We start from the raw sequence: 57,671 nt of genomic DNA on the forward strand, positions 1-57,671 counted from the left end.
GCGCCGGAGAAGCTCCCGTACCGGCTGGTCGTCGACACCAAGGGCGACACCGCGCTCAGCCCCTACTCCACCGCCACCCGCACCGAGTGGCGCTTCAGCTCCGGTGCGCCGGAGGGTGTGCAGGCCGTCCCGTTGGTGCAGTTGGACTACGGCACGGCACTGGACGCCGAGGGCCGGGCGCAGCGCAGGACGGAACTCTCCGTCTCTCCGGTGGTGCTCGGCAGCTCGGCCGCGGGGGACGCGGTCTCCTCGGTCCGGCTGGAGGTCTCCTACGACGACGGCAGGACCTGGCTGCGGCAGGGGCTCAAACAGAAGAAGGGCACCTGGCAGGCGGCTCTGAACGCGCCGCACCGGGCCGGCTACGTGTCGATCCGCGTCACCGCCGAGCAGCGCAACGGCGGCGGAGTCACCCAGACCGTCACCCGGGCCTTCGGCCTGAAGTGACACCGTGAGGGGCCGGTGCCCGGCACGACATCGTGCCGGGCACCGGCCCTTTCGCATGCCCGCCAGCGATCTTGCGTAGAGCACTCAATAAATTGCATCCCCTCCGAGCGTTCGCCACGCCGACTCCGGCTCATCGGGCCGCCGTTCCTAGGGTCTACCAGGGTCTATGCCGCCACGACCCACAGGCCCACGCGCGCAAACGATCCGCAAGTGACGCAAGCACGCCTCGGCCTCAACTACCCCTGAATTACAAGCTGTTGACAAAACCGAGACGTACGAGAAACCTAATGACGCAGTTTCCGCAAGAAGTTGACTGGCTGACTCAATTGGCGTGCATGGCCGGCTCTCACGTCGGGACGCTCCCCTTCGGTCCCCGCTTCCCCTGCTTCTCCTGCTCCCCCTGCTCCTCCTGGTTCCTCCCCGCCCGGCTGCCGCGCTCCCCGCCCCCCACGGAATAGAGGACCCTATGCATTGGAGACCCCTCGGCCGACGGTCGCTGTCCGCCGCCGTCCTGGCCGGGCTCATGACGGTCGGGCTGTTACCGATCTCCGCCACCGCCCAGGCAGCCCCCACGGCCTCGGACGCTGCCGCCGCCGACGTCAACCTCGCCCTCGGCCGCCCTGCCACCGCCGGCGGTTCCCTCGGCGCGTACCCGGCCGGGAACACCACCGACGGCGCCCAGGCCTCCTACTGGGAGGGCCCGGCCGGCTCCTTCCCCCAGTGGGTGCAGGTCGACCTCGGCGCCACCCGTGCCGTCGACCGGATCGTGCTCAAATTGCCCTCCGGCTGGGAGACCCGGACCGAGACGCTCTCCCTGCAGAGCAGCACCGACGGATCCTCGTTCACCACGCTCTCCGCCTCCGCCGGCCGGGTGTTCAACCCGGCCCAGGCCAACACCGTCGCCGTGGACCTGAGCTCGCCCGTCAACGGCCGGTACGTCCGCGTCAACGTCACCGGCAACACCGGCTGGAACGCCGCGCAGCTGTCCGAGCTGGAGGTGTACGGAGAGGACGGCGGCAGCACCGACCCGCCGCCCACCGGCACCAACCTGGCGCGCAACAAGCCGGTCGAGGCCACGTCGTCGACGCAGACCTATGTCGCCGCCAACGCCACCGACGACTCCACCTCCACCTACTGGGAGGCGGCCGGCCACCCGGCGGACCTCACCGTGAAGCTCGGCTCCGCCGCGGACGTCACCGCCGTGGTGGTCAAGCTCAACCCGGACCCGGTGTGGGGCGCCAGGACCCAGGGCATCCAGGTGCTGGGCCGCGGGGCGTCCGACACCGGCTTCACCTCGCTGCGCGACCGCGCGGACTACGCCTTCAGCCCGGGAACGGGCAACGCGGTGACCATCCCGGTCAGCGGCCGCTGGGCCGACGTGCGCCTGCGGTTCTTCTCCAACACCGGCGCGCCCGGCGGGCAGGTCGCCGAGTTCCAGGTCGTCGGCACCGCGGCGCCCGCGCCCGACCTCACCGTCACCGGCCTGACCTGGTCACCGGCCGCCCCGTCGGAGCGGGACGCGGTCACCGTGAACGCCGGGGTGCGCAACGCCGGCACCGCGCGCTCGGCCGCGACGACCGTGGACGTCAGCGTGGAGGGCACAGTCGCCGGCAGCGCCGACGTGCCCGCCCTCGACCCGGGTGCGTCCGCCACCGTCGCCGTCTCCACCGGAACCCGCGCGGCCGGCAACTACGCCGTCTCCGCGGTGGTCGACCCTCGCAACACGGTCGCCGAGCTGGACGACACCAACAACAGCCGGAACGCCGCGGACCGGCTGGTCGTCAGCCAGGCCCCCGGCCCCGACCTCGAGGTGACCTCCATCGCCACGAACCCGGCGAATCCGGCCGTGGGCGCGTCCGTCTCCTTCACCGTCGCCGTGCACAACCGCGGCATCACCGCCGCCGCGGCGGGTTCGGTGACCCGGCTCCAGGCCGGCACCACCACGCTGACCGGCACGACCGGTCAGGTCGCGGCCGGTGCCACGGTCAACGTGGCGATCGGCGGCACCTGGACGGCGACCGCCGGCGGGGCCACGCTCACCGCCACCGCGGACGCCACCGGGGTCGTCACCGAGACCAACGAGAACAACAACGTGCTCACCAAGTCCCTCGTCGTCGGACGCGGCGCCGCCCTGCCGTACACCGAGTACGAGGCCGAGGACGGCCGTTACCAGGGCACCCTGCTCACCGCCGACGCCAAGCGGACCTTCGGGCACACGAACTTCGCCACCGAGTCCTCGGGCCGCAAGTCCGTCCGCCTCGACTCCGGCGGTCAGTACGTCGAGTTCACCTCCACCACGTCCACCAACTCCATCGTGGTGCGCAACTCCATCCCCGACGCCTCCGCCGGCGGCGGAGCCGACGCCACCATCAGCCTGTACGCCGACGGCACGTTCGTGCAGAAGCTGAACCTCTCCTCCAAGCACAGCTGGCTGTACGGCAGCACCGACGACCCGGAGGGGCTGACCAACCGGCCGGGCGGCGACGCGCGGCGGCTGTTCGACGAGGCGCACGCACTGCTGTCGCGCACGTACCCGCAGGGCACCACGTTCCGTCTGCAGCGCGACGCGGGCGACTCGGCGGCCTACTACGTCATCGACCTGATCGACCTGGAGCAGGTGGCTCCGGCGCTGAGCAAGCCGGCCAACTGCACCTCGATCACCGAGTACGGGGCCGTCCCCGGCGACGGGCTCGACGACACCGACGCCATCCAGCGGGCGGTCACCGCCGACCAGAACGGCCAGATCTCCTGCGTGTGGATCCCGGCCGGGCAGTGGCGGCAGGAGCAGAAGATCCTCACCGACGACCCGCTCAACCGCGGCCAGTACAACCAGGTGGGCATCAAGGACGTCACCATCCGCGGCGCGGGCATGTGGCACTCCCAGCTCTACACCCTGACCCCGCCGCAGAACGCCGGCGGCATCAACCACCCGCACGAGGGCAACTTCGGCTTCGACATCGACGGCAACACCCAGATCTCCGACATCGCCATCTTCGGCTCGGGCACCATCCGCGGCGGCGACGGCAACGCCGAGGGCGGTGTCGGCCTCAACGGGCGCTTCGGGAAGGACACGAAGATCACCAACGTGTGGATCGAGCACGCCAACGTCGGCGTCTGGGTCGGCCGTGACTACTCCAACATCCCCGAGCTGTGGGGCCCCGGCGACGGGCTGGAGTTCACCGGCGTCCGGATCCGCGACACCTACGCCGACGGCATCAACTTCGCCAACGGCACCCGCAACTCCACCGTCTACAACTCCTCGTTCCGCAACACCGGCGACGACGCGCTGGCGGTGTGGGCCAGCAAGTACGTCAAGGACACCTCCGTCGACGTCGGCCACGACAACCACTTCCGCAACAACACCATCCAGCTGCCCTGGCGGGCCAACGGCATCGCGGTCTACGGCGGCTACGGCAACACCATCGAGAACAACATCGTCTCCGACACGATGAACTACCCGGGCATCATGCTCGCCACCGACCACGACCCGATCCCCTTCTCCGGTCAGACCACCATCTCGGGCAACGCCCTGTACCGGACGGGTGGCGCGTTCTGGGGCGAGGCGCAGGAGTTCGGCGCCATCACGCTCTTCGCCCAGGGCACGGACATCCCGGGCGTGACCATCCGGGACACCGAGATCCACGACTCGACCTACGACGGCATCCAGTTCAAGACGGGCGGCGGCTCCATGCCCGGCGTCAAGGTCACCGACGTCCGCATCGACAACTCCGTCAACGGCTCCGGCATCCTCGCGATGAGCGGCGCCCGCGGCAGTGCCACCCTGACCAACGTCACGATCACGAACTCGGCCCAGGGCAACGTACTGATCGAGCCCGGCTCCCAGTTCACCATCACCGGATCGCCGAACGGCGCATCCGCAGCGCGCAGGTCCGTCTGAAACCGGCGGGGTCCCCGGCTCACCGCGAGCCGGGGACCCCGCACGGTGTCACGTCCGGCCGCCGACCGGCGCTCGTGCCACGAAGGTGTGCGCGACGCCGGTCTGCCAGCCGGGCAAGGGCAGGACCCGCACCTGCCGGAAGCCCGCCCGTCGCATCCGTGCGGCGAAGACGTCGGCGGTGTCGAACGCGAGGACACTGCGCCACAGATGCTCGTACAGGGGGCGGTCCCCGGTCAGGCGCGCGACGGGCAGGAGCAGTCCCCGGCACACCGCGGTCCATACCGCGCGATGGCGAGGCCGCCCGCTGAGGGTGTACTCGTGCACCGCGATGCGCCCGCCGGGGGCCATCGTGTCCAGCACCCGGGCGAGGACCAGATCAGGGTCGGCCACGTTGCGGAAGAGGTAGGCGGCGAACACCGCGTCGAACGGTCCGGCCGTCCCCGCTTCGGCAAGGCCCTCGGCCGGGGCGTGGTGGAAGGTGACACCGGGGCCCCATCGCTTGCCGGCCGCGACCTGGAGCATGCCCTCGGAGGAGTCGACCGCGGTGATCCGCGCACGCGGGGCCGCCGTGAGCAGGGCGACGGTGGACGCACCGGTGCCGCACCCCAGGTCCAGCAGCCGCATGCCCGAACCACCGGCAGGCAGCCGCAGCCGCCGGGCCGACCGTCGCAGATGGGCGTGGTAGCCCGGATTGACGGCGACCATCCGGTCGTACAGCGTGGCGGCGTGGTCGAACGCGGACGCGAGTTCGCCACCGTGCATCAGGGTCATGCCGTGCTCCTCTGCTGCCGGAAAGGTACGCGGACGGCGAACGCCGGCCACGTCCGGCCAGTGCCCATCCCACCCCCGGTCCCGTCGAGGCGCACCTCGGCGGGCACGTCCACGGACGGATCAAGAAGCGCGTGTCCGGGTCGACCGTGGTCCCTCCCGGCCGCGGAAGCGGCGATCATCGCCACAACCGCTCCGCACGCGTCACCGTTCGGGAGGATCCGTTGACCGAGGCCGACCACCTGGATGCCGTCGACGTCGTGATCGTCGGGGCGGGCGCCGCCGGGCTGTCGCTGGCACACCGTCTGACGGCCTCGCCGGGTCCGCACGGCCTGCCCGCATCGGTCGTGCTCGTCGAGCCCCCGGCGGGGTCGCCCCTCCGCTCCCCCGCCCGGACCTGGTGCTCCTGGGAGCACGAGCAGGACGAGTACGACAGCCTGGTGGCCGCCCGCTGGCACCGGATGCGGATCACCGCCAGGGACGGCCGCCACATCTCGTTCACGTCCCCTCGCGCCTACCGGATGATCCGCTCGGCCGACTTCCTCCACGGAGTCGGTGCCGTACTCGAACGCCGGCCCGGAGTACGAAGGGTCGCGGCGACCGTGACCCAGGTGCGCGACGTGCCGGGAGGCGCCGAAGTGACCGGCCACGACGTGGCAGGACGTGCGATCCGGCTGAACGCCCGCTGGGTCTTCGACTCACGGCCCCCGAGCGACCTGCCGGCCGCCCGCACCACGCTCCTGCAGCACTTCCGGGGCTGGTTCGTCACCACCCGGGACGACCGCTTCGACCCCGAAGTCGCCGACCTGATGGACTTCCGCACCCGCCAGCCCGAACACGGCCTGTCCTTCGCCTACGTGCTGCCCTTCACCCCTCGCGAGGCACTGGTCGAGTACACGGAGTTCTCCGCCGAACCGATGACGGGGTCCGCTTACGACGCGGCACTGGAGGAGTACGTCCGCGGGAGGCGCATGGCGCACTACTCCGTGACAGCTGTCGAACAGGGGGTCATCCCCATGACGGACGGGCGCTTCCCCCGTCGCGCGGGGCGCAGCGTGTTCCGGATCGGCGTGGCAGGCGGCGCCACCCGCCCGTCGACGGGGTACTCCTTCGCCGGGATCCAGCGGCAGTCGGCCGCGGTGGCCGCCGCCTGGCAGGCCGGCCGGACCCCCCGGCCACCCGTACCGCACGCCGCGCGTCACCGCCTCATGGACGCCGTCATGCTGCGTGCGCTGGCGACCGGCCGGGCCGGTGGTGCGGGCTTCTTCGAAGCTCTGTTCAGCCGCAACCCCCCGGACCGGATCCTGCGTTTCCTCGACGGCACGTCAACCCTGCGCGAGGAGTGGGCGATCGGTCTCACCACACCGGTGCCGGCCATGCTGCGCTCATTGCTGGAGCTCCCCCTGGTTCCACGACGAAAGGCCACCGCATGCCCGTGAATCCCCCCTTCCGGCCGGTCCGTCCCGGCCGCGATCGCAGGGCCGGCCTGTGGCCGGCGCGGGACGGCGCCGATCGTGTTCCGGCACCTGGGCCCCGCGTCGCCGTGGTGGGTGGAGGCATCGCCGGGATCGCCGCGACCGCCGCACTCGCCGAGCGCGGCGTCCGGGTCGACCTGCTGGAGCGGGAGGAGGTGCTCGGCGGCAGGGCCGCCGGATGGCGGACCACTCTGGCCGACGGCCGCCCGGTCACGATGAGCCGGGGTTTCCACGCCTTCTTCCGCCAGTACTACAACCTGCGCGCACTGTTCCGTCGGGTCGACCCTGGTCTCGACTCGCTGCGGCCGCTGGCCGACTACCCGCTCCAGCGCGGCACCGGCGCCCGTGACAGCTTCCGCAACGTGCCGCGCACACCGCCGTGGAGCGTGCTGGGCTTCGTCGCGCTCAGCCCCAGCTTCGGCTGGTCGAGCCTGGCCCGGATGAACCCGCGGGCCGCCCTGCCGCTGCTGGACGTGCGCGTCCCTGAGGTGTACGAGCGGCTCGACGGGATCAGCGCGAGCGCCTTCCTGGACGACATCCGCTTCCCGGAAGAGGCCCGGGACCTGGCCTTCGAGGTGTTCTCGCGCAGCTTCTTCGCCGACCCGAAGGAGCTGTCCGCCGCCGAGCTGGTGCTGATGTTCCACATCTACTTCCTCGGTTCGTCGGAGGGGCTGCTGTTCGACGTTCCCCGCGAGCCGTATCCGCAGGCGTTGTGGGAGCCGCTGTCCGACCACCTGTCCGGGATGGGGACCGCCATCCGTACCGGTCGCACGGTCCTGGCCGTGCACCCCGACGGGGACGGCTTCCGGCTCACGGTCACCGCGACCGGTTCACCTCACGCGCCGCAGGAGCACGGGTACGACGCGGTGGTCCTCGCCCTCGACACGTCCGGGCTTCAGGCCGTGGTCGCGGCGTCACCCGGCCTGGAGAGGGGCGGTTGGCGCGCGGGCGTCGAACGCCTACGGCAGGCGCCGCCCTTCCTGGTCTCGCGCTGCTGGCTGGACCGGCCCGTGCGGCCCGACCGGCCCGGCTTCCTGGGGACCAGCGGCTTCGGCCCCGTGGACAACGTCAGTGTCCTGAGCCACTGGGAGGGAGAGGCGGCCCGGTGGGCTCGGGAAACCGGGGGTTCGGTGGTGGAGCTCCACGCGTACGCCGTCGACCCAGCCGCCGACCGGACCGTTGTCGAGGACTCGATGCTGCGCGAACTGCACCGGATCTACCCCGAGTGCGCCGGGGCGACCCTGGTCGACAGCCGCCACGAGTGGCGGCAGGACTGCCCGCTCTTCTCGGTCGGCGGCTACCAGGACCGGCCCGGCGTGCTCACCTCCCACCCCCACCTGGTGCTCGCCGGAGACCTGGTGCGCACCGCGCTGCCGGTGGCCTTGATGGAGCGCGCGGCGACCACGGGCATGCAGGCGGCGAACGCGCTCCTGGCGACCTGGGGCGTACGCGGCCACCCGTTGTGGGCGGTCCCTCTGGGTGGGCGGAACCACGTCATGCGCGCCCTGTCCCGATGCGGCTGAATCCGTCGAGGCCCCACGGCACCCCGTCGAACGGGGCCGCTCCGGACGGCCGCTCACCGCAGGGCAGGGCGTCAGCCGGGGAACCGGCCCTGGCTGCGCAGGGCGTAGCGGCGCTCGGCGTAGGCGAGGTCCTCGCGCCACAGCCGGCCGGCGCCGCGCCGCATCAGCGACCGCATCAGCGGTGCCGCCCGGCGCGCGAGGGTGAAGCCCCGGCGCGGCGAGTGGGCGACGACGGCTTCGATCACGGCGGTGCGCGGTCGTCCGTCGCTGCCGGGGCCGAGGGGTGTGGCGTGGGTTTCCACGACACTGGTGGCGCCCTCCCCGGAGACGATCCGCATCACCACGGTGCGCGGCCCGGGCGCGGTGAACTCCGCCCGCACCGGAACGCCGAGGCGCCCACGGACACGGAAGGAGACGTCGACCAGGAACCGGTCCACGGCGACGTCTGCCGGATGCGAGTCATGGGCGGCAGGTGCCTCGGCGACACTCAGGTCGGCGAAGGAGTGAGGGTGGAACCAGGCGCCGTGCCAGGGGTCGAGCCGGTTGGCGACGACGTCCTCGGGTTCGCAACGTCCGGCGACGGTCATGACGGCCGCCAGTGACGAGGCGAGGGCGGGCCGCGTGGGGACGGGCGGCGTCGCCGAGGGCTCCTCACCGCCGACGGCGTCCAGACGCGCCCACACCAGGAGGCCGTCGTCGTGGGCGGGGTAGGGCTCCCAGCCGGGAAACCCCGAGGGCTTCAGCGCGAGGCCGTGCCAGTGGCAGACGATCGTGCCGTCCCGCACGAAGCTTTCGCACAGCGGAGCGCCCAGGTGGGGGCAGGCGCCGGGGGCGGCCCGGACCCGCCCCTGACGGTCGCGCCACAGCACCAGTTCGACGCCGGCCACGCACCTCCCGGTGATGCGCCCGCTGCCGACCTCCGAGCTGGCCGCCACCACGTACCAGTTCCCGGACGGCCGGGCCTGGGCGCGCTTCAGCGCGGCCGCGACGAGGGCCGGTTTGGCCTCGTGCCAGGTGGGCGGCTGGTCCTGCCACTTGCCACCGCTGAGCAGGGCCAGCGGATGGAACGGACGGCGGGAGCGGCTCATACCGTCGACCCCTCGGGAGTGTCGGATGCGGCACCGGACGGCGCCGGGCGCGGGCAGGCCCGATGGACGGCGCGGCTCGAGGCGACGGCGATCAGACCACGGGCGGCTTCGCGCGCACGGCGGTGGCGGGGCACGGCCACGCGGCGGTGGAGCACCGGGTAGCCGGCGGACTCGATCTCGTCGAGGATGCCCCGGTAGAGCACCAGAGCCGTTCGGACGCAGGGGCGCGAGACAGGTGCGAGCAGGGGGATGCCGGTGGCGGCCCGCCGGTACACACCGCGGGTGAGAGCGGCGGTCTCGTGAAGGGCGGCGCGGACCCGTGGGTCGGTGGTGCCCCGCTGCCGGCACCACGTCAGGAGGGCCTGGTCGGCCCCGTGGGCGCCCAGGATGTCGCCGGGGATGTAGACGCGACCGCGGTCGAGGTCCTCCCCGACGTCGCGCAGGAAATTGGTGAGCTGGAAGGCGACGCCGAGTGCGGCCGCCGCGGGAGCGGCCTCCTCACGCGACGTCACGGTGCCGAGGACCGGCAGGACCTGGAGGCCGATCACCGCGGCCGAACCGTGCATGTAGCCGGCCAGGTCGCCGTAGGTGGGGTAGGCGGTGACCGTCAGGTCCATCTGCATCGAGGCCATGAAGTCGGTGAACAGCGTGTGGTCGAGTCGGTGCCGGCGGACGGTGTCGGCGAGCGCGGTGACCACGGGATGGTCCGCGTGGCCCGCGCGCAGTCCGTCCAGCAGCACCGTCTCCAACTCGGCGAGCGCCTGCTTCCGGGCGGCGGAGGTGACACCGCTGCCGTCGTGGCCGTCGTCGACGATGTCGTCGGCCCACCGGGCGAAGCCGTAGAGGGCGTGGACGAAGGGGCGGCGGTCCGGGGTGAGCAACCGGGTGGCCAGGAAGTAGGTCTTGCCGTGCCGTGCGTTCAGCGCCCGGCAGCGGCTGTAGGCGGCCCGCGTCCGGGGCTCGGTGATCCCCGCGGCGTCGAGTTCACGGGCGGTCACGGGACGCTCCTGCGCGGCCGGTGCCGGGCCACCGCACGGTCCCCGGCGATGCGGGCGGCCGCTAGCTTCCCGGAGATCAGGACGGTGGGCACTCCGACACCCGGTACGGTGCCGCAACCGGCCAGCACGACGTTCTCGGCGCCGTGGACGAGGTTGCGGGCGCGGAAGGGGCCGGTCTGGGCGAAGGTGTGAGCGGCGGAGAAGGGTGTGCCCGCGGCGTGCCCTTCGGCCGCCCAGTCGGCAGGTGAGACGGTCCGCGAGGTCTCGACGGACGCCTCGAACCCCTCCAGCCCGCGCTTTTCCAGCTCTTCCACCAGGCGCTCCCGGTAGGTGGGGCCCAGCTGGGCCCAGTCGGCGGGGCCGGTGGAGAGGTTGGGGCACGGGGCGAGGACGTAGTGCAGGTGCCGGCCTTCGGGGGCGAGGGAGGGGTCGGTGGTGGTGGGGCGGGTGATGAGCAGGGAGGGGTCGCTCATGAGCCGTCCGAGGCGCGTCAGTTCGTCGAAGGTGCGGGTCCAGGCGCCGCCGAAGGAAAGGGTGTGGTGTGCCAGCTGCGGCCAGGTCCGGCGGGTTCCGGCGTGCAGCACGAACGCGGAGGGCGACCAGCGCAGCCGTACCGGCCGCCGGGGGACGCGACCGAGGAGCCGGTACGCCACCGGCAGGTCGGGGGTGAGGACCACGGCGTCACAGGCGAACCGTTCACCCTCGGCGGTGCGTACGGCCGTGACCCGGCCGCCCGTGCTGCGCTCCAGGACGGCCACCTCGCTGTGGTAGCGGAGGTCGGCCCCCGCGCCGGCGGCCTCGGCGGCGAGCGCGCGGGCCACGGCGTGCATGCCGCCTCGTGGGAAGTACACACCGGCGACCGTGTCCATGTAGGCGATCACGGCGTACGCGGCAAGCGCCCGGGCGGGTGGCACTCCGGCGTACAGGGCCTGGAACGAGAAGACGCGCTGCAAACGCTCGTCCTTGACGAAGCGCGCGATGCGCGGCTGGAGCCGGCCGAATCCGCCGAGCGCCGCCAGCCGGGCGAGGTCGGGGGTGAGCAGCGACAGGGGCGAGTCGAAGTTGACGTCGATGAAGCCGCGCATCTGCACCCGGTACAGCTCGCTCAGCCAGCGCCGCAGCCGCCGGTACCCCAGTGCCTCCCGCCCGCCTGCGAACCGGGCGACCTCGGCCTCCATCACGGCAGGGTCGGAATGCACGTCGAGGGCGGAGCCGTCGGCGAACTGCGCGCGGTAGGCGGGGTGCAGCGGCTGTAGCTCCACCCGCGAGGCCAGGGTGCCGCCGGTGGCCGCGAACGCTTCCTCGAGGAGATCGGGCATGGTCAGAACCGTCGGCCCGGTGTCGATGCGGTAACCCCCGAGCTCGAGCAGACCGGCGCGGCCCCCGGGTCCACCGGCCCGCTCGAGGACGGTCACCCGGCGACCCGCGCCCAGCAGGTGCAGTGCGGTGGCCAGCCCGGACAGCCCTGCGCCGACGACGACCACGTGATCGGTGGGGCCCTGAACGGACCTCATCACCAGTCCTCCTGCGGCTCGGGGGCGGGTGGAACCGGCGGCGTCATACGACGGCGACCGCACCTATACGGCGGGCCAGCCGGGCCAGGGAACGGACGCCCTGCGGTTCGAGGAGCCCGGTCGTGAGGAGACCGGCGGCCTCGTCGGCCAAGGCGGCGATCCGGGTCTCCACCGCCCGCACCGCACCCAGGTCCCGCAACAGCCCGCGGAGGCCGTCGAGCGCCGTCTCGTCCGCATCGGCGTTGCCGAGCGTCGCGCGGATCCGGGCTTCGGCTCCGGGCGAGCCGGACCGCCGGGCCAGTTGCAGCGCCACGGCCGTCAGGTACGTGAGCTTTCCCGAGCGGATGTCGTCGCCTGACGGCTTGCCCGTTTCGGCCGGGTCCCCGTAGACGCCCAGCAAGTCGTCACGGAGCTGGAAGGCCAGGCCGATCCGGCGGCCGAACTCGTGCAGGACCTCGGTCGTCCGGTCGTCCGCACCGGCGGCGACCGCGCCCACTGCCAGCGGGCGGGCGACGCTGTAGAGGGCGGACTTCAGTTCGGCGGTACGCAGGGCCGCCCTGGGGTCGTCCGAGCGTTCCGCCTGCAGGCGCAGGTCGAGGTGCTGGCCCGCCACCATCTCGGAGCGCATGGCCTGCCACAGCCCTTCGACCTGACGGCGCACCACGTCGCCCAGCGGCACGGTCCTGAGGAGGTCTTCCGCCCACACCAAGGCCAGGTCCCCGGCCAGCACCGCTTGCGCGAATCCATAGGCCGCCGCGTCCCCGGACCAGCCCGCCCGCAGGTGCGCCTCGGTGAACTGCGCGTGCACCGCCGGCCCGCCCCGGCGTGTGTCCGAGCGGTCCATCACGTCGTCGTGGATCAGCGCGCAGGCCTGCAACAGCTCCAGCGCCGCCCCCAGCCGTACCGGGGTCACGACCTCGTCCCGGGCGACCGGCCCACCCGCCGCGAGCCAGCCCCACCACAGGCAGCGTGCGCGCAGCCGGGCGCCACCACGCGACACGAACTCCGTGAGGGTGCCGGCCAAGGTGGCGTCCGCGGGCAGAACACCCGATCCGGTGAGGCGCCGTTCCGCCATGTAGGCGGACAGTTCAGCCTCGACCGCTTCCACCACCTCGGTGTCCGCTCCCGTCTCCGAGCTTCCCACGGCGGCCTCTCGGTCGATGCCCCGGGCGGCCGCGTCCCGCGCGGAGGCGGCTCCCTCTGACGACCGCTCCCCACCTCCGCGGCCTCGGAGCCTCGCGGGGTGATCACGGTCGTTCCCGACTCTGGCACCGGCCCGGCCACCGCGCATCTGCAGCCGTCCGCCCGTCCGAACCCTCCAGGGGAGGCGATCAGCCCTCGGCGCCGGTCGGGGCGGGTGGCGTCCCGTCGACCGCGAGGGCCTGTACAGGGCGGTCAGGCGATGGCGGAAGGTGATCAACCGGAGGAGACGCTGCCGGCCACACCGACGGCCCTGAGCCTCGTATGCCCCGGCCTTCTCCGGCACGACGCGGAACAGGGACGCGTACGGCCGCACGCCCGTCTTGCGGGAGTGCGGCCGCTTCCCCGCGTCTCGTCGACCGATCGCCCAGGGGAACCGTGGGGTTCGTGAGGCGGATCAGTTCTCCAGGGCCGCCTGCTTGGCCACCGGGGCCGGCGCGGCCTCGGCGTCGCCCGACGCGGCGCGGGCGGCCGGGATGGCCATGGCGACGAGCGCGGCGACCAGCGCGATGCCGCAGCCGATCACCAGGCCGGTACGGAAGCCGTTCTCGGAGGTGAAGGTGTAGCCGCCCACGGTCGTGGTCATCTGGGAGAGGACGACACCGATCACGGCGGCGCCCACCGAGGTGCCGAGCGAACGCATCAGGGCGTTGAAGCCGTTGGCGGCGGCGGTCTCCGACAGCGGGACCGAACCCATGATCAGGGCGGGCATCGATCCGTACGCGAGTCCCACGCCGCTGTTGACGACCATGACCGCCAGCATCAGACCCCAGGCGGAGCCCGTCAGCACCAGCGACAGGCCGTACCCGGCGGCGAGGACCAGGGCGCCGCACATCAGGGTGAACTTGGGGCCGCGGGCATTGGTCAGCTTGCCGCCCAGGGGAGAGACGATCATCATCATGATGCCGCCCGGCAGGAGCCACAGGCCCGCCGCGAGCATGGACTGGCCGAGGCCGTAGCCGGTCGCCTTGGGGAACTGCAGCAACTGCGGGACGACCAGCATCCCGGCGTACATGCCGAAGCCCACGAAGACCGAGGCCAGGTTGGTGATCAGCACCCGGGGCCGGGCCGTGGTCCGCAGGTCGACCAGCGGGTCGCGGGTGCGCAGTTCCCACCAGCCCCAGCCGGCCAGCACGACGACGGCGGCACCGAACAGGCCGAGCGTGGTCGCCGAACCCCAGCCCCAGTCGGCTCCCTTGGAGACGGCGAGCAGCAGGCAGACCAGTCCGACGCCCAGTCCGAGCGCGCCGGGCACGTCGAAGCGCTGGCCCTTGGCGCCGGCGGGAACCTCGGGGATGAAGAACCAGATCAGCACCGCGACGACGGCGGCCAGGCCCGCGGAGCCCCAGAAGAGCACGCGCCAGTCGGCGTACTGGGCGATCGCGGCGGCGATCGGCAGGCCCAGACCGCCGCCGATGCCCATGGAGGCGCTGACCAGGGCGATGGAGGAACTGAGCTTCTCCGCGGGGACCACGTCACGGAGCAGGGCGATGCCGAGCGGCACCATGCCCATGCCCATGCCCTGCAGACCCCGTCCGACGATCATCGGCGTGACGGAGGACGACAGGGCGCACACCACCGAGCCCGCCACGAGCGGCACCGAGCAGACCACCAGCATGCGCCGCTTGCCCACCAGGTCGCCGAGGCGCCCGAAGACGGGCACGCACACGGCCGCCACCAGAAGGGTGGCGGTGATCACCCAGGCGGCGTTCGAGGACGAGGTGTGCAGGATCTGCGGCAGCTCCGTCAGCAGCGGGGTGACGAGCGTCTGCATGATCGCGGCGGTGATGCCGGCGAGGGCCAGCGTGGCGACCACGCCCCCTGCACGGGCTGTGGGTTGTGGGGCGTTCATGACGGCACTCCTCGCCTGACGGTCCTGCGTTCGGGATCGATGTGCATGGTACATAGGAAGTGCATCGCGCACATGATGTGGCTGGTGCACGCGCTGTGCGAGGATGACAGCGGGCGCCGCACAAGCACACCGGCGGCCCGGCGGACGGCAGGAGGCGGAAGAGGTATGGGCAGGTCCACCCACGAGGTCGAGTACGAGCAGATGCTCCTCAGCCGCCACGAACTGCTGCGCCACAGGTCCGGCGCCCTGGACCGCAGCGCGTACATCCTCCTCAGCCGTATCCGGGTCCAGGGGCCCATGTCGATCGGCGAGCTGAGCGAGGCCTTCGCGCTCGACGCCTCGACCCTCAACCGGCAGACCGCCGCGGCCATGCGCGCCGGGCTCGTGGAACGCATCCCCGACCCGGAGGGCGGCATGGCGCGCAAGTTCCGCATCACGCCCCAGGGCGCCCGCATGCTGGACGAGGAGCGCGACGCCATCATCGGCGGCCTGGACAAGGTCATGGCCGACTGGCCGGACCAGGACATCGCCGCCTTCGCCTCCTACCTCAGGCGCTTCAACACCGACATCGAACGCCTCGCCGGACGGCCCTGGCCCCGTCCCTGAACCGCCGGGCGCCCGGCCCGCGGGCCGCCAACCCACCTCACCGGCAGGATATTTGACGGGGCAAGCACTCCTCGATTTACTTGACGTAGCAATCACTTCTGCGACCGGTCCGGCTCGCCCGCGCCGTCACGCGCGGAAGTACCCGTCATTCCTTGGAGGTTGTGCAATGGGACGTCTACTGGGCCGCGCCGCGCTCGTCACCGGTTCGACGAGCGGCATCGGGCGTGCGGTCGCGGAGGCCCTGGCACGTGAGGGTGCCACCGTCGTGGTCACCGGGCGCAGCGCGGAGCGCGGTGCCGGGGTCGTCGAGGGGATCACGGCACAGGGGGGCCGGGCGCACTTCGTCCAGGCCGATCTGGCGGTGGGCGGTGCGGAGGTCCGGCGGCTGGCGCAGGAGGCGTCGGCGGTCGCGGGCGGGCCGATCGACATCCTGGTGAACAACGCTGCCTACCTGGTCCCGCCGCAGTCGATGACGGAGGCGACCGAGGAGCAGATCGACGAGGCGCTGGCGGTCAACGTCAAGGTCCCGTTCCTGCTCGCGGCCGCGCTGGTGCCCGCCATGGTGGAGCGCGGCTCCGGAGCGGTGATCAACGTGGGGTCGATCAACGGTGTCGTCGGCATGGACTTCGCGGCGCTCTACGGGGCCACCAAGGCCGGTCTGCACTCACTGACGAAGTCCTGGGCGGTCGAGCTGGCCTCCAAGGGGGTGCGGGTCAACACCGTCGCTCCCGGCCCGACCGTCACCGAGGCCAACGAGGTCTACCGCACCCTGCTGGAGAAGCTCGCCCAGAACTACCCCGCCAAGCGGCCGGGCACCGCCAAGGAGGTCGCCGCCGCGGTGGTCTTCCTCGCCGGCGAGGACGCCGCGCACATCCACGGCGCCACGCTCCCGATCGACGGTGGCGCCCTCGCCCTCTGAGGCGGACAACCAGGCCCACCCCCTCCGGCCCCTTCTCCGGCCCCACCTGCGGTTTCGCGGGTGGGGCCGCGTCGTCACGACCTGACGGCTCTGACTTTCATTATTAAATCCAGATGCTAGCCTGGGACCGCGGCCCCTGAAGGGCCGCGTGCTCGAGCCGTGTCCGGTGCCCTGCCGAGAGGGCGTGTCGCAAAGGAAAGCCGTATGGACATCAAGGGATCCGTCGCCCTCGTGACGGGAGCCAACCGAGGAATCGGGCGCGCGTTCGCCCGGGCGCTCCTGGAGCAGGGCGCGGCCAAGGTCTACGCCGGCGTCCGCGACCCAAAGAGCGTGACCGATCCGGACCTCGTCCCGCTGCGGCTGGACGTGACGGACGAGGCGCAGACAGCCGCGGCCGCCGAGGCGGCGGGCGACGTCTCCATCCTGGTCAACAACGCCGGTATCGGAGGCGCGACCACCGGGCTGCTGTCGGGCGGCCTCGACGGCGCGCGGCAGGCGATGGAGGTCAACTACTTCGGCACCTGGGCGGTGTCCCGGGCCTTCGCCCCGGTACTGGCCCGCAACGGCGGCGGGGCGCTGGTGAACATGCTGTCACTGGCCTCCTGGGTCGGGCAGCCGCAGTTCCCCGGCTACGCCGCGTCCAAGGCCGCGCAGTGGTCTCTGACGGACGCCCTGCGCAAGGGCCTGCACGACCAGGGCACCCTGGTCGTCGGTGTGCACTGCGGATTCGTGGACACCGACCTGAGCGCATGGACGGACGCGCCGAAGATCAGCGCCGCCAGCGTTGCGGAACTGACCATGGAGGCCCTGACCCACGACCGGTTCGAGGTCCTCGCCGACGAGCAGACGCGAAGCGTCAAGGCCGCCCTGTCCCAGCCCCCGACGGTGGGGCCCGCAGCCTGATCCGGCCGGCCCCGGTCCCGCCGCGCGGCAGGACCGGGGCCGGTGTCGGCCGAGCTGACACCTCCTCACCTGGCCGGTTCCGGCGACGAGATGACGCACGCGAACGGCTTGTCAGGGATCCCCTGACGCCCTAACTTGTCAGGGAATCCCTGACAACCAAGGAGTGAGCCGTGCCCCCCTCTGGCATCCAGGACGCATTCACCCGGTGCTCCTTCTGCGGCAAGCCGGACCGCGAGGTCGACAAGCTGGTCGCGGGCGCCGGCGTGCAGATCTGCAACGAATGCGTGGCGCTGTCCGCGTCGATCATCGACGGAAGCCTGGGCACCCCGCCGGGAGCTCCCCTGCCGCTCTGGGCATCGCTGACCGACGCGGAGATGCTGGGCCACATCCCGCGCGTCGCCGCGCACATCGACCAGGCCGAGGCCGATCTGCGCTCATGGGTGCAGGAACTGCGGCGCCGCGGCGTCACCTGGACCCGGATCGGCGAAGCCCTCGGGATCACCCGGCAGTCCGCGTGGGAACGGTTCTCCGGCGAGGAGTGACCGGCGCCGCCCCCTCCTGCCCGACCACGCGACGACCGGCGCGTTCGGAATAGAACGCTCCGGATGAACGTAATAAGGATGTAAAAGTCGCTGGTCAAGAGCACGCCGTCCGCAGGGGTGGGGTGCAGGTCGCCTGGGAGGCAGGAGTGGGCATACGGCGGACGACCCTTCCGGGCATCGGCACGCAGTACGACGTGACCACGCGCACCGGGCGGAACCTGTCGGTGGTGGTCCACCAGGACGGCCGGAGGTTCCTCGGCTTCTACGAGGCCGACGATCCCGACGCGTGCGGGATGTCGGTCCCACTGGAAGCCGACGAGGCCGCCGGGCTGGCACGGTTGCTGGACCCGACACCGCTGGAGGCGGTGCGGACGGAGGGCATCGGGCTGGTCACCGAACAGATCCCGGTGGACTCCCGGTCGCCGTACGCGGGGCGCCCGCTGGGTGACACCCGCGCCCGGACGCTGACCGGGGCCTCCGTCGTGGCCGTGATGCGCCGGACCACCGCGCACCCCTCCCCCGGGCCGGACTTCCGGCTGGCGATCGGAGACACGCTCGTGGTGGTCGGCACGCGTGAGGGCGTGGACGCACTGGCCGCGATCGTGGCGGGGCGGTGACGATGCACGACACCACCGCGCTGCTCATCGAGCTCGGCGCCGTCATCCTCGGGCTGGGCCTCATCGGGCGCTTCGCCGGCCGGATGGGGCTGTCGCCCGTGCCGCTCTACCTGCTGGCCGGACTGGCCTTCGGGCATGGCGGCATCGTGCCGCTGTCGGCGAGCGAGGACTTCATCTCCGTGGGCGCCGAGATCGGCGTGGTCCTGCTGCTCCTGCTGCTCGGCCTGGAGTACAGCGCGTCGGAACTGGTCACCAATCTGCGCGCGCAGTACCCGTCGGGGGTCGTGGACTTCGTCCTCAACGCGGTACCCGGCGCGGTGGCGGCGCTGTTGCTGGGATGGGGGCCGGTGGCCGCCGTCGCGCTGGCCGGGGTCACCTGGATCTCCTCGTCCGGTGTCATCGCGAAGGTGCTCACCGACCTCGGCCGGCTCGGCAACCGCGAGACGCCCGTGGTGCTCGGCGTCCTCGTCATCGAGGACCTGGCCATGGCGGTCTACCTGCCGCTGCTGACCACCCTGCTGGCGGGCCTGGGCCTGGCTGCCGGAGGCGTGACGCTGGCGATCGCCCTCGGCACCGTGGGCACGGTGCTGTACCTGGCGCTGCGCCACGGCCGGCTGCTCAGCAAGGCGGTCTCCTCCGACAACCCCGAGATGCTCCTGCTGGTCGTGCTCGGCCTGGCGCTGGTAGTGGCGGGCATCACCCAGAAACTGCAGGTGTCGGCGGCCGTCGGGGCGTTCCTGGTGGGCATCGCCCTGTCCGGTGAGGTCGCGGCGGGAGCGGGACGTCTGCTGACGCCGTTGCGCGATCTGTTCGCCGCCGTCTTCTTCGTGTTCTTCGGGCTGTCCACCGATCCGGCGGCGATCCCGCCCGTGCTGCTCCCGGCGCTGGCCCTGGCGCTGGTCACCACGGGAACCAAGATCGTCACCGGTTGGTACGCCGCCCGGAGGGCGGGCATCCACGCGCGGGGCAGGCTGCGGGCGGGTGGCGCGCTCGTCGCACGCGGGGAGTTCTCCATCGTCATCGCGGGCCTCGCCGTCGCCACGCAGCCCCGTATCGGCCCCCTGGCCACCGCTTACGTCCTGATCCTGGTCGTCGTCGGGCCCCTGGCGGCCCGCTACACCGAACCCGCGGTCACCGCGCTCGGCCGGCGGCTGCGGCATGACGCCTTCGCGCAGCCGCTGCCGGGGGCCGTCGAGGCGTTCGAGGTGACGCACCCCGAGGACTCCCCCGCCCGGCGGTGACGGCGGTCATCTCCGTCGGAGATGACGGATATCGTGATGCATCTTCCTCACCGGGGAAGCAATCCTCCGGTGCGGGCGCTGCAGCATGTGTCCGAGCGGCGCGAGGAGTTGCTCGGTCGCCACTTCACCCGCCCGAACCGCACCACCGGTTCCCGACACGAGAAGGTCCTCGTGTCCGCTCCCCGCACGACCAGGTCCGTGCGTCGTCCGGCGCCCGCCCACGGCGTACCGGGATGGCTGGTCGGGCTGCTGGCCGTCGCCTCCGGGTTGACCGTCGCCAACCTCTACTACGCCCAGCCGCTCCTGGCGTCGCTGAGCACGATCTTCCATCTCGGTCCGGCAGCGGCCGGCACTTTGATCACGGTGACGCAGGTCGGCTACGTGGTCGGCATGGTCTTCCTGGTCCCGCTCGGCGACCGGCTGGAGAAGCGCCGGCTGGTCACTGCGCTGCTGACCGTCACCACGGTCTCCTTGGTGGTGGCGGGTTTCGCCACGAGCTTCCCGATGCTGCTCGTCGCGTCCCTGGTCAGCGGTGCCACCTCCGTCGTCGCGCAGATCCTGGTGCCGTTCGCGGCGGGCCTCGCGCCCGACCGCGCCCGCGGCCGCATCGTCGGGCGGGTGATGAGCGGACTGCTCGCCGGGATCCTGCTGTCCCGCACCGTCAGCAGCCTGGTCTCCGACCTCGCGGGCTGGCGCTACGTCTACCTCGGCTCCGCGGTCCTGATGGCGCTCCTGGCCCTGGCGCTGCGCGCCGCCCTGCCGCAGCACGCCCCGACGACCTCCCTGTCGTACGGGCGGGTCCTGCGTTCGACGGTGCAGTTGGTGCGGACACATTCTGCGTTGCGACGCCGGGGGCTGTACCAGGCGGCCATGTTCGGCGCGTTCAGCGTCTTCTGGACCCCCGTCTCCTTCCTCCTCACCGGCCCGTTCCACTACTCGCCGATCGGTGTCGCGGTCTTCGCGCTCGTGGGCGCGGCGGGTGCCGCGGTGGCACCGCTGGCGGGCCGCTGGGCGGACCGCGGCCTCGTCCGCCCGGTCACGGGGACCGCCCTCGGCCTCGCGGCCGTGGCCTTCGCCGTCGCGGGCTTCGGGCAGCACAGCATCATCCTGATCGCCTTCGCCGCGGTCCTCATCGACATGGCCGTGCAGACCTCGCTCATCCTCGGGCAGCACACGATCTACCAGCTCGACGCCGCCGCGCGGTCGCGGCTGAACAGCGCCTTCATCGCGATCTTCTTCGTGGGAGGCGCGCTCGGTTCGCAACTCGGGGCACTGGCCTACCACGCGGACGGCTGGACGGCGGTCAGCGTCCTCGGTGCCGCGCTGCCCCTGATCGGCCTCGGCTACTGGGCGACGGAGCGTCGCGCCGCCCGCAAGGGCGCGGAGGCCGCGACCGCGCAGGCCCCCTCCCGGTAACGGGTCCGGCAGACTCCACGAGCTGACCATTCGTCAGGCGGGGCCTTCGGGCCCTTGGTTCGCAGTCGCGAAGCGGCGGAGTTCCCTGCGTGTCCGTGCCATGCCGCCCGACCCTGGTGATGAGTTGTCGCGCCCGCACCCGTCACATCTACGACGGGACACGACGAGACCGAAGGATGACGCGATGAGTGCGGACACGCGGTTGGAGGAGCTGGGCGGGAGCGGTCTCGGCGAGGTCGACGGGCCGGCGTTCTCGGGGCTGGCGGAGCAGCACCGGCGGGAGCTGCACGTGCACTGCTACCGGATGCTCGGGTCGTTCGAGGACGCCGAGGACACCGTGCAGGAGACGTTCCTCCGTGCCTGGCGGCGGCGGGAGACCTTCGAGGGGCGGTCGACGTTCCGCGCCTGGCTGTACCGGATCGCCACCAACGCCTGCCTGGACCTGCTCGCCAAGCGCCGCCCGGAGCCCGCGACCGGCGGCGAGGTGCTGTGGTTGCAGCCCTACCCGGACCGGCTGCTCGACGAGTTGCCCGCGGCTGACGCCGACGAGCCGGAGAGCGTCGCCGTCGCGCGGGAGACGATCGAGCTGGCGTACCTCGTCGCCGTCCAGCACCTCGCGCCGCGCCCGCGCGCCGTACTCATCCTGCGCGACGTGCTCGGCTGGCCGGCGAAGGACGTCGCGGAACTCCTCGGCGACTCCGTCAACTCCGTCAACAGCGCGCTGCAACGGGCCCGCGCCGGCATGCGGGAGCACCTGCCCGCCGAGCGGCAGGACTGGAGCGGCGGCGCTGAGGACTCCGGGACGCGCGAGCTGGTGCGTCGCTTCACCGACGCCAGCGTGGCCACGGACGTCGACCGGCTCGCCGGCATGCTGCGTGACGACGTCCGCTGCTCGATGCCGCCGACGCCGGGCCTGTCCCTGGGCCGCGACGCGGTGGTGACCGGCTGGGTCGCGGACGGCTTCGAAGACATGCAGGGTCTGCGCGGCGTCCCCACGTCGGTGAACCGGCAACCCGCCGTCGCCTTCTACCTCTGGAACGAGCGCGAGGGCGCCTACCTGCCGTTGACGCTCGACGTCCTGCGCGTCACCGACGGGGTGATCACCGAGATCGTCGTCTTCCACGCCGACCGGTTCCCGCGGCTCGGGCTTCCGGAGCGCCTGCCGGCGGACGGCACGGAGTAGCCCCGGTGCGGACGCTCGCGCTGCGCGGTGGCGCTCGTGTCACGGTGGTCGCCGCGCAATGGTGCGACGCCTTCGGCGTCGTCACCCGCGGGCGGGTGCGGCTGGAGCTGCGCGACGGCGAGCCCGGGCCGGTCCTCGGACGCGACGCCGGGTTCCGGCTTCGCGGCACCGGCGTCCGCGCCCTGCGCGACCCCGGCCGTCGCACGGCGAGGGTGCGCAGCGTCACCCCCAAGGCCAGGACCGTCACATGCCGGTCACCACACCCCGTAGGCCCGTTTCCGGATGACGGAGGAACGACATGAACACCATGAAGGGCACCGGGGTCGTCGCAGGCCCGGCATCGGGCCGGACCAGCCACACCCACCGGCTCCGCAGGCTCGCCGGCACCGGCTTCATCGCCACGCTCGCAGCGATGGTGGCCACCACCCTCGCCGCTGCGCTCGCCCAGGCCGCCGGCGTCGGCTTCGAGGTCCCCGATGGTGGCGAGACGATCCCGTTGCCCGGGTTCGCCGTGGTGACCGGCCTCTTCTCGGTCGTGGGCGTCGTCATTGCCGTCGCTCTGCTTCGCTGGAGCGCTCACCCCGCCAGGCGATTCGTGTGGACGGCGGTGTCGCTGACCGCGATCTCGCTGGTCCCTCCCCTCCTGTCCGGGGCGGACACCGCCACCACCACCGCCCTCATCGGGCTGCACCTCGTCCCTGCGACGGTGATGATCCCCACCCTGGCGCGGAGCCTCCGTACCCGGACCGATTGACGATTCCGCAACGGAGCGGCGCGCTGCGCCAGGACGTGCGCGAGCGCACCAAGGTGGGTCGAACAGGTTCGCGGCGCACCCCGGCGATCACCCCCACGTGGCCTGCTCTCCGCGTACGATCACTCGATGGCCGACATGACCGAAACCACGCCCGGCTGGCTGTCTCCGGACGACCTGGAGCTGACCCGCGCACGCATGCCGATCCTGTACGTCGACGCCGTGCCCGTGCGGGTCGACGACAGCGGGGAGGTGACACACATCGGTCTGCTCCTGCGCATCGGACCGGACGGGAACGTCAGCCGCGCCCTCGTCTCCGGGCGGGTGCTCCACCACGAGCGTGTCCGCGAGGCGCTCATCCGCCACCTGGAGAAGGACCTCGGGCCCATGGCCCTGCCCCGCATCCCGGTCTCGCCGCAGCCCTTCACCATCGCCGAGTACTTCCCGACACAGGGTGTGACGCCCTTCCACGACCCCCGGCAGCACGCGGTGTCCCTGGCCTACGTCGTCCCGGTGGCGGGCGACTGCCATCCCCGGCAGGACGCCCTCGACCTGGTGTGGTTCACCCCGCAGGAGGCGTCCTCGCCGCAGTTGCAGCAGGAGATGCAGGGCGGGCAGGGCGTCCTGCTCCGGCAGGCCCTCGCCCACGTCGGCTGCCTCACCTGAGCTCGGTGGCGGCCCGGGCGGTCCACTGCCAGCGCCGCCACACGCACGAGGGACCACCGCGCGGGTACGGGCACGCTCCAGCGGGTACGGGCACGCTCAAGGGGGGCCGGCACCGGTTGCCGGCACACACCGATCCGCGCGGGCCCCGGCCGTCGCCCGGCCACAGGAGCCCCGTACGGGAGGCACCCTGATGAAGCTGTCGTTCCTGCAACCGCTGTTCGACCGGCCGGGCCCGTGGGCGAGCGCCTACCTGGACACCTCCCGGGACGTCGCGGATCCCGACCGCGTCATCGCATGCCGCTGGCGGCACCTGCGTGACGACCTCACCGCCCACGGCGCCGACCCGGCCACCGTCCACGCCCTGCACGCCGCTGTGGGCATGGACGACGACCTGCCCGGTCGGCACGGCCAGGCCCTGTTCGCCACCCGTGGGGAACTCGTGCTCGCCGCGGAGCTGCCCGAACCGCCCGTGCACGACACCGCCGACCTCGACGACCTGCCCGACGCCCTGCCCCTGGTGGTGCAGCGCGCCCCGGACCTCCCCTACCTGGCGGTGTTCGTCGGCCGCACCGAGGACGGCGGCGGCATCCAGGTCGCCGCCCAGACCGAGCGCTGGCCGGCCGGCCGTATCGACACGGATCCGGCGGTCCGGCAGACCGTCCCGGCGGAGGACTGGCAGCGCACCGCCCCCCGTCTCGCCGGGGACCTGACCGACCTCGCCGACCGCGGCGCCGCCGAGGTGCTCGTGCTGGGCCGGGATCCCGGTGATCCCCGGACCGCCGGTGTCCTGGTCGGCCACATGCCGGAACGCCTGGGGAACGCCCTCGTCACGGTCGGCACCGGCAACCCCGGCGGCGCTCCCGACCGGGCCCTGCTGGAGGAGCACCTCGCCCGCGAGCTCGGCGGCCGCCTCAACGCCGCCGACCAGGCCCGCCTCGAGGCGTATCTGATGCAGCGCGCCCAGGACCGCACCGCCTGCGAGGGCACCGGAGCCGTCTTCGCGGCGCTGGGGCGCGCGGACGCCGAGGCCCTCCTGGTCAACGATCCCCCGCCGCTCCCCGGGCACCTGCCGGCAGGGCCCGGCGAACCCGCCGGAGCGGCCCTGCTGCGTGCCGCGGCGTGCACCGGTGCCGAGCTGGTGGTCGTGCCCCGCGGCACCCTCGCCCTGGACGACGGGGTCGGTGTCCTGCTGCGCCGACGCGACCCCGGCGCGTAGCCCCCGGCCTGCGGAATCGTCGGTGACCCACCCGTGTTGTACCTGCAGGTACAACGAGAGGGATGGGATGGATACCGTCGACGCAGGGCAGCGGCCGGGCCGGCAGTCCCTGCCGGCCCAAACAGAAAGCTGGGCGCTCACCTACCGGCCCGAAGCCCCCGCAGAAGCCCGCAAACTCACCAAGGAAGCCCTGCACCGCTGGCAGGTGCCGGCAGCCACTGCCGACGAGATCCTGCTGGTCGTCTCGGAGCTCGTCACCAACGCCTTCGAATACGCCCGGCCGCCCATCGTGCTCCACCTGGACCGCGACCGCAGCACCGGGCAGGTCCGCGTGGAGGTCACCGACGGCGGACCGGCCGCCTCCGTCGGGGAATGGGCCGCCAGCTGCGGCGACTGCGAACACGGCCGGGGCCTCACGATCGTGGACCAGGTGGCCTCGGCGCACGGCGACCGCTGGGAGACCGGCCGCGCCGTCCACTGGGCCGAACTCGCTCCCGCCGCCTGACGCAGCGGCGTCGTACGGCGCGGGGGCGAGAGCGGGTCTTCACCGAGCTGATGACCCGGGCCGACGCCGATGAGGGCCTGAATTGGGCGGTCTCGGCGGACCGCGCCATCGTGCGCGCGCATCAGCACACGGCCGGGGCCCGTAGAAAAGGGCCCCGGCCGGCGAGCCCCACGACCATCCCACCGGCCGCTCCCGCAGAGGACTGGGCACCAAGGTCCGCCGCGCCGCAGACGGGAACTGCCGGCTCCCGGGTCAGGAAACCGGCAGTGCGATGCTGTCGATCGCGGCGTCGGCGATTCGGTTCCTGGTCTTCACGTCGACCCCTGCCTTGGCGAGCGCTTCGAGCCCGCGATGCGTGGCGACGATCAGTCCGCCGAGCGCCTCGGCGTCGGCGGCCGGATCCAGGTGCCCGGCGCGCTGCGCCTGCTCGACAAGCCGGCGGCAGCTGTCGAGCAGCACTTCGAACGCCGCGAGTGACCTGGTCGCGATGGCGTCGTTCTCCGACGCCAGTTCGGCCGTGGCCTTGGCCAGCAGACAGCCGGGCTGACCGGTGTGGTCGTCCGGCGCCGTGAGCCATTTGCGGAGGCGGTCGAGGGCCTGGTCCTCCGGGCCCTCGAGCAGGGCAGCGGCACCCTCGTCGGAGTTTGCGCAGTACTCCTCGAATATGCGCTGGAACAGGGCCTCCTTGTCGCCGAACGCGCCGTAGAGGCTTCCCTTGCTCAGCCCTGTCGCGCGGGAGAGGTCGTCGACCGAGGTTCCGTGGTAGCCGGTTTCGTTGAACTGCCGATGCACAGCGGCCAGGACGTCTTGCTCGCTGAATTTGCGTGGTCGCCCCATGCCTCCATGGTACGCCGTTCTGAACCATCGGTCCAGATCTTCTGGACGTTCGGTCCAGAACCTGTATATTGGACCGCATGTTCAGAACTAGCACTTCACCCGACCCCACCGAGTTCGCAGGAAAGCGCGCGATCGTCACGGGAGGCACTCGCGGGATCGGCGCGGCCATCGTGCAGCGGCTGCTCGACGGCGGCGCGACCGTCGTCACCACGGCGCGTAACGCCTCCGACGAGACGCCGAAGGCCGCCACCTTCATTCAGGGCGACATCGGCACGCTCGCGGGCGTGCAGGCATTCACTGCGGCAGCGCTCGACGAACTCGGCGGCGTCGACATCGTGGTCAACAACGCGGCGGCGGCACGCGCCCACATCGGGGGCGTCTCATCCATTCCCGATGAGGAATGGATCGACGCACTCGACCTCAACTACCTGTCCGCCGTGAGGGTCAACAACGCGCTGCTGCCGGCGCTGCGCGAGGCCGGGTCGGGCGGCGTGATCGTCAACATCTCATCGGGAGCGGCCCTCACGCCGGCGCCGCCATTGGCTCACTACGCTGCCGCCAAGGCCGCCCTCAACACCTACGGCAAAGCGCTCGCTTCCGAGCTCGCGCCTGCCGGAATCCGCGTCACCACGATCATCCCCGGCAACGTGCTCACCCCGGGCGCCGACGCGATCCGCCAGAACTTCGCCGACGCGATGGACGTCCCGCTTGCCGCCACCACAGCGGGCATCCCTCTGGGGCGTCCCGGAGACCCGCGCGACATCGCCGAGGCCGTCGCCTACCTCGCATCGGACCGGGCTCAGTGGGTCACCGGAGTAAGCCTGACAGTCGACGGCGGTGAACTCCCCCTCATCTAGCTCCCGGTCCGTCAGCCTCTTGTACGGTCCACAACGACCCCGGCGGCGCGAGAGCTGTCCCACGCCGCCGGGCGTCAGGTCGAGCAGCTGACCGACAACGCACCCGGCGTGACGTCGCGCGTCAGACGCCCGGGACCAGCTCGCGCAGGATCGCCTGTCCGGCCGCGCGGTGCTGGGCGGCGGCGGACGGATCCGTGGCGTCGAGCACCGCGGCGATCCCCTCGTGGGCCAGCGCCTCCTCGTACCGGTACCCCACCCGGGGGGCGAGGTCGAGCGCCTGCCGGTGCAGCCGCAGGGCATCCTCCGGCAGACCGGCCAACCGGCAGGTCTCGGCGTAGCCGTTGAGGAAGTGGATCTTCCACTGCTCCTCGAAGAGCTCGTCGAGCAGCGCGAAGGCCTCGCGATGGCTGGCCAGCGCCTCCTCGTAACGGCCCATCCGTCGCAGGGCGACACCCAGGCAGTTCAGGCACCAGGCCTCGTTGTGCCGGTGCCCGTCCTCACGGGCCAGCGCGAGGGCGTGGTGCAGATGGCCGCAGGCGCGTCCGGGTTCCTCGCGCGCGATGGCCACCCCGAGGGTGATGAGCGCGGTGAGCGCCGGCGGCCACGCGGGGTCGGCGTGCGGGATCTCCAGCGCCTGACGGGCCAGTCGCGCCGCTTCCTCGCGGTGCCCCAGCTGCAGCATGGCCCAGGCCTCGTAGGCGGTGGCGTGGGCCGTGCCCATCGGGCAGTCGGCGTCCGCGTACAGCTTCCCCGCCAGGCGGAACAACTCCAGCGGCTCCTCGACGTACCCCTGGTCCCACCTCAGGTAGCCGCGCCGCATCGCCAGTTCGGCCTCGGCCCGGACGTCCCCCGCCTCCGCCACCAGGGCGGTGGCCGCCTCGTACGCGGCACCGGCCTCCGCCATCCTGCCCGCGTTGTGGCGTGCGAAGCCCAGATCGCTGTGTGCCTCGCCGAGTTGCCGCGGGTCGCCCAGGCGCCGGGCGGCGGCCAGCGAGCCCTCGAAGAGGGAGTTGAGCTGGGTGGTGCCGCAGCGCCGGGCGAAGTACGACCTCATGAAGCGCGGCAGTTCGCACACATGGGCGTCGGCCCCGGCGGCGAGGGCGGCCTCGAAGGCGGCCAGCAGATTGGTGTACTCGGCGCCGAACCAGGCGAGGGCGGTGTACTTGTCGGTGAACCGCGGCAGCTCCGCGGGGGCCGAGCCCGCGCAGGCCTCCCGGCTGCGGGAGAGGAAGGGCATGGTGGCGTCGGCGGCGGCCGCCGCGTGCACGTAGTAGTCGAGCACCCGGCCCCGTGCCCGCTCCCGCTCGGCCGCCGGGTCCTGCTCGGTGGTGGCCCGCAGTGCGTGCCGGTGCACCAGGTCGTGCAGCCGGTAGCGGCCGGGGGCGGGCTGCTGGACCAGGTGCGCGTCGAGCAGGTCCTCGAGCATCACCCGGGTGTCGCGCAGCGGCACGTCCGCGAGGGCGGCCGCGACGTACTCGTCGAAGTTCGAGCCAGGCAGCAGGCTCAGCAGGCGGAACAGGCGACGCTGGGCACGGTCCAGCTGGTTCACCGACATGGCGAACGCGGTGTCGAACTCGGTCGGGCCCTCCGCCATCCGCTCGACGAGGATGCCCACGGTCCAGCCCGGCCGGTGCCTCAGCCGCGCCGCGGCCAGCCGCAGGGCCAGCGGCAGGTTGCCGCACAGCCGCAGCACCTCGGCCGCCGCTTGGGGTTCGCGGGCCAGCCGCCCGTCGGACCCGCCGGGCTCGCCGCTGGCGCGGGCGAGCAGTTCGGTGCTCTCCTGCGGGGTCAGCACGTCCAGCGAGACCGGTGGCACCTCCTCCAGGCCCAGCAGCCGGTTGCGGCTGGTGACCAGGGCGACGGAGGGGCCAGCACCGGGCAGCAGCGGGCGGACCTGGCCGGCGTCCGCGGCGTTGTCCAGGACCACGACGGCCCGCCGGTGCGCCAGTTCCGAGCGCCAGCAGGCGGCCAGTTGCTCGACGCCTTCCTGCGGGATCCTCTCGGAGGGCACGTCGAGCGCCGCGAGGAGCGCCCGCAGCGCGGGGTCGGGGTCGAGCGGCCGCCGGCCCTCGGTGAACCCGTGCAGGTCCAAGTACAGCTGGGCGTCGGGGTAGTCGGCGGCCAGGCGGTGTGCGGCATGCACCGCCAGGCAGGTCTTGCCGACACCCGCCATGCCGTCGACGGCGACCACCCTGCTGCTGCCGACCGCGGCGAGCACGGCGGCGAGTTCGTCCCTGCGTCCGGTGAAGTCGGGGGCGTCACGCGGCAGATCGTTGCGGGGCGGCCGCGGGGCCGACGCGAGCGGCGTCGGGGGGTGGACCTGGCGGCTGGTCCTCGGGGGCGCGGGCAGCGGGTTGGAAGCCCGTTCCCACAGGGGCCGCAGCGGGCGCGGGTCGCGTGCGACGAGGCGGCAGAGCGCCACGACGGCGGGCCAGGGCGGCACGGTCCGGCCGGTGAGGTAGCGCGACAGTGACGACGAGCTCAGGCCCGTGTCCCGCGCCAGGGCCCGTACGCCCCGTCCGGACAGCTCCTGGAGCATGCGGAGCCGGGCGGCCAGCTCCTCCGGTGGGTCGGCCTCCGCCGTCCGTTGCTGCGCAACCACCCGTCCCCCGCCTTCCTGTCCCGCCCCCGAAGAACGCCTCCGGGCCGCATCGCCGCTGTACAAGGCCGTTCCGGCTGTCCCACGGTGTCCCACCGCCGTCGTCATGGCAAGTCCGAAGGGCTGTCATGGAGTCACGCCCCGGGGAGCGGGGCACCGAAGCGGAAGAGGGAGAACCATGATGCAGTCCCGTATGCAGAACCCGGCCGCCGTCCTGCCCGGCGCGATGCAGCCCATCCAGGAGCTGATCAAGGCCGTGCACTCCGGTGGGGTGGACGGGCAGACGCTGGAGCTGGTGCATCTGCGGGTCAGTCAGATCAACGGCTGCAGCGCCTGCGTCGACGGCGGCGCCAAGACGGCCCGCAAGGCCGGGGTGAGCGACGAGCGCCTGGCGACGGTCGCCGCGTGGCGGGAAGCCCCGTACTTCAGCGAGGAGGAGCGGGCGGCGCTGGCGCTGGCCGAGGCCGCCACACGGCTGGCCGACCGGCCCGAGGCCGTCGGTGACGAAGTGTGGGACGCGGCCGCCACCTACTTCGACGAGAAGCAGCTCGCGGCGATCGTCCTGATGATCGGCGTGACCAACCTGTTCAACCGGCTCAACGCCACGACCCGGCAGATCGCCGGCGCCTGGGGATGAGGGGCGCGCCGTCCGGTCCCGGGCCGCGTCCACGACGCGCCGCCCGGGACCGGCGTGCCCGGCCGCCTGGGCCGTGCCGTCCACGGCGGCAGGGGCCTGAGCCGGGTCCCTCGGGCGGCCGGACCCTGTCACAGCGGCGGGGGCTGTCCGGTCAGGAGGGAGATGGCTCAACTTCTTCCCGCGTCCCACCCGGGCACGACCGAGATTGAACCCTCCCCCTACTGAAGCAGGGGGATTCCTGGCTCAGGAAGCCCCGCAGGTCAGCACCCCGCAAGGTCTTACTCCCTCAACACCAGCCGGGACGGAACCTGCCCGGTTGTTTACGGCAAAGCTGAGGTGGCTCGTGCTTGGTTCTCGCTCAGCACGACACACACCACCCGCCGGTCTTTCGCCCTGGGGGCGAAACCCTCCTTCCTGCCCTGCTCCGCAGGTGTCCGATTCCTCCCCGGCCTGAAGGCCGGGGCATCCGCGGAGGAACCTGGCGAGGAGGCGCGCCATGCTGCAGATCACCAGGGCCGTGTCGGCGATCGGGGGCACGCGTGGACACGACCAGGAGTACGCCCTCACGCCACGGTGCCCGCACGCGACCGCGTGTCGCGCCACCTCGGCGGACAAGTGGCTGGTGGGGTTCAGGGTCCGCACCCGTGGTCCCGCGGCCACCTGGCTCTACTACGTGGTGGACCATGCGGACGACGCGATCGCCGCGAAGGAGGCGGCCATCACCATGGCCGGTGACGAGATCGACGTCCCGTGCCTGCACGGGCTCGACGGCGTCGGGAGGACGGAGATCCGGCTCATCCGCGACGACGGGATCGGACCGCGGCGGCTGCTGCGCTGCCCTTGACCGGGCTCCCGTGGCGGCGGTGTCCTCCGGTGCCGGGAACGCGGCTGCCGCCGGTGCCCCGGACGTGGTCCGGGGCACCGGCGGCAGGGGTCGTGCGCGACCGCTTCGTGAACTACTTCGTGAGCGGGGAGAGCTTCGGGTCGTTGGCGTAGGCCTCGGCCGCGTTCTCCTTGGTCACGATGACCGGCGGGAGCAGGTACGACGGGACGACCTTGCTGCCGTTGTTGTACGACTTGGTGTCGTTGATCGTCGGCTTGCCGCCCGTCTGCAGGGCCTGGACCATCTTGATGGTCTCGGCGACGAGCTTGCGGGTGTCCTTGTTGATGGTGGAGTACTGCTCACCCGCCATGATCGACTTCACCGACTCGACCTCGGAGTCCTGGCCGGTGACGACCGGGACCGGCTTGCCGGCGCCCTTCACCGAGGTGATGATCGCCCGGGCGAGGGTGTCGTTCGGGGAGAGCACGCCGTCGAGCGTCTTCTTGCCGTTGTAGGTGGAGTTCAGCAGCGAGTCCATGCGGCTCTGGGCGTTCTCCGCCTTCCAGCCCTGCGTCGCGGTCTGCTTGATGTCGGTCTGACCGGAACCGACAACGATGTCGCCCTTGTCGATGGCGGGCTTCAGCACCTCCATCGCGCCGTCGAAGAACACCTTCGAGTTGTTGTCGTCCGGCGAACCGGAGAACAGCTCGATCGTGTAGGGGCCCTTCGCCTTCTTCGCCTTCATGCCGTCCAGCAGCGCCTGGCCCTGCAGCTGGCCGACCTTGAAGTTGTCGAACGCGATGTAGTAGTCGACGTCCGGGGTGTTGGTGATGAGGCGGTCGTAGGCGATGATCGTCGCACCGGCCTGCTTGGCCTGCGCCACCTGGGTGGACAGCTGCGAGGCGTCGGTCGCACCGATGACGATGACCTTCGCGCCCTTGGTGACCATGGAGGAGATCTGCGCCTGCTGGTCCGCGACGGTGGTCGAGGCGCCCGCGTACTGCACGTCCGCCTTGAAGCCGGCGTCCTTCAGGCCGTTGGTGAACAGGTCACCGGCGAGCACCCAGTTCTCCGAGGTCTTCGCGGGCAGCGCGACCCCGACCAGGGCGTCCTTCGCGAAGCCGCCCTTGGCGTCGCTGGTGTCCTTGCCGGTGGAGCCCTCGCGTTCGTTGGAGCACGCCGTGCCCAGGGCGAGCAGCGCGGCGGCGCCGATCACGGCGACGGCTCTGGTGATGGTTCTGCGCATGTGGGTTGTGCCCTTTCCTGGTGATGCGGGGAGAATCGAGCGCCGCCCTGATGCGGCACCCTGGGTTACTGCCGGTCGGTCATCCTGCGACCGGAGCCTTGTCGGGGTCGGAGGCCGGGTTCGGCGGGTCGACCGGTGCGGACGTCTCGTTCTGGCGGAACGGACGCATCAGGGTGCCGATGATCGAGAAGCGACCCTGGCTCTTGCTGTAGACGTCGAAGGCGACGGCGAGGAGGAGGACCAGGCCCTTGATGATCTGGACCATGTCCGAGCCGACGCCCTCCAGTTGGAGACCGTTGTTGAGCAGCGCCATGACGAGACCGCCGACGATGGAGCCGCTGATGGTGCCGAGGCCGCCGGAGACGGCGGCGCCGCCGATGAACACGGCCGCGATGGCGTCGAGTTCCCAGCTCAGACCGTCCTGCGGGCCGGAGGCCGCGGACCGTGCCACGAAGATCATGCCGGCGAGCGCGGCCAGCACGGACATGTTCATCATGACGAGGAAGTTGACGCGCCGGAGCTTCACGCCGGACAGTTCGGCCGCACGGGAGTTGCCTCCGACGGCGTAGATGTGCCGGCCTCCGATGGTGTTGCGGGTGTAGTACGAGTACGCGAGCACCAGGGCGATCAGAATGATCCCGGAGATCGGGAAGCTGGTGCCGACGCGGCCGCCGGCGAAGCGCAGCGTCGCGAAGACGATGACGCCCACCATCACGACCAGACGGATCCCCGTGACCCACAGCGGCGCGGCGTCGGCGTGCATGGCGCGCCGGGTCTGCCGGGCCCGCCACTCGCGCCAGGCCACGCCCGCGCAGGCGACCAGACCGAGGAGGAGGGTCAGGTTGTTGTAGCCGGTGTCCGGGCCCACTTCGGGCAGGAAGCCTGCGCCGATGTCACGGAATCCGGTGGGGACCGGCACGGTGTCGGCGTTGCCGATGTACTGGTTGCCGCCACGGAACAGGAGCATGCCCGCCAGGGTGACGATGAACGCCGGCACCCCCACGTAGGCGACCCAGAAGCCCTGCCAGGCACCGATCGCCGCGCCGACGAGCAGGCCGAGCACGATGCCCAGGGGCCAGGGGAGCGAGTGCTCCTGCATCGTCTTGGCGACCACGATCCCGGTGAACGCCGCCACCGAGCCGACCGAGAGGTCGATGTGCCCGGCGACGATCACCATCAGCATGCCGATGGCCAGGATCAGGATGTAGGAGTACTGGCTGACCACGGCGATGAGGTTGCCGGAGGTCAGGGTCAGCCCTCCCGTCCAGATCTGGAACAGGAGCACGATCGCGACGAGCGTGGCGATCATGCCGAACTGGCGGGCGTTGGAGGTCGAGCCTCCGAAGAGGTTCTTCTGCAGGTCTGTGATGCGGCTCATGGGCTCGGTGTCTTCTTCATAGAGGTCATCTGTTTCATGAGGAGTTCCGGGTTCGCGTCGCGGCGTGTCACCTCACCGGTGATGGCGCCTTCGAACACGGTGTAGATGCGGTCGCAGAGTCCGATGAGCTCGGGCAGCTCCGAGGAGATGACGACGACGCCCTTGCCCTGGCCGACCAGCCGCTGGATGATCCCGTAGATCTCGTACTTGGCGCCCACGTCGATCCCGCGGGTGGGCTCGTCGAGGATGAGCAGGTCGGGGTCGGTGAACATCCACTTGGCGAGGACGACCTTCTGCTGGTTGCCGCCGGAGAGCTTCACGACCTCCTCGTCCACGCTGGGGGTCTTGATCCTCAGGTTCTGCCGGTACTCCTCGGCGATCCGGTGCTCGCTCACCGGGTCGATGACCTGGTGGCGGGAGATCTTCGACAGCTTGGCGGCCACCATCGAGGTCTTGATGTCGTCCAGCAGGTTGAGGCCGACCGACTTGCGGTCCTCGCTGACGTAGGCGAGGCCGTGCCGGATGGCCTCCGGCACGGTCTTGAGGTGGATCTCCTTGCCGTCCTTGAAGACCCGTCCCGACAGGAACGTGCCGTAGGAGCGGCCGAACAGGCTCATCGCGAGTTCGGTGCGCCCGGCGCCCATGAGGCCTGCGAACCCGACGATCTCACCGCGCCGCACCGTGAAGCTGGACCCCTTGCACACGAGCCGTTCGTCGGACGCGGGGTGCCGCACGGTCCAGTCGCGGACCTCGAAGAACACCTCGCCGATGTCGGGCGTGTGGTCGGGGAACCGGCTGTCGAGTTCGCGGCCGACCATGCCGCGCACGATGCGGTCCTCGTTCACGCCGTCGGCCTCGACGTCGAGGCTCTCGATCGTCCGGCCGTCGCGCAGGATGGTGATGGTGTCGGCGACCGCCTCGATCTCGTTCAGCTTGTGGGAGATCATGATGGAGGTGATGCCACGGTCCCGGAAGCCGCGCAGCAGGTCGAGCAGGTGCTGCGAGTCGGTCTCGTTCAGGGCCGCGGTCGGCTCGTCGAGGATGAGCAGCTTCACGTCCTTGGCGAACGCCTTGGCGATCTCGACGAGTTGCTGCTTGCCGACACCGATGTCCTTGACGAGCGTGTCCGGGTCCTCCTTGAGGCCGACCCGCTCCATCAGCTCCACCGCGCGGTGCTGTGCGGCCCTCCAGTCGATCGAGCCGCGTTTGCGCGGCTCGTTGCCGAGGAAGATGTTCTCCGTGATCGACATGCCGGGGACCAGCGCCAGTTCCTGGTGGATGATGACGATGCCGGCCTGCTCGCTGGCCCGGATGTCGTGGAACCTCACGGTGTCGCCGCGGTAGACGATCTCGCCGGTGTAACTGCCGTGCGGGTGGACCCCGCTCAGCACCTTCATGAGGGTGGACTTGCCTGCGCCGTTCTCGCCGCAGATCGCGTGGATCTCCCCCTCCTTCACCACCAGGTTGACGTCCGCGAGCGCCGTCACGCCGGGGAACGTCTTGGTGATGGACCGCATCTCCAGCAGCATCGGGGCGCGGCTCATGCGCGGAGCTCCACGCTGCGGACGCCGCGGCGATCACGCGGGCCCGCCTCCCCTGGGATGCGACATTTCGTGGACATCAACTTGCCTCCGATGACACTGCGCCGTGCCTCCATGCCGGACCTGTTGCGGCTTGGGCACCGGACTTTAAATCCATTTGTTTTACTAAGTCAACGCCCTTGAGCGGTATCGTCATTGCGGTAAGAGAGGAACGCGTGTGCGGCAAGCAGGAACAAACCTCCCCAAAGTCGGGCGGTACAACCGGGCGGTGGTCCTGGACCAGATCCAACTCGCCGACGGGATCAGCCGGGTCGAGATCGCCCAGAAGACGGGACTGACCCCGCAGACCGTCTCGGGGATCGTGCGCCGTCTGCTGGACGAGGGCATCGTGCGGGAGGACGGGGCCAGTCGTGGCGCGGGCGGCGGCAAGCCCCGCACCACCCTGCGGGTCAACGCGGACGCCGGCAACGCGGTCGGCCTCGTCTTCGACCCGGTCGAACTCACCTGCTCCGTGGTCGACCTGCTCGGCCGGCCACTGGTCGTCAGACGGCACCCCACGCCTCCCGGTACCGATCCGACGCACGTGGTGGCCGCCATGGCCGACCTGGTCGCCGAGGTGCTCGCCGAGGCGGACGTGCCGCGCGCCAACGTCCTGGGGCTGGGCCTCGCCACCCCTGGGCCGATCGACCAGCGCAGCGGCATGATCGTCGCCCCGCCCCAGCTCGCGCACTGGACGCGGGTCCCGCTGCAGCAGATGCTCAGTGACGCGACCGGCCTTCCGGTGACGCTCGACAACGACGCCACGGCCGCCGCGGTCGGCGAGCGCTGGTCCGGCGCGGGCCGGGGCGTGGCGAACTTCGCCTACCTGTTCTTCGGCACCGGCATCGGCGGCGGTCTGGTCCTCAACCACCAGGTCTACCGTGGCGGTTCGCTCAACGCCGGCGAGTTCGGCCACTCGACGGTGCTGTCGGACGGGCCGGAGTGCTACTGCGGCAACCGGGGCTGCCTGGAAGGACTGGCCAACCCGTCCGCGATCGTGGCCGAGACGCACCGCCGCCTCACCGACAAGCCGGGCGGCAGTGTGCTGTCCCCCGCGTACGACCGGGACCCGGCCTCCGTCGACCACGCCGCGGTCCAGCGCGCGGCCGGAGCCGGCGACCCGATCGCGGCCGCGGTCATCGACGAGGCCGCGCGTCACGTGGCCACGGTCGCCGTGACCATCGCCAACTTCATCGACGTGGACCTCATCATCCTCGGCGGTCACGGCATCCAGCACGTGGAGTCCCGCTACGTCGACGCCGTCGCCTCCGCACTGGCCTCACGGCCCCTGGCCCGGCACATCCGCGTCGTCCAGGTCGCGGCCTCCCCCCTCGGCGCGGACGCGGCCGTCGTGGGCAGCGCCGCACTCGTGCTGCACGCCACGTACTCGCCGCAGTTGTCGTCGCTCGTGCTGGACTGAGGTGCGCGTGCTTCAGGGCGACGGAGGATCAGGTCGGAGCGCCAGCGCGCCGATGAGGCGCTCGACCGCCGCGGAGTAGGCGGCGTGGTCCAGTCCGGGATCCCAGGCGGTCTGCAGCGCCAGCCCCTGGTAGATCGCGACGAACACCCGGGCCAGGCCGTCGGCAGGCCACGCGGCGTCCAGCTCGCCGCGCTCCTGGGCCGCCCGGACGAGGTCGGTGATGACGGCGCGGGGACGGTCCACGCCCTCGCGTGCCACCGCGTGCACCCGGGGTGCCCGCAGGGCCTCGGCCCAGATCTGGACGCCGAGTTGCACGCGCTGCCGCTCGTCGGAGCCGGCGAGTGAGCGCAGGAGATCCAGGTAGCCTCCGGCGACCTCCCGGAAGGCGTCGGCGGTGTGCCCGGCGGGGTCGTCCAGGTGCAGTCGGCGGGCCTGGTCGTCGTGCCACCGGTCCGCGATGGCCGCGACCATGTCGTCCTTGTCGGCGAAGTAGCGGTAGACCAGGCCGGCGCTGGATCCGGACTCGGCCGCGATGTCCTGGATGGTGGTGCGGTGGAAGCCCGTACGGGCGAAGCAGCGGGCGGCGGCGTCGAGGATCTGCGCGCGCCGCGCCCGCAGGTGCTCCTCACTGACCTTGGGCATCACTTCACCTCGGCCTGGGCGATCCGGTAGAAGGGCGCGGCCGGCTCGTGCCGCCCCAGGGGCTCCAGGTACTGCGCGGCGGCCTCCCTCGCCGACCGGTCCAAGGTGAGCTCCAGTCCCCGCCCGGCCAGGTACGCGGGGAGCTCGTCCGGGAGGAAGCCGAAGGTGAAGGGTTCCCCGGCCGTATGCACCGTGTCCGCCCACGCTGTGACGCCGTCGAAGTCACCGGTGCCGTCCAGGGCCCTTCGGTCCATGTAGGTGAGGACGATCCGGCTCCCGGGCGCCAGCGTCGTGGAGAGCGCCGTCAGCGTGGCGTGCACCGACGGCGCGTCGAGGTAGTTCGTCACGCCCTCCCACACCACCACCGCCAGCTCGCCGGTCAGTCCCGCCTCGCGCAGGGCATCGCCGAGGTCCTGGTGCATCAGGTCCACGGGAACGAAGCGGATGCCGTCGCCCGGCCGGCCCGCCCGGGCGGACCAGGTGGCGGCCAGCCCTCGCTTGGCCGCCTGCGTCGCCGGGTGGTCGACCTCCAGGACGGTGGCGTCGTGCGCCGCGTCCAGGCGGAAGGCCCGGCTGTCGTAGCCGGCGCCCAGCAGGACGAGTTGCCGGGCGCCGTGTTCCAGGGCGTCCACGACCAGGTCGTCGATCAGCCGGGTGCGGACCACGGCCGAGGCGCGCGGACCTGCGGGCCAGCGCCGGTCGATCCACCGCTCGAGGAACCGCGCCACACCCGGACAGCAGGCGATCGTCACGGCCAGGCGGTAGCCGGGACCGAGGCACGAGGCGGCGTACGGGTCGGTGAACAGGCGCGGCCCCGGGCGCACCGACTCCAGCGCCCGGAAGAGTGCGACGTGCTGCGCGGTGCGGCTGGGTGTGCTCTGCATGGCTCCATCATAATGAATGCACATCCATTTTTTATTCAGGGCGGCGGACGGCCTCCGGCGGCAGGGTGTCACTCCTCGTCGGACGGGGTCATCCCGACCTCGAGGACGCCGTCGTGCCGGAAGAGCTCCGAAGCCAGCCGGCCGGGGTCGGCCGTACCCTCGACCTCGAGCAGGACCCGGGCGGCGGCATCGGTCCGGCCCGGCAGCCTCTCCACCCTCACCTCCCGGATGCGGAACCCGAGCCGCGTGCAGGTCTCCATCAGCCGGGGCAGCAGGGCGGTGCCCGTGCGGTAGGTCAGGCGCAGCTCGGAGACCGTCGCCGTCGCCCCGGGCAGCAGGCGCGGGACCAGCCGGGGGTAACCCCGTACCACCAGGAAGTGCAGGGCCGTGACGGCCAGCGCCAGGATCGGCAGCCCGCCCCCGCAGGCCATGCCGATCGCACAGGTGAGCCACACGGTGGCCGCCGTGGTCAGACCGCGCACCGCGTCCCTGCGCACGAAGATCAGGCCGCCGCCGATGAACCCGATCCCCGAGACGATCTGGGCGGCCACACGGGACGGGTCGAAGGAGACGTTGTCCAGCCCGAGCACATTGGTGAAGCCGTGCTGGGAGACCTCCATCATCAACGCGCTGGCGACACCGACCAGCGTGTGGGTGCGCAGCCCCGCGCTCTTCTGTTGCGCCGCCCGCTCCCAGCCGATCAGGCTGGAGAGCAGCAGGGCCAGCCCGAGCTCCGCCAGTTGCCGCAGCCCCTGCCCGTTCCCCACGTCCCACAGCGGCGCCGCCACCTCGGCCATGAACACCTCCGCCCCACGCGACGGCGTCCCTGAGGCCGCCGCACCCGGCAACTCCCAGAGCGTGCCCCGGATCCGGGGGGCGAAAAGCGCCGGTCGCGGATCGGCACAGGACCTGCGGTCACCCCGCCGGGAGCCGCACGCGCAACAGCGCACCGCCCTGGGGTGCCTCACCGGCATCGGCCTGCCCGCCGTGGTGGTGGACGATGTCGCGGACGATGGCCAGGCCGAGCCCGGCGCCTCCCGCGTCGCGGGCACGGGACTCGTCCAGCCGGATGAAGCGGTCGAAGACGCGTTCCCGGTCGGCCGCCGGGATGCCCGGACCGTCGTCGGTCACCTCCAGCAGGGCCCACCGTCCGTCGCGGGTGACACGCACCGCGACCGAGTCGCCGGCGTGACGCTGGGCGTTGTCCAGGAGGTTGTCCAGGACGCGTTCGAGCCCCCGCCGGTCACCGCGTACCGTCACGGCGACCGTCGCGTCGACGGTCACGGGCACCCGGCCGGAGCGCAGGGCGGCCCTCTCGCGGGTCAACTCGTCCAGGGGGACCGGCTCCATGGGCATCTCCTCCCCCGCGTCGAATCGGGCGAGCAGGAGGAGGTCGGAGGCGAGCGTCTGGAGCCTGGCCACGTCGTTCACCGCGCTGTCCAGGTCCAGCAGGGCCGGATGGGCGCTCGCCACCTCCAGTTCGGTGCGCAGCGCAGCGATCGGGCTGCGCAGTTCGTGGGAGGCGTCGGCGACGAACCGCCGTTGCCGTTCGACGGCGGATTCCAGGGCCGTGAGCGTGTCATTGGTGGCGCGGGCGAGCCGGGCCACCTCGTCCCGGGCCGGGGAGACGGGAACCCTGCGGGAAAGGTCGGTGCTGGAGGTGATGGCCTCCATCTCGGCGCGGATGGCGTCGACCGGGCGCAGCGCGTTGCGTGCGGCGAGCCAGGTCACCGTCCAGACCACGGCGAGCATGACGGGCAGTCCGGCCAGCAGGAAGACCACCGCCGTACGGACCGCGTCCTGTTCGGCGGCGAGGGAGGCCCCCGCGGTGACGGTGTAGCGCTCACCGTCGCGTTCCCCTGAGAGGACGGCGAACCGGTACGACGCCTGCGTGCCGTCCACGGTGGCGGTCCCGGTGCCGTGCTCGGCCTCGGACTCGCCGTCGCCGTCGCCGTCCGTGTCCGGCACCGGCGCTCCGGTGATCCGCTGCACGTCCTCTCCGGCCGCGAGGAGACCGCCGCGGCCGTCGGCGACCCGGACCGGGTACTCGTCGCCGTCCGGCAGGTCGAGGCGGCCGTACGAGGTCCCGGCGGCGATCTGGGCCGTCACCTCACGCGCGGCGATCTCGGCCCGCAGGCCGGCCTGACCGGTGAGGTTGGCCCGGAGCGCGAGGACGAGCCCGAGGCCCGCCAGGACCAGGGCGACGCCCACCACCGCGGTGGCGGACAGGGCCGTGCGGGCGCGGACGGACCTCATCCGGCCTCCATCACGTATCCGGCGCCGCGAACGGTGCGGATGGTGGCGGCCCCGAGCTTGCGCCGCAGGGCGCTGACGTAGACCTCGACGATGTTGGGGTCGCCGCTGTAGGCGAAGTCCCACACGTGCTCGATGATGTCGGCCTTGGTGACCACCTCGCCGGCGTTCAGCACCAGGTGCTCCAGCACCGCGAACTCCCGCGCGGTGAGCGGGACCTCGGTGCCGTCGCGGGTGACCCGGCGGCGGGCGGGCTCGACGGTCAGCCCACCGATGGTGACCACCGGTGAGCCTCCGTGGGAACGCCGTCGCAGCAGCGCGCGAACGCGGGCCAGGAGCACGACGTAGGCGAAGGGCTTCGTCAGGTAGTCGTCGGCCCCGGTGTCCAGGCCCTCCGCCTCGTCGTACACCCCGTCCTTGGCGGTCAGCATCAGGATCGGCGTGTCGTCTCCGGCGGCCCGCAGGGCGGCACAGACGCGGTAGCCGTTCATGCCGGGCAGCATGATGTCCAGCAGGATCAGGTCGTAGGTCCGCTGCCCGGCCTGGTGCAGCGCTTCGTCACCGTCGTGGACCACGTCCACGCCGAAGCCCTCGGCGGTCAGCCCCTTGGCCAGCGAAGCGGCGAGGCTCCGCTCGTCCTCCACGATCAGCAGGCGCATGGGTACAGCCTGCCAAAACGATCCTGAGGATTCCTTCAGGATCCTTCAGCGCCGCTTCAGGTACGGGGAGCGACCGTGGTGGTCACCGGACCGCTACGGAAGGACACACCATCATGAGGCGCAAGATGCTGATCGCCACCGCGGCCGCCGTCGCCGTCCTGGCCGGTACGGGGGGCGTCGCGGCGACCGCACTGGCGGACGACGACGACCGGCAGCCGGCGTCCGCCGTGGTCACCGACGACCGCGGCGGCCACGCCACCGATGACGACGGTCCCCGCGACGACGACCGCGGCACCGACGGCGAGGAACGGACCAGCGGCTCCCGCACGGTGAGCCTCACCGACGCCGTCGCCACGGCGCGGGCACAGGCCCCCGGCACCGTGGTGTCCGCCGAACTGGACGACGACCGCGGCCGCACGGAATGGGAGGTCGAGACGCTGGCCGAGGACGGCACCTGGCACGAGGTGACGATCGACGCCGCGAACGGCGAGGTCGTCACCGCCCGGCAGGAGCAGGACCGGCAGGACGCCGACGAGGCCCGGGACGCCCTTCGTGGTTCCCGCACCGACCTCCTGGAAGCGGCGAAGGCGGCCGGGGACGCCCGGCGCGGCACGGTCACCTCCGTCTCCCTCGACGACGACACCCGTACCTGGGAGGTGGAGTTCCACAAGGACGGCTCCGACCACGAGGTCCACGTCGACCCGGCCAACGGGGCCATCAGCTGACGCGGCCGGTCCACGCCCTCACATCCGCAGCTCGGGCGGAAAGCCGGTCCAGCGCAGCTCCGCAGGGAGGTGGCGGGTGTCGTTCTGGACCAGGACCGAGACGGGCCGCCCCGGCGCGTAGCGGATGACGGTCAGGGCCGCGTTTCCCTGGTTGACCCCGAGCCACCGCCACGGCGGGGCGTCCATGGCGTGCCTCACCAGCCAGCCGACCAGGAAGTTGTGGGTGACGACCAGTTCGTGACGCTCCTGATCGCCCTCGACGGGACCGGTGAACTGCTCGAGCGCGCGCAGGGCCAGCGACGGACCGAGCGCGCGCTCCTGCGCCGTGGCGCCGTCGAGGAAGCGCAGGAGGTGGTCGGCGCTGTCCGGGGGCAGTTCGTCCCGCCCCGGGAAGTACGGGACGTAGTCTCCGGCGGTCTCCGAGACGCGCAGGACGGCACCGTCCAGGTGCTCCCCGATCAGGGCGGCGGTCTGCGCGGCCCTGGGCAGGGGGCCGTGATGGACCACGGATATCGGGTGCTCCGCCAGCCGGCGGCCGAGCAGGGCGGCCTGGCGGCGCCCGTCGCCCGACAGACCGCTCTCGTCCGGCACGGCCTCCCCGTGCCGGACGAGGTACAGGTAACGCGTGGCCACAGCCGTCATGCCCGGGCTCCTTCACGATGCTTCATGATCGAGTGGGTCGTCCCTGGGCACGACGCCCCCGCTGCCGTTCCGGTTCCGGATGACGGTCCGGGCGGCGGCGTCAGGGCAGGAGGGCGAGGGCGCTGTACCAGACCGGGCCCGGGTTGAGGCGGTCCGGGTGGAGCTGCAGCATCCGGTCGTAGAACGTGCGGGGACGGGGTTCCTCCGCCAGCAGGCGCTGGGCGTCGAGCAGGTAGTCGCGGGTCTGCCGCAGGATCACGGGGTCGTCGGGCAGGGCCTTGTTCTTGTGGCCGGCCACGACCGCGCGCGGGTGCAGCGCGAGCACGGTGCCGATCGCGGCGAGCCATTTGTTGATGCCGCCGCCGGCGCTTTCCCGCAGGTACTGGTGGACCCCGTTGTAGGCCACGTCACCGGCCACGACCAGGCCGGCCGACGGGATGTGCAGGACGGTCGTGTCGTCGGTGTCGGTGTGGCCGGTCTCCACCACGCGCAGCGGGTGCCCCTCCAGCGTGAAACCGTCGGCCGGGACCACCCGGTAGACCACGGGGCTGTCCGGGATGAGCCCGGGGAAGTCCACGTCCCACCTGGTCCGGCGGCCCTCGGTGGCCTGCCTGTGCATCAGCTCGATGGTGCCCTCGGTGGCGTACGGAACCGCCCCGGGGAAGCGTCGCAGCAGCAGATCGGTGCCGAACCAGTGGTCGCCGTGACCGTGGGTGGCGTAGACGTACGTCAGCCGTCTGCCGGAGCGTTCGATCCAGTCCCCGACACCGTGCACCTGCTCACGGGTGAACGGCGGGTCGACGAGGACCGCTTCCGCGTCGCCGAGGACCAACGTCGAGGTCAGCGGCGAGGAGAAGATCGGGCTCCCGTCGGGCAACCGGGGACCCTGGGCGCGGCGCAACCCGTCGCACACGAAGGTGTCGTAGCGCAGGTCCGTCATGGTCGGGTCAGCCGAGCCCGGCGGGCACCGGCGCCTCCATCAGTGTCAGCAGGTGGGCGACCTTGTGGTCCAGTTCCAGGCCCACGCGGGCGATCTCCTCGCTGCCGTAACTGCCGAAGTGGGAACTCGGCTTGTCGATCACGAATCTCGGTGCGCCGGTGCTCCGGTAGATCTCGGTGCGCAGCGGCGCGTGCATCATGGCGGAGGGATCGTGGCGGAACATCCGCTCGGCGATGGCGTAGTTGCCCATCAGGTACATCACGAACGGCGTCGTGTCCCCGGCGATGCCCATGAGCGCCGTTCCGGAGTCCCTCCAGAAGATCATGAATCCATGGGGCGCGTTCCCCTCGGCCAGCGCGAGGGCGCTCTCCCAGGAGCCGCCGGACCGGACGAGGTCCCGGATCTCATCGGCCCGGTACTGCGGCACCAGGGACTCGTAGCGCCGCACGGCCTCCTCGAACGTCCCGGGCAGGGGGACGTCGAACCTGGTGACGCCGTAGTCGACCGTTCGCGCCTCGGACACCTGGACCACCTCGGACGGCACGGCACACCGCCGCGCCCTCCTCCCATCGTCCCTCCGCGGCACGTCGGCGCAACTCCGCGCTCACACCCAGTTGCGCCGGGCCGCCGCGACACCGGCGCCGAACCGGTTGGTGGTGCCCAGTTCCGTGTAGAGGTCCTGGATGCGCCGGCGCAGTGTCCGCGTGGAGATCCCGAACTGGCGGGCGATGGCGTCGTCCTTGACCCCGGCCGCGAAGAGGGCGAGCAGGTTCCGCTCCTCGTCGGTGGGCTTGCGCACCTGCTCGCCGGGGGTGGAGGGTTCCGGTGCCGGTGGTTGCTGCGAGCTCGGCCCGCTCAGTGAGGCGGCACCGGCCCAGTAGTGCTCGAAGAGCTCGGTCAGGGCTTCGAGCAAGGGGGGCGCCTCGGTGTAGAGCGTGTCGGTGCTGTCGGGGCCCAGGCTCAACGACACCATGGCCGCCGAGCGGTCCGCCATGGTCAGCTTGACGGGCAGCGAGGACACGACCCTGGCCTCCTCGCCGCGTGAGACCAGGCTGCCCAGCTCCTGCCCCCCGCCGTCCTCGTCGAAGCTGGCGGCCGCGTAGACGACCCGCACCCGTACGCCACGCCGTACGGCGGCCTCGTCGAGCGGACCGTTCGGAACGAACAGGAAGGGAGGTCGGGCCAGGCCGCACATCTCGTACTTGGCGGCCTGGTGCAAACGGTAGTAGCAGTCCCCGACTTCCTCCGGGCCGCTGATCGTCCGTGTGGCGGGTTCGCCGGCGCTGGACCGCCTGGCCTCGTCGAACAGCGCGCCGAGCGGCCCGGTGGCGTCGCGTACGGCGGCCAGTTGGCGTTCACGTGACTCCACCAGTGTCCGCAGCGCGTGACGCGGATCCACGGTCAGGTACTCCCCCGAGGAGCGGCGGCTGAGCAGCCCGGAGTGGTGCAGGCGTTCCAGCAGGGCCACCGCCGCTCCGGTACCCAACCCGAACGTCGCGGTGACGTCGTCGGCCGTACCGCCACCGTGTGCGAGCAGTTCGCGGTAGACGGCCTCGGCCCCCGCGTCGAGTCCGACCAGCTCCAAGGGTGCGGCGCCTTCCGTCATCCTTCTCCACCTCTGACCTTCGTGCACGCGAGCGAACTGACGCCATGTCAGCAACGTGTGATGGATGTGCCGCTGTGCGGCGGCCGCTCACACCGTGCAGTGTGTCTCGCTTGCCGATCATTGCGCCGCTTTGCGCCGTGTCCACTTGGTGACATGGCACAGAAGTGCCAAAGGGCCGCCTTTACAGCGATGCGAACGGATGGCTGACTGCGTTCCACCCCACCCCATCGAGTCCATGAGGTTCCCTTGCGCATGCCTCCGTCCCGCAGACGCGGGCTGACAGCCGCCGTCGCCGCCCTGGTGGTGCTGACGGCCACGGGTCCGGCCGCATCGGCCGACCCCTCGGCGACGTCCCCCTCCCCCGCCGCGACCGGTGCCGCTTCCGCAGCCGTGCGCACCGTCACGCTGATCACCGGCGACAAGGTCACCGTCACCGGGGACGGCCGGGCCCAGGCCGTCGCCTCGGTCACGGACCCGAACGGCAGGACCGGCGGCGCCCACGTGATGTCGGTGGGCACCGACACCTACGTGTATCCCGACGCCGCGGTCCCCTACATCGCGTCAGGAGCCCTGGACGAGGGGCTCTTCAACGTCACCGCGCTGCTGAAGGACGGCTACGACGACGCGCGCAGCGACCGGCTGCCCCTCATCGTCACGTACACCGACGCCGCCGCCCGCTCCCGCAGCGCCAAGACCCCGGAGGGCGCGCGCAGGACGCTGACCCTCAGCAGCATCCAGGGCGCGGCGATCTCCGCCGAGCACGAGCGGGCCGCGGACTTCTGGTCCTCCCTGACCGGTGCCGACGCGAAGGCCACCGCGGCCGCGAGGACGGCGGAGGGCGGACGGCTCGCCGGCGGCATCGCCAAGGTGTGGCTGGACGGCAAGGTCAAGGCCACGCTGTCGGACACCACGGCGCAGATCGGCGCCCCGGAGGTCTGGGCCGGCGGGGACACCGGGCAGGGCGTGGACGTCGCCGTCCTGGACACCGGCATCGACGCCGCGCACCCGGACTTCGCCGGCCGCATAGCCGCGACGGAGAGCTTCGTGCCCGGCGCGGACGTCACCGACCGGCACGGTCACGGCACCCACGTCGCCTCGACCGTCGCCGGGACCGGCGCCGCCTCCGGTGGCACCGAGAAGGGCGTCGCCCCGGGCGCGTCCCTGCACATCGGCAAGGTCCTGGACGACTTCGGCAGCGGCCAGGACTCCTGGATCCTGGCCGGCATGGAATGGGCAGCCCGCGACCAGCACGCCAAGGTCGTCAGCATGAGCCTGGGCGGCGACGCCACCGACGGCACCGACCCGCTGAGCGAGGCCGTGAACCGGCTCAGCGAGGAGACCGGGGCGCTGTTCGTCATCGCGGCGGGCAACTCCGGCCCCGCGCCGTACACCGTGAGCGCCCCCGGTGCCGCCGACGCCGCGCTGACGGTGGGCGCGGTCAACGGCCCCGGCAAGGGCGTGGACCAGCTGGCGGAGTTCTCCAGCCGCGGCCCCCGCGTGGGCGACAACGCCGTCAAGCCCGACCTGACCGGCCCGGGGGTGAACGTGCTGGCCGCGCGCTCGCAGTACGCCCCTGAGGGGGAGGGCGCGTACCAGACGATGAGCGGCACCTCCATGGCGACGCCGCACGTGGCGGGCGCCGCGGCCCTGCTGGCCGCCGAGCACCCGGACTGGACGGGGCAGCAGCTCAAGGCCGCCCTGATCAGCACCACCGCGAGCACCCAGCGGTTCAGCCCCTTCGAGGCGGGCAGCGGGCGCGTGGACGTCGCCGCCGCCGTGAAGGCCACGCTGGTCGCCTCCGGCGACGCGTACGCGCAGACGCACTACCCGTACACGCCGGGTCAGACGGTCCGCAAGGACGTCACCTACACCAACTCCGGCGCCGCACCGGTCACCGTGGACCTGTCCCTGAGCCCGGGCCAGCTGCCCGAGGGCCTGTTCACGCTGACCGAACCGCGGCTGACCGTGCCCGCCCACGGCACCGCCTCCGTCGGCGTGATCACCCACCTCGACGCGGCCGAGGACAACGGCGCCTACTCCACCCGCCTCGTCGCCACCGGCGCCGACGGCACGGCCCTGGCCCGCACCACGGTCGGGGTGAACAAGGAGGGCCGCCGGGTCAACCTGACGGTCGCCGCCAAGGACCGGCACGGCAAGGCCCTTCCCGGCACCCTCATCCTGAAGGACGTGGAGCGCAACACCGCCCCCAAGGCGTTCGCCGTCGACGCCTCGGGCCGCATCGACCTGCGCCTGTCCCCGAGCACCTACTCCGCGTGGCTGAACGCGGACGTCCCCGGGATCGACGGTACGCACACGCTGGGCTTCGCGATGTTCTCGGCGCCTCAGATCGACCTCGACACCGACCGCACCGTGCGGTTCGACGCCGCGAGCCTGCGCAAGGCGGCCGCCGTCACGCCGCAGCCGACCGCCAACGAGTTCATGCGGGTGGACCAGTACCGCACCAACGGCGCCCTGTTCCCCTTCCTGGACAGCTACATGCCCGAGTACTGGCGCTACGACAGCCTCTGGGTGACCCCGACGCCGAAGGTGACGAAGGGCTCGTACCACTTCGCGACCCGCTGGCGGCAGATCCAGCCGCCGCTGACGTTCTCCTCCGGCTCGCAGACCTACGACGACGTCACCATCCAGAGCATGTCCCCCAGGCTGCGGGACGGCACGGGCACCTACCGCGCCGTCTGGGCCGGTGACGGCTCCGCTGCGGCGTTCCGCAGGCTCAAGGTGCGCGGCCAGGTGGCGGTCGTCCGCCGCAGCGACACGGTGTCCGCCCCGGACCAGGCCGCCGCGGCGGCGAAGGCCGGCGCACGGCAGCTGCTGATCCTGAACGACGGCTACGGCAAGTTCGACCCCTGGGCCGACCTGCCCGACGCCGCCCCCCTGCCGGTGGCCTCGCTCGGCACCGACGACAGCGCACGGCTGCTGAACCGGCTCCGCAAGCCCGGCACGGCGACGCTGAAGGTGGTCTCGCACCCGTACCCGCGCTACGCGTACGACCTGATCCGTCACCACGACGGAGCGGTCCCGAAGGACCCGTCCTACCGTCCCCGTCCCGGGGACCTGGCCCGCATCGACGAGTCGTTCCGCAACAGCACGCAGGCCGAGGCCGTGGCGTACCGCGAGGACGTGTCGCTCATCTTCAACCGGCCCACGCTCCTGCAGGCCACGCGGGTCGCGGCCCAGGGCACCCTCACCTCGTGGGTCTCGGCGGGCAAGGACGCCCGCTGGATCTCCTCCGCCGCGATGCGCGACCTCGGTCAGCGGGGCGTGACGCGCACCTACAAGGCGCGCAGCACGAACACCGAGACCTGGTTCTCGGCGATCCAGCACCCGCGGGTGCTCAACGACGGCATCAGCTGGACGGCCCCGTACCGGGTGGGCGACATCATCAGCACGTCCGTCCTCCCCGCCTGGGGCGACTCGGGCGGTCACTCGGGCGTCGCCTGGGTGGACGGGAACACCTCGAAGGTCTCGCTGTACCAGGGCGACCAGCTGCTCGGTGAGGACTACAACGAGCGGATCGTGACCGTCGAGGGGTTGTCGCCGGAGCCGCAGCCCTACCGGATCGTGGTGGAGGGCGAGCGGAACGTGCCGGACCGTCCGTACTCGACCCGCACCCGTACCGAGTGGGGCTTCACCTCGAGCACGACGGACTACTCGGCGATCACGCCCCTGCCGCTGGTGCAGCTCGACTACGCGGTGGCCACCGACCTGTCCGGCAAGGCCAAGCGGCGCACCGCGCTGACGGTCACCGCCTCGCACCTGAAGGGCGCGGCGGGCGCCGGGGCGATCCGCACGGTGACCCTCGAGGTGTCGTACGACGACGGCGCCACCTGGCGCAAGACGACGCTGCGGCAGTCGGGCGGCGGCTGGAAGGCGCAGCTCGACGCGCCGTCCCGGGCCCGCTTCGCGAGCCTGCGCACGACGGCGCGGGACGCGAAGGGGAACAGCGTCAGCCAGACCCTGATCCGCGCCTTCGGCGTCAAGTAGCCGACGGCGGTACGGACGAAGGGCCCTTGTCCCCGGTGCACCGGGGGCAAGGGCCCTTCGTGGGGTGTCGGCTCGGGTCGGGGCCGACGCGACGCGGGAGGCGTTGAGGAGGGGGTCGTCCTCCCGCGCCGCGGTCCAGTGGGGTTACTTGGTGAAGCCGATCCGGGTCCAGTCGGTGTCCTGGAAACCGAAGGCGCCGTAGTTGGCCACGTCGGACTTGGTCGCGACGATCTGCGGGCGCTGGTAGAGCGGCAGGTTCGCGGCCAGCTTCCACAGCGCGGCGTCGGCCGCGTCGAGGTCGGCGAGGTAGGCGGAGTGGCCGACCTCGGTGCCCGCCTTGTGCATGTCGGCGTCGATCCCGGCGGTGCCGATGCGCGAGTAGTTCTGGCCGACGTTGCCGTGCTTGGGGGAGACGAAGGACGCCGCACCGTTGGTCAGCGGGAAGAACGGCACGGAGCCGATGCCGCTGAACAGCGTGAGGTCGAACTTCCCGGCGCTGACGTCGTTGAAGAAGTCGTCGCTCGGCTTGACCTTGGTGTCGAGCTTGATGCCCACGTTCTTGAGCATCGCCGTGAACAGCTGTGCCTCGTTGGCGGCGATGGGCGTGCCCGACGGGATGGTCAGCGTCAGCTCCAGCGGCCTGCCGTCCTTCTCACGGACGTCACCGTGCGGTTTCCAGCCCGCCGCGTCCAGTTGCCGCCCCGCCGCGGCGGGGTCGAAGCGGCCGAGGGAGCCGGCGTTGTCCTTGTAGGCGACGTCGTTGTTGACGAGGAAGTGGTTGTCGAGGGGCTGGGCAGGGAACGGCAGGCCGTCGAGGTCGGCCTTGCCGATGGCCTGGCGGTCCAGCGCCATGAACAGGGCCCGGCGGACACGGACGTCCTTCAGCAGCGGGCTCGCGCCGTTGACCACCATCTGCCGCAGGTTCGGGGCGCCCGCCACGCGGATGGAGGTGTGCGGCACCTTCTGCGCCTGCTTGTAGGCGGCCACGTCGGGCCCGATGTCCTCGACGTCGATCTCGCCGGAGGCGAAGGCCCCGGGTGTCGACGCGGCGTCCAGGGTGCGGAAGTTGATGCCGTCCAGCACCGGCTTCGGGCCCCACCAGTGGGGGTCCCGGACCTCGGAGACGACCTTGGTCGTCGGGTCCATCCTGCTGACCTTGAACGGGCCCGCGGTGACCGGGATCCGGTTCTTGTAGCCGGCGTCGAACTTCTGCGGGGTGTCGATCTGCGATGCCGGGTACAGCGGCGAGAACAGCGTCTGCCATTCGGAGAAGGGTGTGGCGTAGGTGACGACGACGTGCCGCGCGTCGCTTCCCTCGGCGACCGAGGAGATCTGCTCGTAGCCGGAGGTGCTGACGGGGGTGTACTTGGGGTTCTTCCCGTTCTGCGCCTGCCAGTCCGCGCGGAAGTCCTTCCAGGTGATGGGTGTGCCGTCGGACCACCGGGCCCTGGGGTTGAGCGCGTAGGTGGTGACCTGCCTGCCGTGCTTGACGGCGGTGCTCACCTTGCTGAGGTAGTTCGGGTTGGGGGTCCGCTTGTTGTCGGGGGTGCTGTGGAAGAGCGACGGCAGCAGGGGGGCCATCGTCGTGGTCACGGCGACGGTGTTCTGCGAGGCCGCGTTGAGGCTGTTCCACTGGGTGGGGTACTCGTCGACGGGGAAGTTGAGGGTGCCGCCCTGCCGGAGTCCCGCGGGGTCGGCGGGGTTGATCTGGTTGAGGGTCGCCTTGGGCGGGGCCTTGGGCGCCGACGAACTCGCGCCGCCGTTGCCGCTTCCGCACGCGGTGGCGCCGGCGAGGAGACCCGCGGACACCACGACTGCCGTGGCCAGCTTTACGGACTTTCGGTTCAACTGACTCTCCTTGTGGGTTCCGTGGATCGGGTGTCCGCCGGGCGGGACGGCCGGGGGTGCGTCACAGGCCGGCGCGTCACAGGCCGGGGGCGCGTCACAGGACCTCCAGGGCGGCCGCGTGGTGGCAGGCGGCGGTGTGGTCCTCGCCCAGGGCCCCTGCGGCGGGGTCCTCGGTGTCGCAGCGTCTGGCCTCGGCCGGTGCGAGCTGCAGGTACTTGGGGCAGCGGGTGCGGAACCGGCATCCCGAGGGGGTGTCCGCGGGGCTGGGCAGGTCGCCCTGGAGGATGATCCGCCGGCGCTGCCGCTCCTTGCGGGGGTCGGGCAGCGGCACGGCCGACAGCAGTGCCTGGGTGTAGGGGTGGGCCGGTCGGGCGAAGACGTCCTCGACGTCGCCGGCCTCGACGATGCGACCGAGGTACATGACGGCGACGCGGTCGGCGATGTGCCGGATGACCGACAGGTCGTGCGCGATGAACAGGTAGCTCAGGCCGAGTTCGGCCTGCAGCTCGTCGAGGAGGTTGATCACCCCGGCCTGGACCGAGACGTCCAACGCGGAGACCGGCTCGTCCAGCACGACCAGCTTGGGGTCCAGGGCCAGCGCCCGGGCGATGCCGATCCGCTGCCGCTGTCCGCCGGAGAACTCCGCGGGGTAGCGCTCGGCGTGCTCGGGCAGCAGCCCGACGAGGCGGAGCAGTTCGGGGACGCGCGCGGCGATGCGTTCCCGGTCCCAGCCGTGGGTGCGCAGCGGCTCGGCCAGGATGTCGCCGATCGGCATGCGAGAGTCCAGTGACGCCATCGGGTCCTGGAACACCACCTGGAGGTCCCGGCGCAGCTCCCGCCGCGCCTTCCCGTCCAGTTGCCCGACGTCCCTGCCGAGGACGGCCACGGTGCCGCCGCGCTGCCCGGCGAGGTCGAGGATCTGCAGCATGGTGGTGGTCTTGCCGCAGCCCGACTCGCCCACCAGCGCGAGGGTCTCGCCCTGGCGGATGTCGAAGTCCACGCCGTCGACGGCGCGCACCGTGCCCACCCGGTGCTTGAACACCGCGCCCTTGAGGAGCGGGAAGTGCTTGGTGAGGTGGGTGACCCGGAGCACCTCGGGCCGTTCCGCGCGCGGGGGTCCGCCGGGCCGCCGCGGTGAGGCGGGGGTGGGGAACATGCCCGGGGAGGGGATCCCGCCGGGCGTGTCGATCTCGTGTGCGCGATGGCACGCCGTGGCGTGACCGGCTCCGGTCGCGACGGCGCGCAGGCCGGGCTCCTCGGTACGGCAGCGGTCCACGGCCACCGGGCAGCGCTCCGCGAAGGGGCAGCCGGCCGGGAGGTCCACCATCGACGGCGGCGTGCCCTCGATGGGGGTGAGGGCCGTCCGGTCCCCGCTGTCGAGCCGCGGCACCGAGCCGAGCAGGCCGATGGTGTAGGGCATGCGGGGGGTGGCGAACAGCTGGTCGGCGGTCCCGGTCTCCACCGGCTTGCCGGCGTACATGACGACCACCCGGTCGGCCATGCCGGCCACCACGCCGAGGTCGTGGGTGATCAGGAGGATCGCGGCTCCGGTGACCTCCTGGGCCTTGCCCAGGACCTCCAGCACCTGCGCCTGGATGGTGACGTCGAGCGCCGTGGTGGGCTCGTCGGCGATGATCACCTCGGGGTCGTTGGCGATGGCCATGGCGATCATCGCCCGCTGGCGCATGCCGCCGGAGAACTCGTGCGGGAAGGCGTCGACGCGCCGCCTCGGGTCGGGGATGCCCACCAGGTCCAGCAGTTCCAGGGCCCGTTCGCGGGCCTGGGCGGCGGTGAGGTCCTGGTGGATCCGCAGGGCTTCCACCAGCTGGGTGCCGATGGAGAAAACGGGGGTGAGCGCCGAGAGCGGGTCCTGGAAGACCATGCCGATGTCACGGCCGCGGATGGCTGACATCTGACGGTCCGGCAGTCCGAGCAGCTCGCGGCCGTTGAGCCGTACGGAGCCGGTGACCTCCGCGTCGTCCGGGAGCAGGCCGAGCACGGCGGTGGCGGTGACGGACTTGCCGGAGCCGGACTCGCCGACGACGGCCAGGGTCTCACCGGCGCGGAGCGTGAAGTCCACCCCGCGGACCGCCTGCACCCGTCCGGCCTCGCCGGGGAAGGACACCCGCAGGTCGCGCACGGTCAGGACCGGGTCGCCGGAGGCCGGCCGCGGGGTGGGGACGCCGGGGGCGGCGGTGGGGACGGTCACCAGGTTCCTCCGCGGATGCCCCGGCCTTCAGATCGGGGAGGGATCGGACCCCTGCGGAGCAGGGCAGGGAAAGGGGTTTCGCCCCCAGGACGAAAGACCGGCGGGTAGTGTGTGTGTCGTGCTGAGCGAGAACCAAGCCAGCGCGACGGCGCGTTGCGAGAACCAAGCACGAGCCACCTCAGCTTTGCCGTAAACAACCGGGCAGGTTCCATCCCGGCTGGTGTTGAGGGAGTAAGACCTTGCGGGGTGCTGACCTGCGGGGCTTCCTGAGCCAGGAATCCCCCTGCTTCAGCATGGGGAGGGTTCAAGGGGTGACTCCTTCCTCGGTGGGTGCGGTGGTGACCGCGGCTGAGGGCTTGCTGGGCGGGACCTGCCCGGCCTTCGCGTGCCGGGAGGTGGGCGTGCCCGGCCGGGCGCGCCCCCGGGACTTCGCTCCCCGTGCCGTCGGGTCGAAGGCGTCCCGCATTCCGTCGCCGATGAACGCGACGGAGAGGCCGATCAGGACGAGGAAGGCGGCGGGGAAGAAGAACAGCCACGGGGAGGTGTTGGCGTCCGGCGTTCCGGCGGCGATGAGGGTGCCGAGGGACACGTCGGGCGCCTGGATGCCGAACCCGAAGTAGGACAGCGAGGTCTCGCCGAGCACGATCGCGCCCACCTGGACGGTCGCGTCGATGATGAGGATCGACGCCGCGTTGGGGAGGATGTGCCGGAAGATGATGACCAGCGGATGGACGCCCATGTAGCGCGCGGCGAGGACGTACTCCCGCTCCCGCAGGGTCCGGGTCATGCTCCGCACCACCCGCCCGGTGATCATCCAGCCGAACGCCGCGAGCAGGACCACGAAGAACAGCCAGGTCCCGTGCTGGAACGCCGGTGACAGGACGGCGAGCAGCAGGAACGCCGGGATCACCAGCATCAGGTCGAGGAACCACATCAGGACGCGGTCGGTCCAGCCGCCGAAGTAGCCGGCCGAGGCTCCCACCACCGCGGCGATCAGCGTCGTGAGCGGCCCTCCGACGAGTCCGACGACCAGTGACTTCTGCAGGCCCCTCAAGGTGAGCGCGAACAGGTCCTGGCCCGAGTGGGTCGTGCCGAACCAGTGCGCGGCCCCGGGCCCGGTGTCCAGGCTGGCGAAGTCGTTGTCGTGGTACGTCCAGTGCAGGAACGGCGGTACGGCGTACGCCAGGAGCACCAGGGCGATCACCAGGGCGATGCCCACCAGGGCCAGCCGGTTGCGGGCGAAGCGGGCGAGGACGAGCGCGCCGCGGCTCCTGGTCCGGTGTGGCGCCGCGGTCCCGGCGGCGGTTGCGGGGGTGGTCATGAGGGGATCTCCTCGAGTCGGTCGACGTGGGACGTCTCAGGTGCGGACCCGAGGGTCGAGCGCCGCGTAGACGAGGTCGGAGAGCAGTCCCGCGATCAGGACGATGCCGGCGGTGAAGATCGCCACGGCGGCGACCGCGTTGACGTCGTTGCTGGTAATGGAGTCGACCAGCCACTCCCCCATGCCGTGCCACCCGTAGATCTCCTCGGTGAAGGTGGCGCCGGTGAACAGCAGCACGACGTTGTAGACCACCAGCGGCATCACGGGGATGACCGCGGTGCGCAGTCCGTGCCGCAGGACCGCCTGACGCCGCCGGAGCCCCTTGGCGCGGGCCGTCCGCAGGAAGTCGCTGCCCAGGACGTCGAGCATCGTGCTGCGCTGGTAGCGGCTGAAGAACGGGATCTGGGCGAGCAGCAGTGTCAGGGTCGGCAGCACGAGGTGTTCGAGGTTGTTGAGGACGACCGGGAGGGTGCCGTGCACCTTCGGGTCGTACATCCCGATGTACTGCACCAGCGGCCCGTCGCCCGCGGTGTCCAGGGTCCGCAGTCCGACCGCGATCACCACGACCGGGGTCGCCAGCAGGACGTAGGAGACGATCGTCGACACCCGGTCGGAGGGCCGGTACTGCCGCAGTGCGTTCCAGGCGCCGACCGCGACGCCGCCGACGGCCCCCAGGACGGTCGCGACGAAGAGGAGCTCGGTGCTGACCAGGACGCGGCGGCCCAGCTCGGTGTTGACCGATGCGCCGTCGTAGGTCCTGCCGAAATCGCCGTGCAGCACGATCCCGGTCAGCCAGCGCCAATACCGGAGGTACACGGGCGTGTGCGGGTCGAGGTTGTAGGCGTGCAGGATCGCGTAGATCGAGTGCAGGGGCGGCCGGGGATTCTTCGACAGGTAGTTGATGTCGGGGTGGAGGGTGAAGGATGCGAGAAAGTACGTCGCGCTGGCCGCGATGAACACCAGGATTGCGTAGTTGCCGAGGCGGCGCAGTAGGTAACGGCCCAACGTGCTTTCTCCTTCGCGTGGCACGCCCTGTGACCAGGGCCGCACCGGCTCCTACGGGGGCGTGACCCAGGTTCGGCAGCGCCACCCGGATGTCGCCGTATCGGAGCGGGGAAACAATGGAGCGTCGCGGTGGGACGGCTCGGGAAATATCCTCCTGCCACCCGCGTCCATATGAGGCAATACGCGCACAAAGAATTGGCAATACGCATTGCGGGACGGAATTCCGAGAAAAGGGTTCCGAGTCGGGTGGAATTCTCTCTATGACGTGCGCCACTTTATGTGATGTTGATATGGCGCCGATGCGGGCGCCGTTCCGGGCAGCACGAAGGGCGGGCGCGGAGTCGGCTCCGCGCCCGCCCCTGAGGGTCTTCCCGCGTCAGTCCACCGCGAGGGTGAAGACGTGGAGGTCCGTGTTCTCCGGGAGCTTCACGCTCGTGATGGTCTTGCCGTCCGGTGCCGGGAAGGGCTTGGTGGCGAAGACGTACGTGGCCACCGGGTCCTTGTCCGCGCCCGCGACGTTGCGGTAGGCGGTCTTGGCGACGACCTCGTTGCCGAACTTGACGCTGCCTCCCCCGCCTCCCACGGTCCAGTCGGTGAAGGACAGGTCGACGGCACCGGTGCTGCCGTCGGTGTAGGTGACCGTCGCCGTCGTCTGCTGGTCGCCGTTGACGGCGCTGCCGACGAACGACAACCGCGAGGCGGGCGTGGCCAGTTCGATGGTCTGCCCGGTCGCCGAGGCGTTGTCGGGGCGGCCGGCGGGGGAATCCGGCCAGGTGAACCCGAGGCCTCCGGTGACCGTGCCCTGCGTCCCGCCGGTGAGGCCGGCCGCGGCGAGCGCCTGACGGGAGTAGCTCCAGCCGCCGCCGTCGTAGTCCGCCTCGTCGTGGTCACCGGCGTCGTCCGAGACGCCCGTGCTGTTGTACGCCGCGATGAGGGAACCGGGAGCGGCCACCGTCAGGGACACCGGCTGCTCGTACGAGGTGTCCCCGTAGCTCACCGCCACCTTGGCGTCGTAGAAGCCCTGCTTGACGTCGCCGGCGGTGGACAGGGTGATCTCCTGGGAGCCGTCACTGAACTCCCCCTCCGCGGGCGACGCCGTGACGCCGTCGGGCACCTCGACGCGGAAGCGCACCTTCGGTGCGGCGCCGCCGCGCAACGACAGGGCGCGGATGCCGACCTTGGTGCCACCGCCCGGGGCGATCGTCGCCGTGGTCGGGCCGACGCCGACCTGGTGCGGCTGCTCACCCTCCCGGAACGAGGGCGGTGCGTCGGCCGCGCCCGCTCCCCAGGTGTGGTCCGCGGTGCGCGACAGGGTGTAGTCGAGCCTGCCTCCGTCCTCGACGAAGGAGGCGGGCAGCCACGGCCGGTCACTGGCACGTCCGTTGACCTTCAGCGACCGGACGTACGGCGCGTCGGCCGCCGCGCCCGCCGCGCGGATGGAGATGTCGTTCCCGGCCGGGCGGTCGATCTCGATCCGCGGGAACAGCGGGGAGCCCAGGACGAGTTCGGCGCGGGAGGGCACCTGCGGGTACATGCCGAGCGCGGAGAAGACGTACCAGGAGGACATCGCGCCGAGGTCGTCGTTGCCGGGGATGCCGCCCGGCTGCGTGGACCACAGGGCACCCATCGCGGCCCGCACGGTCTCCTGCGTCTTGTAGGGGGCGCCGGCGTAGGCGTAGAGGTACGGCACGTTGATCGACGGCTCGTTGTCCATCTCCGACTTCTCGCCGCCGCTGCCGGTGAAGGCCCACTTGCCGTCCGCCGTGTGGAAGAACGCGTCCAGCCGGTCGAGGGCCTCGTCGCGGCCGCCCATCGCCGCGAACAGCCCGGCCGGGTCGTGCTGCACCATCCAGGTGTACTGGGCGGCCGTGCCCTCGACGAAGCCGTTGCCGGTGGCCGGGGTGAACCCGGTGACCCAGCTGCCGTCGGCCGCGCGGTTGGCGATGTAACCGCCGCTCGGGTCGGCGGCGAGGTTGAAGTTGTTCTGCCACCACTGGGAGCGCCGGGCGAAGTCGGCGGCGGTGTGCTTCCGGCCGGCGGCCGAGGCGAGCTGCGAGAGGGCGAAGTCGGCGCCCGACATCTCCAGCGTCTCGGCGGCGCCGCCCCAGGCGTTGGAGACGGACGGCATGTAGTGCAGCTTCAGGTACTTGTCCAGGGACGGGCGCTGACCCACGGAGAGGATCGGCTTGCCCACCGGCGACAGGTCGCGCTCCGTCGGCACGGTCGCGGC

47 protein-coding genes (2 of these 47 running past the window's edge) are annotated in these 57,671 nt (G+C 71.8%); 22 read left to right on the forward strand and 25 right to left on the reverse strand.

Translation table 11 applies throughout. The annotated features are described in order from the left end of the window. A protein-coding gene (locus ACFYYN_RS30185; RefSeq protein ID WP_500548260.1) for a S8 family serine peptidase crosses the window boundary here: on the forward strand, positions 1-444 show its final stretch. It extends 3,282 nt beyond the left edge of the window; the window shows 444 of its 3,726 coding nt (coding positions 3,283-3,726); its start codon lies beyond the left edge, outside the window; its stop codon occupies positions 442-444. A gap of 466 nt (positions 445-910) precedes the next feature. After that, complete coding sequence (locus tag ACFYYN_RS30190) at positions 911-4,342, forward strand: CARDB domain-containing protein (protein WP_500548261.1); 3,432 nt, start codon at positions 911-913, stop codon at positions 4,340-4,342. Positions 4,343-4,390: 48 nt separating this feature from the next. Here the strand turns inward: ACFYYN_RS30190 and ACFYYN_RS30195 are convergent, their stop codons facing one another. Then, a complete protein-coding gene (locus ACFYYN_RS30195) occupies positions 4,391-5,113 on the reverse strand; it encodes a class I SAM-dependent methyltransferase (protein ID WP_500548262.1) in 723 nt (240 codons plus the stop codon). 221 nt (positions 5,114-5,334) lie between these two features. On the opposite strand from ACFYYN_RS30195, the gene ACFYYN_RS30200 reads away from it, so the two are divergent. Both ACFYYN_RS30200 and ACFYYN_RS30205 read left to right on the forward strand, forming a co-directional pair. Beyond that, complete coding sequence (locus ACFYYN_RS30200) at positions 5,335-6,549, forward strand: lycopene cyclase family protein (RefSeq protein WP_500548263.1); 1,215 nt, start codon at positions 5,335-5,337, stop codon at positions 6,547-6,549. Next, positions 6,540-8,108 carry an FAD-dependent oxidoreductase gene (locus ACFYYN_RS30205; RefSeq protein ID WP_500548264.1) on the forward strand — a complete coding sequence of 523 codons (1,569 nt, stop codon included), beginning with the start codon at positions 6,540-6,542 and terminating at the stop codon, positions 8,106-8,108. Before ACFYYN_RS30200 ends, ACFYYN_RS30205 begins: the two co-directional genes overlap by 10 nt. Before the next feature lie 71 nt (positions 8,109-8,179). Here the strand turns inward: ACFYYN_RS30205 and ACFYYN_RS30210 are convergent, their stop codons facing one another. From ACFYYN_RS30210 to ACFYYN_RS30230, 5 genes are all read right to left on the reverse strand, one after another. Beyond that, positions 8,180-9,196, reverse strand: coding sequence for a Rieske (2Fe-2S) protein (locus ACFYYN_RS30210; RefSeq protein WP_500548265.1), 1,017 nt, complete (start codon positions 9,194-9,196; stop codon positions 8,180-8,182). Beyond that, positions 9,193-10,194, reverse strand: coding sequence for a phytoene/squalene synthase family protein (locus ACFYYN_RS30215; RefSeq protein ID WP_500548266.1), 1,002 nt, complete (start codon positions 10,192-10,194; stop codon positions 9,193-9,195). The genes ACFYYN_RS30210 and ACFYYN_RS30215 overlap by 4 nt, the downstream gene beginning before the upstream one ends. Further along, positions 10,191-11,708: a phytoene desaturase family protein gene (gene crtI / locus ACFYYN_RS30220; RefSeq protein WP_500327515.1), complete on the reverse strand. Its 1,518-nt coding sequence runs from the start codon at positions 11,706-11,708 to the stop codon at positions 10,191-10,193. The genes ACFYYN_RS30215 and crtI overlap by 4 nt, the downstream gene beginning before the upstream one ends. Before the next feature lie 43 nt (positions 11,709-11,751). Further along, positions 11,752-12,852, reverse strand: coding sequence for a polyprenyl synthetase family protein (locus ACFYYN_RS30225; protein WP_500548267.1), 1,101 nt, complete (start codon positions 12,850-12,852; stop codon positions 11,752-11,754). Between the two features lie 453 nt (positions 12,853-13,305). Continuing rightward, a complete protein-coding gene (locus tag ACFYYN_RS30230; protein WP_500327518.1) occupies positions 13,306-14,760 on the reverse strand; it encodes an MFS transporter in 1,455 nt (484 codons plus the stop codon). A gap of 165 nt (positions 14,761-14,925) precedes the next feature. Here ACFYYN_RS30230 and ACFYYN_RS30235 point away from each other — a divergent pair, with 165 nt between their 5' ends. The 12 genes from ACFYYN_RS30235 (at position 14,926) to ACFYYN_RS30290 (ending at position 25,325) form a co-directional block, all read left to right on the forward strand. Beyond that, entirely contained in the window at positions 14,926-15,366 is a 441-nt protein-coding gene (locus ACFYYN_RS30235; RefSeq protein ID WP_499509010.1) for a MarR family winged helix-turn-helix transcriptional regulator, read from the forward strand. A gap of 166 nt (positions 15,367-15,532) precedes the next feature. Further along, the gene (locus ACFYYN_RS30240) at positions 15,533-16,285 is read left to right on the forward strand and encodes an SDR family NAD(P)-dependent oxidoreductase (RefSeq protein ID WP_500548268.1); all 753 of its coding nucleotides are present in this window, start codon (positions 15,533-15,535) and stop codon (positions 16,283-16,285) included. Positions 16,286-16,489: 204 nt separating this feature from the next. Then, positions 16,490-17,188 (forward strand): SDR family oxidoreductase, encoded by a 699-nt coding sequence (locus ACFYYN_RS30245; RefSeq protein ID WP_500548269.1) that lies wholly within the window; start codon positions 16,490-16,492, stop codon positions 17,186-17,188. 170 nt (positions 17,189-17,358) lie between these two features. Further along, positions 17,359-17,730, forward strand: coding sequence for a ClpX C4-type zinc finger protein (locus tag ACFYYN_RS30250; protein WP_500548270.1), 372 nt, complete (start codon positions 17,359-17,361; stop codon positions 17,728-17,730). A gap of 146 nt (positions 17,731-17,876) precedes the next feature. Next, positions 17,877-18,347, forward strand: coding sequence for a cation:proton antiporter regulatory subunit (locus ACFYYN_RS30255; protein ID WP_500357551.1), 471 nt, complete (start codon positions 17,877-17,879; stop codon positions 18,345-18,347). A 2-nt stretch (positions 18,348-18,349) separates the two neighbouring features. Then, on the forward strand, positions 18,350-19,588 hold the full coding sequence (locus ACFYYN_RS30260) for a cation:proton antiporter (RefSeq protein WP_500548318.1): 1,239 nt from the start codon (positions 18,350-18,352) through the stop codon (positions 19,586-19,588). Between the two features lie 69 nt (positions 19,589-19,657). Continuing rightward, positions 19,658-21,004 carry an MFS transporter gene (locus ACFYYN_RS30265; protein ID WP_500548271.1) on the forward strand — a complete coding sequence of 449 codons (1,347 nt, stop codon included), beginning with the start codon at positions 19,658-19,660 and terminating at the stop codon, positions 21,002-21,004. 184 nt (positions 21,005-21,188) lie between these two features. After that, complete coding sequence (locus tag ACFYYN_RS30270) at positions 21,189-22,187, forward strand: RNA polymerase subunit sigma-70 (RefSeq protein WP_500548272.1); 999 nt, start codon at positions 21,189-21,191, stop codon at positions 22,185-22,187. A 298-nt stretch (positions 22,188-22,485) separates the two neighbouring features. Further along, a complete protein-coding gene (locus tag ACFYYN_RS30275; protein ID WP_500548273.1) occupies positions 22,486-22,941 on the forward strand; it encodes a DUF6069 family protein in 456 nt (151 codons plus the stop codon). Positions 22,942-23,067: 126 nt separating this feature from the next. Continuing rightward, positions 23,068-23,604 carry an NUDIX hydrolase family protein gene (locus ACFYYN_RS30280; RefSeq protein WP_499509019.1) on the forward strand — a complete coding sequence of 179 codons (537 nt, stop codon included), beginning with the start codon at positions 23,068-23,070 and terminating at the stop codon, positions 23,602-23,604. Positions 23,605-23,794: 190 nt separating this feature from the next. Continuing rightward, on the forward strand, positions 23,795-24,820 hold the full coding sequence (locus ACFYYN_RS30285) for a baeRF2 domain-containing protein (protein ID WP_500548274.1): 1,026 nt from the start codon (positions 23,795-23,797) through the stop codon (positions 24,818-24,820). A gap of 67 nt (positions 24,821-24,887) precedes the next feature. Further along, a complete protein-coding gene (locus tag ACFYYN_RS30290; protein ID WP_500548275.1) occupies positions 24,888-25,325 on the forward strand; it encodes an ATP-binding protein in 438 nt (145 codons plus the stop codon). A 252-nt stretch (positions 25,326-25,577) separates the two neighbouring features. Here the strand turns inward: ACFYYN_RS30290 and ACFYYN_RS30295 are convergent, their stop codons facing one another. Beyond that, positions 25,578-26,162 carry a TetR/AcrR family transcriptional regulator gene (locus tag ACFYYN_RS30295; protein ID WP_500548276.1) on the reverse strand — a complete coding sequence of 195 codons (585 nt, stop codon included), beginning with the start codon at positions 26,160-26,162 and terminating at the stop codon, positions 25,578-25,580. A 77-nt stretch (positions 26,163-26,239) separates the two neighbouring features. Here ACFYYN_RS30295 and ACFYYN_RS30300 point away from each other — a divergent pair, with 77 nt between their 5' ends. Next, the gene (locus ACFYYN_RS30300) at positions 26,240-27,019 is read left to right on the forward strand and encodes an oxidoreductase (RefSeq protein ID WP_500548277.1); all 780 of its coding nucleotides are present in this window, start codon (positions 26,240-26,242) and stop codon (positions 27,017-27,019) included. Between the two features lie 121 nt (positions 27,020-27,140). Here the strand turns inward: ACFYYN_RS30300 and ACFYYN_RS30305 are convergent, their stop codons facing one another. Then, a complete protein-coding gene (locus tag ACFYYN_RS30305) occupies positions 27,141-29,621 on the reverse strand; it encodes a helix-turn-helix domain-containing protein (protein ID WP_500548278.1) in 2,481 nt (826 codons plus the stop codon). A 178-nt stretch (positions 29,622-29,799) separates the two neighbouring features. On the opposite strand from ACFYYN_RS30305, the gene ACFYYN_RS30310 reads away from it, so the two are divergent. Then, positions 29,800-30,255 carry a carboxymuconolactone decarboxylase family protein gene (locus ACFYYN_RS30310; protein WP_500327697.1) on the forward strand — a complete coding sequence of 152 codons (456 nt, stop codon included), beginning with the start codon at positions 29,800-29,802 and terminating at the stop codon, positions 30,253-30,255. A 496-nt stretch (positions 30,256-30,751) separates the two neighbouring features. Continuing rightward, entirely contained in the window at positions 30,752-31,099 is a 348-nt protein-coding gene (locus ACFYYN_RS30315; protein ID WP_500548279.1) for a hypothetical protein, read from the forward strand. 112 nt (positions 31,100-31,211) lie between these two features. Here the strand turns inward: ACFYYN_RS30315 and ACFYYN_RS30320 are convergent, their stop codons facing one another. From ACFYYN_RS30320 to mmsA, 3 genes are all read right to left on the reverse strand, one after another. Beyond that, a complete protein-coding gene (locus ACFYYN_RS30320) occupies positions 31,212-32,324 on the reverse strand; it encodes a substrate-binding domain-containing protein (RefSeq protein ID WP_499509026.1) in 1,113 nt (370 codons plus the stop codon). Positions 32,325-32,403: 79 nt separating this feature from the next. Further along, entirely contained in the window at positions 32,404-33,702 is a 1,299-nt protein-coding gene (mmsB, locus tag ACFYYN_RS30325) for a multiple monosaccharide ABC transporter permease (protein WP_500548280.1), read from the reverse strand. Continuing rightward, positions 33,699-35,246 carry a multiple monosaccharide ABC transporter ATP-binding protein gene (mmsA, locus tag ACFYYN_RS30330; RefSeq protein WP_500327549.1) on the reverse strand — a complete coding sequence of 516 codons (1,548 nt, stop codon included), beginning with the start codon at positions 35,244-35,246 and terminating at the stop codon, positions 33,699-33,701. The genes mmsB and mmsA overlap by 4 nt, the downstream gene beginning before the upstream one ends. 265 nt (positions 35,247-35,511) lie before the next feature. On the opposite strand from mmsA, the gene ACFYYN_RS30335 reads away from it, so the two are divergent. Next, positions 35,512-36,702, forward strand: coding sequence for an ROK family transcriptional regulator (locus ACFYYN_RS30335; protein WP_500548281.1), 1,191 nt, complete (start codon positions 35,512-35,514; stop codon positions 36,700-36,702). Positions 36,703-36,714: 12 nt separating this feature from the next. On the opposite strand, the gene ACFYYN_RS30340 is transcribed toward ACFYYN_RS30335, so the two are convergent. From ACFYYN_RS30340 to ACFYYN_RS30360, 5 genes are all read right to left on the reverse strand, one after another. After that, a complete protein-coding gene (locus ACFYYN_RS30340) occupies positions 36,715-37,344 on the reverse strand; it encodes a TetR/AcrR family transcriptional regulator (RefSeq protein ID WP_500548282.1) in 630 nt (209 codons plus the stop codon). After that, positions 37,344-38,228, reverse strand: coding sequence for a class I SAM-dependent methyltransferase (locus tag ACFYYN_RS30345; protein WP_500548283.1), 885 nt, complete (start codon positions 38,226-38,228; stop codon positions 37,344-37,346). The genes ACFYYN_RS30340 and ACFYYN_RS30345 overlap by 1 nt, the downstream gene beginning before the upstream one ends. 68 nt (positions 38,229-38,296) lie before the next feature. After that, a complete protein-coding gene (locus ACFYYN_RS30350; protein WP_500548284.1) occupies positions 38,297-39,025 on the reverse strand; it encodes an MgtC/SapB family protein in 729 nt (242 codons plus the stop codon). 118 nt (positions 39,026-39,143) lie between these two features. Then, positions 39,144-40,484 (reverse strand): sensor histidine kinase, encoded by a 1,341-nt coding sequence (locus tag ACFYYN_RS30355; protein ID WP_500548285.1) that lies wholly within the window; start codon positions 40,482-40,484, stop codon positions 39,144-39,146. Beyond that, entirely contained in the window at positions 40,481-41,140 is a 660-nt protein-coding gene (locus ACFYYN_RS30360; RefSeq protein WP_500439765.1) for a response regulator transcription factor, read from the reverse strand. Before ACFYYN_RS30360 ends, ACFYYN_RS30355 begins: the two co-directional genes overlap by 4 nt. A gap of 113 nt (positions 41,141-41,253) precedes the next feature. Between ACFYYN_RS30360 and ACFYYN_RS30365 the strand changes: the two genes are divergently transcribed. Then, positions 41,254-41,865, forward strand: a complete 612-nt coding sequence (locus ACFYYN_RS30365) for a PepSY domain-containing protein (RefSeq protein ID WP_500548286.1) — start codon at positions 41,254-41,256, stop codon at positions 41,863-41,865. Between the two features lie 18 nt (positions 41,866-41,883). On the opposite strand, the gene ACFYYN_RS30370 is transcribed toward ACFYYN_RS30365, so the two are convergent. From ACFYYN_RS30370 to ACFYYN_RS30385, 4 genes are all read right to left on the reverse strand, one after another. Further along, entirely contained in the window at positions 41,884-42,507 is a 624-nt protein-coding gene (locus ACFYYN_RS30370) for a histidine phosphatase family protein (protein ID WP_500548287.1), read from the reverse strand. Positions 42,508-42,607: 100 nt separating this feature from the next. Then, a complete protein-coding gene (locus tag ACFYYN_RS30375) occupies positions 42,608-43,447 on the reverse strand; it encodes an MBL fold metallo-hydrolase (RefSeq protein WP_500548288.1) in 840 nt (279 codons plus the stop codon). Positions 43,448-43,454: 7 nt separating this feature from the next. After that, positions 43,455-43,970 carry a DUF302 domain-containing protein gene (locus ACFYYN_RS30380; RefSeq protein ID WP_500548289.1) on the reverse strand — a complete coding sequence of 172 codons (516 nt, stop codon included), beginning with the start codon at positions 43,968-43,970 and terminating at the stop codon, positions 43,455-43,457. An 81-nt stretch (positions 43,971-44,051) separates the two neighbouring features. Continuing rightward, entirely contained in the window at positions 44,052-45,053 is a 1,002-nt protein-coding gene (locus ACFYYN_RS30385) for a LuxR family transcriptional regulator (protein WP_500548290.1), read from the reverse strand. 252 nt (positions 45,054-45,305) lie between these two features. Between ACFYYN_RS30385 and ACFYYN_RS30390 the strand changes: the two genes are divergently transcribed. Beyond that, positions 45,306-49,058 (forward strand): S8 family serine peptidase, encoded by a 3,753-nt coding sequence (locus tag ACFYYN_RS30390; protein WP_500548291.1) that lies wholly within the window; start codon positions 45,306-45,308, stop codon positions 49,056-49,058. 144 nt (positions 49,059-49,202) lie between these two features. On the opposite strand, the gene ACFYYN_RS30395 is transcribed toward ACFYYN_RS30390, so the two are convergent. From ACFYYN_RS30395 to ACFYYN_RS30415, 5 genes are all read right to left on the reverse strand, one after another. After that, on the reverse strand, positions 49,203-50,906 hold the full coding sequence (locus tag ACFYYN_RS30395) for an ABC transporter family substrate-binding protein (RefSeq protein WP_500548292.1): 1,704 nt from the start codon (positions 50,904-50,906) through the stop codon (positions 49,203-49,205). Between the two features lie 94 nt (positions 50,907-51,000). Next, positions 51,001-53,115, reverse strand: a complete 2,115-nt coding sequence (locus ACFYYN_RS30400; RefSeq protein ID WP_500548293.1) for an ABC transporter ATP-binding protein — start codon at positions 53,113-53,115, stop codon at positions 51,001-51,003. A gap of 304 nt (positions 53,116-53,419) precedes the next feature. Further along, on the reverse strand, positions 53,420-54,436 hold the full coding sequence (locus ACFYYN_RS30405) for an ABC transporter permease (RefSeq protein ID WP_500548294.1): 1,017 nt from the start codon (positions 54,434-54,436) through the stop codon (positions 53,420-53,422). 36 nt (positions 54,437-54,472) lie between these two features. Then, the gene (locus ACFYYN_RS30410) at positions 54,473-55,441 is read right to left on the reverse strand and encodes an ABC transporter permease (protein ID WP_499509040.1); all 969 of its coding nucleotides are present in this window, start codon (positions 55,439-55,441) and stop codon (positions 54,473-54,475) included. A 376-nt stretch (positions 55,442-55,817) separates the two neighbouring features. Beyond that, positions 55,818-57,671, reverse strand: the 3' portion of a protein-coding gene (locus ACFYYN_RS30415) for a GH92 family glycosyl hydrolase (protein WP_500548295.1). 1,425 nt of this gene lie beyond the right edge of the window; only the last 1,854 of its 3,279 coding nucleotides appear in the window; its start codon lies beyond the right edge, outside the window; its stop codon occupies positions 55,818-55,820.

Origin of the sequence: Streptomyces sp. NPDC001902 (assembly GCF_042891295.1) — a bacterium.
Lineage (GTDB): Bacteria > Actinomycetota > Actinomycetes > Streptomycetales > Streptomycetaceae > Actinacidiphila.

Bases quoted from the DNA above. Each gene is read 5' to 3' on its own strand.
- ACFYYN_RS30370 (WP_500548287.1), bottom strand. From the start codon at position 42,507: ATGACGGCTGTGGCCACGCGTTACCTGTACCTCGTCCGGCACGGGGAG.
- ACFYYN_RS30300 (WP_500548277.1), top strand. From the start codon at position 26,240: ATGTTCAGAACTAGCACTTCACCCGACCCCACCGAGTTCGCAGGAAAG.
- ACFYYN_RS30390 (WP_500548291.1), top strand. From the start codon at position 45,306: ATGCCTCCGTCCCGCAGACGCGGGCTGACAGCCGCCGTCGCCGCCCTG.
- ACFYYN_RS30275 (WP_500548273.1), top strand. From the start codon at position 22,486: ATGAACACCATGAAGGGCACCGGGGTCGTCGCAGGCCCGGCATCGGGC.
- ACFYYN_RS30405 (WP_500548294.1), bottom strand. From the start codon at position 54,436: ATGACCACCCCCGCAACCGCCGCCGGGACCGCGGCGCCACACCGGACC.
- ACFYYN_RS30230 (WP_500327518.1), bottom strand. From the start codon at position 14,760: ATGAACGCCCCACAACCCACAGCCCGTGCAGGGGGCGTGGTCGCCACG.
- ACFYYN_RS30285 (WP_500548274.1), top strand. From the start codon at position 23,795: ATGAAGCTGTCGTTCCTGCAACCGCTGTTCGACCGGCCGGGCCCGTGG.
- ACFYYN_RS30245 (WP_500548269.1), top strand. From the start codon at position 16,490: ATGGACATCAAGGGATCCGTCGCCCTCGTGACGGGAGCCAACCGAGGA.
- ACFYYN_RS30320 (WP_499509026.1), bottom strand. From the start codon at position 32,324: ATGCGCAGAACCATCACCAGAGCCGTCGCCGTGATCGGCGCCGCCGCG.
- ACFYYN_RS30295 (WP_500548276.1), bottom strand. From the start codon at position 26,162: ATGGGGCGACCACGCAAATTCAGCGAGCAAGACGTCCTGGCCGCTGTG.
- ACFYYN_RS30385 (WP_500548290.1), bottom strand. From the start codon at position 45,053: ATGACGGAAGGCGCCGCACCCTTGGAGCTGGTCGGACTCGACGCGGGG.
- mmsB (WP_500548280.1), bottom strand. From the start codon at position 33,702: ATGAGCCGCATCACAGACCTGCAGAAGAACCTCTTCGGAGGCTCGACC.
- ACFYYN_RS30360 (WP_500439765.1), bottom strand. From the start codon at position 41,140: ATGCGCCTGCTGATCGTGGAGGACGAGCGGAGCCTCGCCGCTTCGCTG.
- ACFYYN_RS30235 (WP_499509010.1), top strand. From the start codon at position 14,926: ATGGGCAGGTCCACCCACGAGGTCGAGTACGAGCAGATGCTCCTCAGC.
- ACFYYN_RS30315 (WP_500548279.1), top strand. From the start codon at position 30,752: ATGCTGCAGATCACCAGGGCCGTGTCGGCGATCGGGGGCACGCGTGGA.
- ACFYYN_RS30310 (WP_500327697.1), top strand. From the start codon at position 29,800: ATGCAGTCCCGTATGCAGAACCCGGCCGCCGTCCTGCCCGGCGCGATG.
- ACFYYN_RS30240 (WP_500548268.1), top strand. From the start codon at position 15,533: ATGGGACGTCTACTGGGCCGCGCCGCGCTCGTCACCGGTTCGACGAGC.
- ACFYYN_RS30350 (WP_500548284.1), bottom strand. From the start codon at position 39,025: ATGGCCGAGGTGGCGGCGCCGCTGTGGGACGTGGGGAACGGGCAGGGG.
- ACFYYN_RS30280 (WP_499509019.1), top strand. From the start codon at position 23,068: ATGGCCGACATGACCGAAACCACGCCCGGCTGGCTGTCTCCGGACGAC.
- ACFYYN_RS30290 (WP_500548275.1), top strand. From the start codon at position 24,888: ATGGATACCGTCGACGCAGGGCAGCGGCCGGGCCGGCAGTCCCTGCCG.
- ACFYYN_RS30375 (WP_500548288.1), bottom strand. From the start codon at position 43,447: ATGACGGACCTGCGCTACGACACCTTCGTGTGCGACGGGTTGCGCCGC.
- ACFYYN_RS30205 (WP_500548264.1), top strand. From the start codon at position 6,540: ATGCCCGTGAATCCCCCCTTCCGGCCGGTCCGTCCCGGCCGCGATCGC.
- ACFYYN_RS30210 (WP_500548265.1), bottom strand. From the start codon at position 9,196: ATGAGCCGCTCCCGCCGTCCGTTCCATCCGCTGGCCCTGCTCAGCGGT.
- ACFYYN_RS30365 (WP_500548286.1), top strand. From the start codon at position 41,254: ATGAGGCGCAAGATGCTGATCGCCACCGCGGCCGCCGTCGCCGTCCTG.
- ACFYYN_RS30340 (WP_500548282.1), bottom strand. From the start codon at position 37,344: ATGCCCAAGGTCAGTGAGGAGCACCTGCGGGCGCGGCGCGCGCAGATC.
- crtI (WP_500327515.1), bottom strand. From the start codon at position 11,708: ATGAGGTCCGTTCAGGGCCCCACCGATCACGTGGTCGTCGTCGGCGCA.
- ACFYYN_RS30355 (WP_500548285.1), bottom strand. From the start codon at position 40,484: ATGAGGTCCGTCCGCGCCCGCACGGCCCTGTCCGCCACCGCGGTGGTG.
- ACFYYN_RS30270 (WP_500548272.1), top strand. From the start codon at position 21,189: ATGAGTGCGGACACGCGGTTGGAGGAGCTGGGCGGGAGCGGTCTCGGC.
- ACFYYN_RS30195 (WP_500548262.1), bottom strand. From the start codon at position 5,113: ATGACCCTGATGCACGGTGGCGAACTCGCGTCCGCGTTCGACCACGCC.
- ACFYYN_RS30190 (WP_500548261.1), top strand. From the start codon at position 911: ATGCATTGGAGACCCCTCGGCCGACGGTCGCTGTCCGCCGCCGTCCTG.
- ACFYYN_RS30260 (WP_500548318.1), top strand. From the start codon at position 18,350: ATGCACGACACCACCGCGCTGCTCATCGAGCTCGGCGCCGTCATCCTC.
- mmsA (WP_500327549.1), bottom strand. From the start codon at position 35,246: ATGAGCCGCGCCCCGATGCTGCTGGAGATGCGGTCCATCACCAAGACG.
- ACFYYN_RS30345 (WP_500548283.1), bottom strand. From the start codon at position 38,228: ATGCAGAGCACACCCAGCCGCACCGCGCAGCACGTCGCACTCTTCCGG.